Origin of the sequence: Halomonas sp. SIMBA_159 (genome assembly GCF_046536035.1) — a bacterium.
Lineage (GTDB): Bacteria > Pseudomonadota > Gammaproteobacteria > Pseudomonadales > Halomonadaceae > Vreelandella > Vreelandella venusta_A.
This window is the reverse complement of record NZ_JAWJBT010000004.1, coordinates 114,704-170,614: the sequence shown is the minus strand read 5'-3', so window position 1 is coordinate 170,614 and position 55,911 is coordinate 114,704. Positions and strand designations below refer to the sequence as shown.

51 protein-coding genes and 5 tRNA genes (2 of these 56 only partly in view) are annotated in these 55,911 nt (G+C 56.6%); 30 read left to right on the top strand and 26 right to left on the bottom strand.

All coding sequences use genetic code 11. The annotated features are described in order from the left end of the window. On the bottom strand, positions 1-213 hold the start of the coding sequence (locus R0J87_RS04135) for a M48 family metalloprotease (RefSeq protein ID WP_404343399.1). It extends 1,248 nt beyond the left edge of the window; only the first 213 of its 1,461 coding nucleotides appear in the window; its start codon is at positions 211-213; the stop codon falls past the left edge of the window. A 186-nt stretch (positions 214-399) separates the two neighbouring features. Between R0J87_RS04135 and R0J87_RS04130 the strand changes: the two genes are divergently transcribed. Together R0J87_RS04130 and R0J87_RS04125 are read left to right on the top strand one after the other, a co-directional pair. After that, positions 400-678: a sulfurtransferase TusA family protein gene (locus R0J87_RS04130; protein WP_404343397.1), complete on the top strand. Its 279-nt coding sequence runs from the start codon at positions 400-402 to the stop codon at positions 676-678. After that, the gene (locus R0J87_RS04125; RefSeq protein ID WP_404343395.1) at positions 675-1,775 is read left to right on the top strand and encodes an AI-2E family transporter; all 1,101 of its coding nucleotides are present in this window, start codon (positions 675-677) and stop codon (positions 1,773-1,775) included. Before R0J87_RS04130 ends, R0J87_RS04125 begins: the two co-directional genes overlap by 4 nt. A 47-nt stretch (positions 1,776-1,822) precedes the next feature. Here the strand turns inward: R0J87_RS04125 and R0J87_RS04120 are convergent, their stop codons facing one another. Further along, positions 1,823-2,296: a peroxiredoxin gene (locus R0J87_RS04120; protein ID WP_404343393.1), complete on the bottom strand. Its 474-nt coding sequence runs from the start codon at positions 2,294-2,296 to the stop codon at positions 1,823-1,825. 259 nt (positions 2,297-2,555) lie between these two features. Here R0J87_RS04120 and dapA point away from each other — a divergent pair, with 259 nt between their 5' ends. The 3 genes from dapA (at position 2,556) to purC (ending at position 5,252) form a co-directional block, all read left to right on the top strand. Beyond that, positions 2,556-3,440, top strand: coding sequence for a 4-hydroxy-tetrahydrodipicolinate synthase (dapA, locus tag R0J87_RS04115; protein ID WP_404343391.1), 885 nt, complete (start codon positions 2,556-2,558; stop codon positions 3,438-3,440). Between the two features lie 82 nt (positions 3,441-3,522). Next, entirely contained in the window at positions 3,523-4,503 is a 981-nt protein-coding gene (locus R0J87_RS04110; protein WP_498884525.1) for a lipoprotein, NlpB, read from the top strand. A 32-nt stretch (positions 4,504-4,535) separates the two neighbouring features. After that, positions 4,536-5,252 (top strand): phosphoribosylaminoimidazolesuccinocarboxamide synthase, encoded by a 717-nt coding sequence (gene purC, locus R0J87_RS04105; RefSeq protein ID WP_498884524.1) that lies wholly within the window; start codon positions 4,536-4,538, stop codon positions 5,250-5,252. Here purC and tsaA read toward each other — a convergent pair. Further along, complete coding sequence (tsaA, locus tag R0J87_RS04100; RefSeq protein ID WP_498884523.1) at positions 5,249-6,001, bottom strand: tRNA (N6-threonylcarbamoyladenosine(37)-N6)-methyltransferase TrmO; 753 nt, start codon at positions 5,999-6,001, stop codon at positions 5,249-5,251. The genes purC and tsaA overlap by 4 nt on opposite strands. Before the next feature lie 145 nt (positions 6,002-6,146). Here tsaA and R0J87_RS04095 point away from each other — a divergent pair, with 145 nt between their 5' ends. Beyond that, entirely contained in the window at positions 6,147-6,677 is a 531-nt protein-coding gene (locus R0J87_RS04095) for a GNAT family N-acetyltransferase (protein ID WP_404343383.1), read from the top strand. Between the two features lie 3 nt (positions 6,678-6,680). On the opposite strand, the gene nadC is transcribed toward R0J87_RS04095, so the two are convergent. After that, entirely contained in the window at positions 6,681-7,535 is an 855-nt protein-coding gene (nadC, locus tag R0J87_RS04090; RefSeq protein ID WP_498884521.1) for a carboxylating nicotinate-nucleotide diphosphorylase, read from the bottom strand. Between the two features lie 81 nt (positions 7,536-7,616). Here nadC and ampD point away from each other — a divergent pair, with 81 nt between their 5' ends. The 7 genes from ampD to R0J87_RS04055 all read left to right on the top strand — a co-directional run bounded on the left by ampD (position 7,617) and on the right by R0J87_RS04055 (position 16,940). Beyond that, positions 7,617-8,192, top strand: a complete 576-nt coding sequence (ampD, locus tag R0J87_RS04085; RefSeq protein ID WP_498884520.1) for a 1,6-anhydro-N-acetylmuramyl-L-alanine amidase AmpD — start codon at positions 7,617-7,619, stop codon at positions 8,190-8,192. A gap of 408 nt (positions 8,193-8,600) precedes the next feature. After that, positions 8,601-11,273 carry a pyruvate dehydrogenase (acetyl-transferring), homodimeric type gene (gene aceE, locus R0J87_RS04080; protein WP_498884519.1) on the top strand — a complete coding sequence of 891 codons (2,673 nt, stop codon included), beginning with the start codon at positions 8,601-8,603 and terminating at the stop codon, positions 11,271-11,273. Positions 11,274-11,331: 58 nt separating this feature from the next. Further along, a complete protein-coding gene (gene aceF / locus R0J87_RS04075) occupies positions 11,332-13,332 on the top strand; it encodes a pyruvate dehydrogenase complex dihydrolipoyllysine-residue acetyltransferase (protein WP_498884518.1) in 2,001 nt (666 codons plus the stop codon). Positions 13,333-13,596: 264 nt separating this feature from the next. After that, on the top strand, positions 13,597-14,250 hold the full coding sequence (adk, locus tag R0J87_RS04070) for an adenylate kinase (RefSeq protein ID WP_498884517.1): 654 nt from the start codon (positions 13,597-13,599) through the stop codon (positions 14,248-14,250). Positions 14,251-14,368: 118 nt separating this feature from the next. Then, positions 14,369-15,070 carry a tRNA (adenosine(37)-N6)-threonylcarbamoyltransferase complex dimerization subunit type 1 TsaB gene (gene tsaB, locus R0J87_RS04065; protein ID WP_404343371.1) on the top strand — a complete coding sequence of 234 codons (702 nt, stop codon included), beginning with the start codon at positions 14,369-14,371 and terminating at the stop codon, positions 15,068-15,070. Continuing rightward, entirely contained in the window at positions 15,067-15,777 is a 711-nt protein-coding gene (locus tag R0J87_RS04060; protein ID WP_498884515.1) for a class I SAM-dependent methyltransferase, read from the top strand. The genes tsaB and R0J87_RS04060 overlap by 4 nt, the downstream gene beginning before the upstream one ends. A 41-nt stretch (positions 15,778-15,818) precedes the next feature. Next, positions 15,819-16,940, top strand: coding sequence for a phospholipase D-like domain-containing protein (locus R0J87_RS04055; RefSeq protein WP_498884513.1), 1,122 nt, complete (start codon positions 15,819-15,821; stop codon positions 16,938-16,940). An 8-nt stretch (positions 16,941-16,948) separates the two neighbouring features. On the opposite strand, the gene R0J87_RS04050 is transcribed toward R0J87_RS04055, so the two are convergent. Continuing rightward, positions 16,949-17,629: a YecA/YgfB family protein gene (locus R0J87_RS04050; RefSeq protein ID WP_404343365.1), complete on the bottom strand. Its 681-nt coding sequence runs from the start codon at positions 17,627-17,629 to the stop codon at positions 16,949-16,951. A gap of 88 nt (positions 17,630-17,717) precedes the next feature. Here R0J87_RS04050 and R0J87_RS04045 point away from each other — a divergent pair, with 88 nt between their 5' ends. From R0J87_RS04045 to R0J87_RS04035, 3 genes are all read left to right on the top strand, one after another. Then, a complete protein-coding gene (locus R0J87_RS04045; RefSeq protein ID WP_498884566.1) occupies positions 17,718-18,266 on the top strand; it encodes a SprT family zinc-dependent metalloprotease in 549 nt (182 codons plus the stop codon). 169 nt (positions 18,267-18,435) lie between these two features. Continuing rightward, positions 18,436-20,385: an acetate--CoA ligase gene (acs, locus tag R0J87_RS04040; RefSeq protein ID WP_498884512.1), complete on the top strand. Its 1,950-nt coding sequence runs from the start codon at positions 18,436-18,438 to the stop codon at positions 20,383-20,385. Positions 20,386-20,656: 271 nt separating this feature from the next. Further along, the gene (locus R0J87_RS04035; RefSeq protein ID WP_188639006.1) at positions 20,657-21,319 is read left to right on the top strand and encodes a response regulator; all 663 of its coding nucleotides are present in this window, start codon (positions 20,657-20,659) and stop codon (positions 21,317-21,319) included. A 100-nt stretch (positions 21,320-21,419) separates the two neighbouring features. Here R0J87_RS04035 and R0J87_RS04030 read toward each other — a convergent pair whose 3' ends face one another. The 4 genes from R0J87_RS04030 to R0J87_RS04015 form a co-directional block, all read right to left on the bottom strand. Beyond that, entirely contained in the window at positions 21,420-25,361 is a 3,942-nt protein-coding gene (locus R0J87_RS04030; RefSeq protein WP_498884511.1) for a NahK/ErcS family hybrid sensor histidine kinase/response regulator, read from the bottom strand. 127 nt (positions 25,362-25,488) lie between these two features. Continuing rightward, positions 25,489-26,019, bottom strand: coding sequence for a hypothetical protein (locus tag R0J87_RS04025; RefSeq protein WP_498884510.1), 531 nt, complete (start codon positions 26,017-26,019; stop codon positions 25,489-25,491). 105 nt (positions 26,020-26,124) lie between these two features. Beyond that, positions 26,125-27,906, bottom strand: coding sequence for a sodium:solute symporter family protein (locus R0J87_RS04020; protein ID WP_498884509.1), 1,782 nt, complete (start codon positions 27,904-27,906; stop codon positions 26,125-26,127). 6 nt (positions 27,907-27,912) lie between these two features. Beyond that, complete coding sequence (locus tag R0J87_RS04015) at positions 27,913-28,173, bottom strand: DUF4212 domain-containing protein (RefSeq protein WP_159343126.1); 261 nt, start codon at positions 28,171-28,173, stop codon at positions 27,913-27,915. 656 nt (positions 28,174-28,829) lie between these two features. Here R0J87_RS04015 and R0J87_RS04010 point away from each other — a divergent pair. From R0J87_RS04010 to ttcA, 3 genes are all read left to right on the top strand, one after another. Next, entirely contained in the window at positions 28,830-30,647 is a 1,818-nt protein-coding gene (locus tag R0J87_RS04010) for a DUF294 nucleotidyltransferase-like domain-containing protein (protein WP_404343355.1), read from the top strand. Positions 30,648-30,652: 5 nt separating this feature from the next. After that, positions 30,653-31,303, top strand: coding sequence for a 3'-5' exonuclease family protein (locus tag R0J87_RS04005; protein ID WP_498884565.1), 651 nt, complete (start codon positions 30,653-30,655; stop codon positions 31,301-31,303). A gap of 74 nt (positions 31,304-31,377) precedes the next feature. After that, the gene (gene ttcA / locus R0J87_RS04000) at positions 31,378-32,286 is read left to right on the top strand and encodes a tRNA 2-thiocytidine(32) synthetase TtcA (protein WP_404463912.1); all 909 of its coding nucleotides are present in this window, start codon (positions 31,378-31,380) and stop codon (positions 32,284-32,286) included. Here the strand turns inward: ttcA and fnr are convergent. From fnr to ccoN, 11 genes are all read right to left on the bottom strand, one after another. Further along, a complete protein-coding gene (gene fnr, locus R0J87_RS03995; RefSeq protein WP_404343351.1) occupies positions 32,276-33,025 on the bottom strand; it encodes a fumarate/nitrate reduction transcriptional regulator Fnr in 750 nt (249 codons plus the stop codon). The two genes, ttcA and fnr, sit on opposite strands and share 11 nt — an antisense overlap. A 57-nt stretch (positions 33,026-33,082) precedes the next feature. Next, complete coding sequence (gene hemN / locus R0J87_RS03990; RefSeq protein ID WP_498884506.1) at positions 33,083-34,510, bottom strand: oxygen-independent coproporphyrinogen III oxidase; 1,428 nt, start codon at positions 34,508-34,510, stop codon at positions 33,083-33,085. A gap of 135 nt (positions 34,511-34,645) precedes the next feature. Next, positions 34,646-35,341, bottom strand: a complete 696-nt coding sequence (locus R0J87_RS03985) for a sulfite exporter TauE/SafE family protein (RefSeq protein ID WP_404343347.1) — start codon at positions 35,339-35,341, stop codon at positions 34,646-34,648. Then, positions 35,338-35,556, bottom strand: coding sequence for a cbb3-type cytochrome oxidase assembly protein CcoS (ccoS, locus tag R0J87_RS03980; protein WP_404343345.1), 219 nt, complete (start codon positions 35,554-35,556; stop codon positions 35,338-35,340). Before ccoS ends, R0J87_RS03985 begins: the two co-directional genes overlap by 4 nt. Next, a complete protein-coding gene (locus R0J87_RS03975) occupies positions 35,553-38,033 on the bottom strand; it encodes a heavy metal translocating P-type ATPase (RefSeq protein ID WP_498884504.1) in 2,481 nt (826 codons plus the stop codon). Before R0J87_RS03975 ends, ccoS begins: the two co-directional genes overlap by 4 nt. After that, positions 38,030-38,554 (bottom strand): FixH family protein, encoded by a 525-nt coding sequence (locus R0J87_RS03970; RefSeq protein WP_404463907.1) that lies wholly within the window; start codon positions 38,552-38,554, stop codon positions 38,030-38,032. Before R0J87_RS03970 ends, R0J87_RS03975 begins: the two co-directional genes overlap by 4 nt. A gap of 7 nt (positions 38,555-38,561) precedes the next feature. Next, positions 38,562-39,998 (bottom strand): cytochrome c oxidase accessory protein CcoG, encoded by a 1,437-nt coding sequence (ccoG, locus tag R0J87_RS03965; RefSeq protein WP_498884563.1) that lies wholly within the window; start codon positions 39,996-39,998, stop codon positions 38,562-38,564. A 224-nt stretch (positions 39,999-40,222) separates the two neighbouring features. Next, positions 40,223-41,152: a cytochrome-c oxidase, cbb3-type subunit III gene (gene ccoP / locus R0J87_RS03960; protein ID WP_498884502.1), complete on the bottom strand. Its 930-nt coding sequence runs from the start codon at positions 41,150-41,152 to the stop codon at positions 40,223-40,225. Further along, positions 41,149-41,370, bottom strand: coding sequence for a cbb3-type cytochrome oxidase subunit 3 (locus R0J87_RS03955; RefSeq protein WP_404343337.1), 222 nt, complete (start codon positions 41,368-41,370; stop codon positions 41,149-41,151). The genes ccoP and R0J87_RS03955 overlap by 4 nt, the downstream gene beginning before the upstream one ends. A gap of 3 nt (positions 41,371-41,373) precedes the next feature. Continuing rightward, on the bottom strand, positions 41,374-41,982 hold the full coding sequence (gene ccoO, locus R0J87_RS03950) for a cytochrome-c oxidase, cbb3-type subunit II (RefSeq protein ID WP_404343335.1): 609 nt from the start codon (positions 41,980-41,982) through the stop codon (positions 41,374-41,376). Positions 41,983-42,001: 19 nt separating this feature from the next. Next, positions 42,002-43,426: a cytochrome-c oxidase, cbb3-type subunit I gene (gene ccoN, locus R0J87_RS03945; protein WP_404343333.1), complete on the bottom strand. Its 1,425-nt coding sequence runs from the start codon at positions 43,424-43,426 to the stop codon at positions 42,002-42,004. Between the two features lie 190 nt (positions 43,427-43,616). On the opposite strand from ccoN, the gene R0J87_RS03940 reads away from it, so the two are divergent. The 6 genes from R0J87_RS03940 to R0J87_RS03915 all read left to right on the top strand — a co-directional run bounded on the left by R0J87_RS03940 (position 43,617) and on the right by R0J87_RS03915 (position 45,029). Beyond that, positions 43,617-44,372 carry an alpha/beta fold hydrolase gene (locus R0J87_RS03940; protein ID WP_498884499.1) on the top strand — a complete coding sequence of 252 codons (756 nt, stop codon included), beginning with the start codon at positions 43,617-43,619 and terminating at the stop codon, positions 44,370-44,372. A gap of 70 nt (positions 44,373-44,442) precedes the next feature. Then, positions 44,443-44,518: transfer RNA gene (locus R0J87_RS03935), tRNA-Val, on the top strand. 46 nt (positions 44,519-44,564) lie between these two features. Then, positions 44,565-44,641: transfer RNA gene (locus R0J87_RS03930), tRNA-Asp, on the top strand. A gap of 37 nt (positions 44,642-44,678) precedes the next feature. Beyond that, a tRNA-Asp gene (locus R0J87_RS03925) sits at positions 44,679-44,755 on the top strand. Positions 44,756-44,806: 51 nt separating this feature from the next. Further along, positions 44,807-44,882 (top strand) — tRNA-Val (locus R0J87_RS03920). Positions 44,883-44,952: 70 nt separating this feature from the next. After that, positions 44,953-45,029: transfer RNA gene (locus R0J87_RS03915), tRNA-Asp, on the top strand. Positions 45,030-45,196: 167 nt separating this feature from the next. Here the strand turns inward: R0J87_RS03915 and R0J87_RS03910 are convergent. The 5 genes from R0J87_RS03910 to R0J87_RS03890 form a co-directional block, all read right to left on the bottom strand. Then, positions 45,197-45,598: a GlcG/HbpS family heme-binding protein gene (locus tag R0J87_RS03910; RefSeq protein WP_044628702.1), complete on the bottom strand. Its 402-nt coding sequence runs from the start codon at positions 45,596-45,598 to the stop codon at positions 45,197-45,199. Between the two features lie 81 nt (positions 45,599-45,679). Next, positions 45,680-46,912 (bottom strand): glycolate oxidase subunit GlcF, encoded by a 1,233-nt coding sequence (glcF, locus tag R0J87_RS03905; RefSeq protein WP_498884497.1) that lies wholly within the window; start codon positions 46,910-46,912, stop codon positions 45,680-45,682. Positions 46,913-46,926: 14 nt separating this feature from the next. Beyond that, on the bottom strand, positions 46,927-48,027 hold the full coding sequence (gene glcE / locus R0J87_RS03900; RefSeq protein ID WP_498884495.1) for a glycolate oxidase subunit GlcE: 1,101 nt from the start codon (positions 48,025-48,027) through the stop codon (positions 46,927-46,929). Positions 48,028-48,044: 17 nt separating this feature from the next. Next, entirely contained in the window at positions 48,045-49,544 is a 1,500-nt protein-coding gene (gene glcD, locus R0J87_RS03895) for a glycolate oxidase subunit GlcD (RefSeq protein WP_404343325.1), read from the bottom strand. Positions 49,545-49,758: 214 nt separating this feature from the next. Continuing rightward, positions 49,759-51,450, bottom strand: a complete 1,692-nt coding sequence (locus R0J87_RS03890) for an L-lactate permease (protein ID WP_498884493.1) — start codon at positions 51,448-51,450, stop codon at positions 49,759-49,761. A 408-nt stretch (positions 51,451-51,858) separates the two neighbouring features. Between R0J87_RS03890 and R0J87_RS03885 the strand changes: the two genes are divergently transcribed. The 3 genes from R0J87_RS03885 to R0J87_RS03875 all read left to right on the top strand — a co-directional run bounded on the left by R0J87_RS03885 (position 51,859) and on the right by R0J87_RS03875 (position 53,854). Further along, complete coding sequence (locus R0J87_RS03885) at positions 51,859-52,551, top strand: glutathione S-transferase N-terminal domain-containing protein (RefSeq protein ID WP_498884492.1); 693 nt, start codon at positions 51,859-51,861, stop codon at positions 52,549-52,551. 79 nt (positions 52,552-52,630) lie between these two features. Continuing rightward, positions 52,631-53,320, top strand: coding sequence for a glutathione binding-like protein (locus tag R0J87_RS03880; RefSeq protein ID WP_404463879.1), 690 nt, complete (start codon positions 52,631-52,633; stop codon positions 53,318-53,320). Between the two features lie 177 nt (positions 53,321-53,497). Next, positions 53,498-53,854, top strand: a complete 357-nt coding sequence (locus tag R0J87_RS03875; RefSeq protein ID WP_311065272.1) for a phasin family protein — start codon at positions 53,498-53,500, stop codon at positions 53,852-53,854. A 109-nt stretch (positions 53,855-53,963) separates the two neighbouring features. On the opposite strand, the gene uraD is transcribed toward R0J87_RS03875, so the two are convergent. Then, on the bottom strand, positions 53,964-54,509 hold the full coding sequence (uraD, locus tag R0J87_RS03870) for a 2-oxo-4-hydroxy-4-carboxy-5-ureidoimidazoline decarboxylase (RefSeq protein ID WP_498884489.1): 546 nt from the start codon (positions 54,507-54,509) through the stop codon (positions 53,964-53,966). A gap of 138 nt (positions 54,510-54,647) precedes the next feature. On the opposite strand from uraD, the gene uraH reads away from it, so the two are divergent. Then, complete coding sequence (gene uraH, locus R0J87_RS03865; protein WP_498884488.1) at positions 54,648-55,001, top strand: hydroxyisourate hydrolase; 354 nt, start codon at positions 54,648-54,650, stop codon at positions 54,999-55,001. Between the two features lie 11 nt (positions 55,002-55,012). After that, positions 55,013-55,911 carry the 5' portion of a urate hydroxylase PuuD gene (locus R0J87_RS03860; protein WP_498884486.1) on the top strand. The gene runs 301 nt beyond the window's last position, so the window shows 899 of its 1,200 coding nt (coding positions 1-899); its start codon is at positions 55,013-55,015; its stop codon lies off the right edge, out of view.

Sequence of the window (55,911 nt, the reverse complement as noted above, 5' to 3'; positions counted from 1 at the left end):
GGGGTCCTGCCACTGGGGGGCCTGAGCGCGGAACTGGCGCAGCCATGCGCGGCCAAGACGAAACTCCTCATTGCTCACCGTCGCCGATGCGCCGCCCAGACTAGGCAACTGATAGTCGTCATAGCTATGGCTTGGCGGGCTGACGCAAAGCACGCCTAGCGACAGCGCTATCGCGCAAGCCCAGCGAGAGTGAACGGGTCTAAAGTGCAGCATGGCATCCCCATGAGTTCTGATAATAAGCGCAGCGAACAACGGTGTGACATTGATTCAGGCAGGGAAGTGCCGTTAAATCAACGTCACGGCGGGCAACGCAAAAAAACAGTTTATGCAACAATGCTGTTGTTATGTAGCCATCGAACGATTTAGCACCACGTAAAGCCGCATTTTGGGGGATAGGGTATGTCTGAGCAAACAGCGTCTGGGTTAGCGGAAGGGGTTCAGCCCGATAGGGTGTTGGACGCCACGGGGTTGCACTGCCCGCTGCCGCTGTTAAAGGCGAAACAGGCACTGGCAGGCCTTGCGCCGGGCCAACTGCTGGAAGTGAGTGCGACCGATGCGGGTGCATGGCGGGATATGGCAGCGTTTACCGAGCTAAGTGACCACGTACTGGAAGCCCGAGTGCAGCGCGGCGAGGTATATGTTTTTTGGATACGTAAAGCAGGGAACTCCCACTCATGACCATGCGCAGCATCCTGAAAAGTTGGGTCGATCGTTACTTTTCAGACGAAGAGGCGTTAATTCTTCTGTTAGTACTGGTGGCAGGGTTTGCTGCCATTATTTGGTTTGGCCGCATGCTGGCGCCTTTCTTCACCGCGCTGGTGTTGGCGTTTTTACTGCAAGGGGTGGTGAGCGCGCTGACGCGACGTCGAGTGCCGCATTTGCTGGCCGTCATTTTGGTGTTTTTGGCATTCGTCAGCGTGCTGCTCACGCTAGCGTTTATCTTGATGCCGCTGATCTGGAATCAGCTGGTCGGACTCGTTCAAGAAACGCCGCGCATGTTTGCCAGCGGCCAGGGGTGGCTAGATCAGCTGCAAGAGCGCTTCCCCAATATCGTGACGCCTGATCAGATGCAGAGCTGGATTGGCGTTGCCGGGCGGGAAATTAGCCAGCTGGGTCAGCGTGCCTTGACGCTCTCGTTGACCTCGCTTGGCAATGTCATGTCGTTGATCATCTATTTGGTGTTAGTGCCGATTTTGGTCTTTTTTATGCTGAAAGATCGTGAGGCGCTGGTGGGCTTTACGCTCTCGCTGCTGCCGCAGAAGCGGACGCTGCTGACGCGCATCTGGCATGAAATGGATCGCCAAATCGCCAATTATATCCGCGGTAAGTCCATCGAGATCGTTATCGTTGGCACGGTGGCGTATATCACGTTCGCGTTTTTTGGCTTGCCCTATACGGCGCTACTGGCCGTGCTGGTCGGTTTTTCCGTATTGGTGCCCTACATTGGCGCGGCGGTGGCCACCATCCCCGTGGCGGCGGTAGCGGGCTTCCATTTCGGTATTAGCGAGCAATTTGTCTACGTTTTAGTGGCCTACGGCGTGCTGCAGGCACTGGATGGCAACGTACTGGCCCCCGTGTTGTTCTCAGAAACCAACAATATCCACCCGGTCTCCATTATCGTGGCGGTACTGTTCTTTGGCGGCATTTGGGGATTTTGGGGCGTGTTTTTCGCCATTCCGCTGGCGACCCTGCTCAAAGCCTTAGTGTATGCGTGGCCAAGGGGGATGGAAGAGCGAAACGCGTATGTATCGCCTCCGACGCTTAAACAGGATTAGTGGTGGCTGTGGCTGTGCCCTATCGTTGGGCACAGCCAAGGGCATGCCTACTTGTTATTGAGTGCCTGGGCAGCGGCCAGTACTTCTTCCGCATGGCCGGGCACTTTAACGCCGCGCCACTCCTGAGCAAGCTTGCCGTCGCGGTCAACCAGGAAGGTGCTGCGCTCGACGCCTAAATGCTCTTTGCCGTACATCTTCTTAAGTTTGATCACGTCAAATAGCTGGCAGACGGTTTCGTCTTTGTCGGAAATCAGTTCAAAATTGAAATCCTGCTTGGTTTTGAAGTTTTCCTGGGCGCGAAGTCCATCGCGAGATACACCGATCACTACAGTATTGGCGGCATCGAAGGCGGCTTTGCGATCACGGAAGTCGCCGCCCTCAGTGGTGCAGCCTGGGGTGCTGGCCTTGGGGTAGAAGTAGATCACCACCTGCTGACCGCGTAGTTCAGACAGCGTGATGGTGGTATCCCCTGTAGCCGTAGCGGAAAAATCAGGGATAGGCTGGCCGAGTTCGATAGGCATAATAGCTCCTAAATAGGGGTGACTTTCATGACAAATTACACGTAAGCACAGCGCCCCTGTCAAAGCGGATTCTCTACGTTAAGCAAACTCGCAGCGCTTTACGCTGTACAGGTTCGAATCGCCTGAGTACCATTTGCTGTTTGTGGGCAGGGGTGATCGCGCTCCTTCAAGGTATCTGCGCCGCGTCTTAACTCAATGTACGTCATTGCATCCTGCGTGGCAGCTTGATTTCAACTTTTTGCAGGTGAGGAAAATACGGATGATCACAGGCAGCATTGTCGCCCTGGCGACGCCGATGAAGGTCAATGGCGACATCGACTGGGAGGCGCTTCGTCGTCTGGTGAACTTCCACCTCGATAATGGCACCGATGCCATCGTCGCTGCGGGCACCACGGGTGAGCCCACCACTATGTCTTTTGCTGAGCACTTTGATGTGATTCGCAGCGTGGTGGAAGAGGTGAATGGCCGCATTCCGGTGATTGCCGGTACGGGGGCGAACGCCACCTCTGAAGCGGTTGAGCTGGCGCGTTATGCCAGCGAAGTAGGCGCTGACTACTGCCTCTCCGTGTGCCCCTACTACAACAAGCCCACCCAGGAAGGCCTGTACCAGCACTTTAAAGCGGTGGCTGAAGGTAGCAAGCTGCCGGTTATCCTATATAACGTGCCGAGCCGCACCTGCTCTGATCTCTATAACGAGACGGTGGTGCGGTTAGCGGAAGTGAACAATATTATCGGCCTGAAAGACGCCACCGGGAACCTTGAGCGCGCAGAGGATCTAATCTCACGCTTGAAAGGCAGCGACTTCATGCTCTACTCCGGTGATGACGCAACGGCGTGCGATTTCATGCTGATGGGCGGCCATGGCGATATCTCCGTTACAGCGAACGTTGCCCCTAAAGCCATGCACGACCTGTGCGCCGCTGCGGTGGCGGGGGATGCCGACAAGGCCCACCAAATCAATACGCGCCTGATGCCGTTGCACACTAACTTAGGCATCGAGTCTAACCCCATTCCCGTAAAGTGGGCGTTGAACCGCATGGGTTACATGGACGCCGGCATTCGTCTGCCGCTGACGTGGCTATCAGAGAAATACCACGGCACGGTGAGCGAAGCGCTGCAGCTAGCGGGCGTCGTAGAGGAGTAACCCCCGGCGCTACGAATCTTTTGCTACCCGGACATGGCGTGTCCTGCCGGGTAACTGACCTGTTGACTGTTAAGGTGGCTTGATGAGCTCTGTGCTTGAACAACGTGCGCTTAAATGGATACCGCTGGCACTCGCAGCCGCTGTGACACTGGCAGGCTGCGCGCGCGATGGTTACTACCACGACCGCAACTTGGACTACACCGAAGCGGCTCCTGCGCCGCCCCTCGTGCTGCCTGAAACCCGTAACACCCAACGCTACCAGGATGCTATGCCGGTCCCTCAGGTAGCGATGCAGGGCACGCAGCTGGACGAACCGGAAGAAATAGCGCCGCCGCAGTCGCTCGCGATTGGCAGTGGGTTAGAGCCTGAGTACGTTGAGCGCCGTCAGGTGGGTGGCCAAAGCTGGCTAGTGGTTGCCGCAGACCCCGGTACCGTTTGGCCGCAGCTGGAGGCGTTCGTGCGTAGCCGTCAGCTAGGTGTTCAAGAGAGTAGCGCCACCCAAGGCGTGATTGTGACCTCACAAGCGACGCTGCGTTTGCAAAGCGCCCTGCGCGCGGGCAGCAGCGAAATACGCTGTGACCAAGGTGGTCAGAGAGTAGAGAGCTGTTTGGCCGCGTTAGAGCAGTATCTGGGGGCGCGTAGCGCCACAGCAAGCTCCTCATCTTGGACCGCACAGCGCCTTGCCAGCGAGCAAACGCTGCAAATGCGTCAGCAGGGTGACGAATGGGAAGTCGTGATTCCGCAGCCCATCGACCGTGTTTGGGCCGAGCTGAACCACTACCTATCGCTTGATTTCACCCAAGAAGGGCAGCGCGACCTGCTTGCGACGTCCGCTGATAACTACGAGTTCTTGGTGGAGTACATGACGGAAACTGAGCGTGGGCGCAACCCGCTGCAGATCGTCTTTAGCCCTGATGTTCGTCGCATGTCGCAGCAGATTCGCCTAGCGCTTGAGCCCAACGGTGACCAGACCGTGCTGCGTGCTATCAACGCCAGCGAGCGTAGTTTTAGCGCTGATGATCAGCGCGAGTTGCTTGAGCGTGTCTCCGGCTACTTACGTTAACCCTTTGACTCTCACTCTCTCACGGAGCCTCCATGGAAAAGCGCCAAGAACTCTATGCCGGCAAGGCAAAATCCGTCTACACCACTGACGATCCTGACCTGCTGGTACTGCACTTTCGTGATGATACCAGCGCTTTTGATGGTAAAAAGAAAGAGGCGCTCGCCCGTAAAGGGATGGTGAACAACATTTTCAACGCCTTCATCATGGAGCGTTTGGAAGAGGGCGGTATCCCCACGCATTTTGAGAAGCAGCTTTCTAATAACGAAAGCCTGGTCAAAAAAATGCAGATGATCCCGGTAGAGTGCGTGGTGCGTAACATTGCCGCTGGCGGTTTGGTGAAGCGTCTGGGCGTGGAAGAAGGCATTATGCTCAACCCGCCGACCTTTGAGTTGTTCCTCAAGAACGACGAGAAGGGCGACCCGATGATCAACGAGTCGCTGGCGGAAACCTTTGGCTGGGCAACCCCCGAGCAACTCGCCAAGATGAAGACGCTGACCTTTAAAGTGAACCACATCCTCAAACAGCTGTTCGCGGAAGGCGATATGCTGCTGGTTGATTACAAGCTTGAGTTCGGTGTGTTCAACGGCGAAGTAGTGTTGGGCGACGAGTTCTCGCCAGACGGCTGCCGTTTGTGGGATGCCAACACCCGCGAGAAGCTGGATAAAGACCGCTTCCGCCAGGGGTTGGGTGGCGTGATTGAAGCCTACGAAGAAGTGGGTCGCCGCCTGGGTATTACCTTTCCCGCCTAACGTGTTTCGTTAGCCAGTGGGTCGATTGCCACCACCTTCAAGGTGGTGGCGTCGTTTTCAAAGAGAGTTGTTTGTACCGCCTGGAATTTCACGTCCACATCTCTCAACCGCACCCCGTAAATGCGCTCGCTTTGCCCTTCTCGCTGGTAAGCCGGGCGAGGATCTTGGCCTAACACCTGCTCAATCAGCGCATGAAGCGAGGAGCCGTCAGCGCGAGCGGCAAGGCTGGCCTGGGCGGCCTGGCTAAAGCTCACGGGCAGCAGTGAGGGCGCGCTGGGGGCAAACCCGGCCCGTGCGTCGGGCTTTGCTTCGGCCCACGGCAGGTAGGGTTTGATATCGACCACCGGCGTGCCGTTGACCAAATCGCAGCCTGCCAAGTGCAGGCTTACCCCTTGCCGGGTATCGATATTCGCCAGTTCGATCAACGAGAGCCCGAGCCGATTAGGGCGATGGGTGCTACGGCTGGCAAACACGCCGACTTTGCGGTTGCCGCCCAGGCGTGGTGGACGCACCAAAGGCGTCCAGCGAGTTGGGCTTTGATGAAAGATAAACGTCACCCATAGATGGCTAAACTCTTCCAAGCCCCGTACGGTGAGAGGATCGTTAAACGGCGGTGTCAGCACTAATCGCGCATTGGCAGCTGGTGCGAGCCCTGGCTGGCGGGGAACGCCGAATTTGTCCGGGTAATCGCTGATGATATGGCCAATGGGTGTCAGCGCGAATGACGCGCTGTCGGAGTTATCGTGCATAGCACTGCCTTGTAGACGCTGGCCGTGGCCAACGTGATCAATGAAATCGGGGTCTTTTGTAACGTAGCGATGAGTATAAAATAGCCTGCTGGCGACAGACAGTCAGACGTTCTTTGCCAGCCGCGAAATCCCATTGAGGCGAAGCATGTTAAAAACCAACGAACGCGAATCAGCGCCTACACCGACGGCACGAGTGACCTATCGCGCGGCGCTGGCGCGAGATGCCGGAGATCAGGCCGAAGTGTTTTACCATGCGGTCATGCAGGGGGCGGCTGCCCACTACGGGCTGGATGAGCGCCTTGCCTGGGCGAATGCGCTGCCCCGCGAGGCAAGCGCTTGGGCCGCACGCCAAGCGCTTTACACAACCCTAGTGGCCGCGTGTGATGGCCGCTGCGTGGGCTTTTTAGAACTCAATATCAGCGCAGGACGTATTGAAACCCTCTACGTGTGGCCGTCATTAGCGGGTCGCGGCATTGGGACAACGCTGCTGATCCATGCCGAGCGCATCCTGCTGGAACATGGCGTGTCTCAGGTGGAAATTGAAGCAAGCCTCGTGCTTTTTGAGCGCCTGCAGCGCCGAGGTTTCGATAACCTCGGCGAGCAGTGGGTGGAACGCAGCGGCGAAATGCTGCGCCGCTATCGGCTGGTGAAACAGCTCAGCGCGGTAGAAACCTAACGACTAAACGTTAAAGGTTTGCGTGATGCGCATCGACAGGTCGATGGATTTGACGTCTTTCGTCAGCGCGCCGCTGGAGATGCAGTCGACCCCCGTGTCGGCAATCGCTCTCAGCTTAGAGTCATCCACGTTGCCAGAGGCTTCCAGCGTGGCACGGCCGCCGTTGATTTCCACCGCTACGTGGAGGTCTTCAATGGCGAAATTGTCCAGCATCACGATGTCGGCACCCGCCGCTAGCGCCTGGTCTAACTCTTCAAAGGTTTCGACTTCCACTTCCACCGGCAGGTCGCTGGCGACTTTACGGGCCTGTGCTACCGCCGCCTGAATACCGCCACAGGCGGCGATGTGGTTCTCTTTGATCAAGAACGCATCCCACAAGCCTATGCGATGGTTGTGCCCGCCGCCGCAGGTTACGGCGTATTTTTGCGCCAATCGCATGCCGGGGAGCGTTTTGCGGGTATCGAGCAGACGCACGCCGGTGCCTTCGATTAAATCTACGTAGCGGCGCGTGGCGGTGGCAGTGGCCGATAGCGTTTGCAGCATATTAAGCGCTGCGCGTTCACCGGTCAGCAGGCTGCGGGCCGGGCCTTCTAGCTCTAAAAAGCACTGGTCAGCGTCTAACGCGTCGCCATCGGCTGCCTGCCAGCGCAGCGTGACGCGGCTATCCAAGAGACGAAAGATTTCGTCGACCCAGGCAACGCCGCAGAGTACGGCGGGTTCGCGGGTAATCACTTTAGCGGTTGCCCACTGGTTCTCGGGGATTAACTGAGCCGTGATATCTCCCGTGCCAACGTCTTCGGCCAGCAGGCGGGCGGCACAAGCATGCGTCTCTTCAGCAAGAGCAGGTTGATAATCCATAGCGGTGAGTTCTCTGGGCGTTATCTTCGGTGACGGGCATTATAGTGAAACAGAGCGCGAACGTAGAGGAGCGTATTGGCAATGAACAGAGAAATCGTGGCAGGGCAGTGGCCCCAAGCACGGCAAGTGCGATCACCCAATCAAGATGCGCGCCCCCATCAAGAGGTGTCGCTGCTGCTACTGCATGCCATCAGCCTGCCGCCTGGGCAGTTCTCAGGCGATGCCATTGAAGCGCTGTTTACCAATCGTCTGGACCCCAGTGCGCACCCCTTTTTTGCGCAAATAGCCCATCTACGCGTGTCGGCGCACTTCTTGATTCGCCGCGATGGCCAATGCCTGCAGTTTGTCGATACCGACCAGCGTGCTTGGCACGCAGGGCGCTCCTACTGGTGGGATGCGGCGAGATCCTCCTGGCGTTCTGCACTGAATGATTTTTCAGTCGGCATTGAGCTTGAGGGCGATGATCAAACGCCCTTTACCAAGGCGCAGTATGACTCCTTAGTGGCCATAACGTGGGCCTTAATGGCGCGCTACCCAGCGTTAACGGAAGAGCGAATCACTAGTCACGCCAAAGTAGCGCCGCTGCGCAAAACCGATCCAGGACCTGCCTTTGATTGGGCCTACTTTCGCCAGCGATTGGCAGCCTTCCGCGTTTGATTAGCAATTGAGTAGGTTAAAAACACGGTTTAAGTGGTTCTGATGACAGACAATAAAACGGTAGTTTAACTACATTCAGAGGGCGTTAGTCGCAGCGACAAAGGTCTTATAAAGCGCTTATGTTGCAGTGCAATAGTTTGTTTTGGATAGCCTTTTACAGTTCACTAGAATTGGCAGCGTGGCGACTTTGCGGTATCTTCGCATATACAAAAGGCTAATTTTTACAACGCATGTGTAGCTTTACTACATTAAGACGAGCGTAGCTTGTTGAATGTAGAACGAAAACCCCCGCACGGTGCAAACGCATCGTGGCATTGATTGGCCTGTGGTGGCTAAACACCGCAGCCGCCCCAGGCCCGAAGGGTTGGCGGGGCTCATTGTCATTTATCGTCATTCGGAGAGACCTCTATGAGTCTGGAGACAAGAGAAGATCTCGATCCGGTCGAAACCACGGAGTGGCTGGAATCCCTGGAATCGGTACTGGATCGTGAGGGCGAGGATCGTGCCCGCTACCTGATGACCCGCCTGGCGGATCGCCTGCGCCGGGACGGGATGAAGGTGCCCTTCTCGGTGACAACCCCCCACCGTAATACGATTCCGGTTCATCGCGAAGCGCCCATGCCGGGCGACCTATTCATGGAGCGTCGCATTCGCTCTCTGATTCGCTACAACGCGATTGCACAGGTTATTCGTAACAACCGGGCTAACCCGGGCTTGGGTGGTCACATTGCAAGCTTCATGTCGTCCGCAACGCTGTACGACGTAGGTTTCAACCATTTCTTCCGCGCTCCCAAAGGCGACTTTGAAGGCGACCTGATTTACATCCAGGGTCACGTAGCGCCGGGCATTTACGCGCGCTCGTACCTGGAAGGCCGTCTGTCTGAAGAGCAGATGGACAAGTTCCGCCGCGAAGTCGACGGCGACGGTCTGTCCTCCTACCCGCACCCATGGCTGATGCCGGATTACTGGCAGTTCCCCACGGTGTCGATGGGTCTTGGCCCGATTCAGGCCATCTATCAAGCCCACGTGATGAAGTACTTGCATCACCGTGAGCTGAAAGATATGCACGACCGCAAAATTTGGTGCTTCATGGGCGACGGCGAGTGTGACGAGCCGGAATCCCTGGGCGCGATCTCGCTGGCTGGCCGTGAAAACCTCGATAACCTGATCTTCGTGATCAACTGTAACCTGCAGCGCCTGGACGGCCCGGTACGCGGTAACTCCCGCGTCATGGACGAGTTCGAAGGTGTCTTCCGTGGTGCCGGTTGGAACGTGATCAAGGTGGTATGGGGTCGTCACTGGGATCCGCTGTTCGAGAAGGACAAAAAAGGCATCCTGCAAAAACGTATGGATGAAGCGGTTGACGGCGAGTACCAAAACTACAAAGCGAACGGCGGCTCTTACACCCGTGAGCACTTCTTTGGTAAGTACCCAGAAACCGAGGCGATGGTCAAAGACCTCACCGACGAAGATATCTGGAAGCTTAACCGTGGCGGCCATGACCCGTTCAAGGTCTACGCGGCGTACAACGAAGCGGTGAACACCACTAACGGCAAGCCCACGGTCATCCTGGCGCACACCGTTAAAGGGTATGGCATGGGTAGCGGCGATGGCGAAGCAGCCAACGAAGCGCACCAGGTCAAGAGCATGGAGCACGAAGCGCTGAAGAAATTCCGCGACCGTTTCGGTATTCCGCTCACCGACGAGCAGCTTAAAGACGTGCCTTACTACAAGCCGGAAGACGACTCTCCCGAGCTTAAGTACATGCATCTGCAGCGTGAGCGTCTCAACGGCTACCTGCCGAGCCGCCGCAGCAACTTTGACGCGCTAGAAATTCCGAGCCTGGAAGACAAAACCTTTGCCTCGCAAATGGGTGGCTCTAAAGGGCGCGAAGTCTCTACCACCATGGCGTTTGTGCGCATTCTTAATGGTTTGGTAAAAGACAAGCAGCTGGGCAAGCAGGTCGTGCCGATTATTCCTGACGAAGCGCGTACCTTCGGTATGGAAGGCATGTTCCGCCAGCTGGGTATCTACACCTCTGAAGGTCAGAAGTACGAGCCGGTCGATAAAGGCCAGATCATGTACTACCGCGAGGACCAGAAAGGCCAGGTTCTCGAAGAGGGTATTTCTGAAGCAGGCGCGATGTCGGCGTGGATTGCCGCCGCGACCTCTTACAGCAATAACAATGTCACCCTGCTGCCGTTCTACATCTACTACTCGATGTTTGGCTTCCAGCGTATCGGTGACTTGGCCTGGGCCGCAGGCGACTTGCAGGCACGTGGCTTTATGGTCGGCGGCACCGCAGGGCGTACTACGCTCAACGGTGAAGGCCTGCAGCACCAGGATGGTCACAGCCTGATTCAGGCGTCCACCATCCCCAACTGCCGCAGCTACGACCCCACCTATGCGCACGAAGTGGCGGTTATCGTGCAGGATGGTCTGAAGCGCATGTTCACAGATAAAGAGAACTGCTTCTACTACCTGACCGTGATGAACGAGAACTACGAGCACCCTGAGCTTGAGAACGTACCTGCTGACGATATCGTTAAAGGTATGTACCTGCTCAAAGAGACCCAGGGTGACAAAGGTCGCGTTCAGCTGATGGGCTCAGGCACCATTCTGCGTGAAGTAGAAGCGGCCGCTGAGCTGCTGGCCAACGACTGGGGCATCGGTGCGGACATCTGGAGCGTGACCAGCTTTAACGAGCTGCGTCGTGAAGCGCTGCTGCTGGAGCGTGAAGCCTTCCTGAACCCGGATGCTGAAGCCAATAAGCCCCACGTTACCAAGTGCCTGGAAGGCCGTGACGGCCCGGTGATTGCTTCTACTGACTACATGAAGCTGTACGCTGATCAGGTGCGTGCCTGGGTGCCGAATGACTACACCGTACTGGGTACCGATGGTTTTGGTCGTTCCGATACCCGTGAGAAGCTGCGCTACTTCTTCGAAGTAGACCGTTACTTCGTCACTGTCGCCGCGCTGCGTGCCCTGGCTGACCGCGGTGAGATTGATCGTAAGCATGTCGGCGAAGCGCTGAAAAAGTATGGCATTGACGCCAACAAGCCGAACCCGCTGACTAGCTAAACCGCTGCCCGGCGGGCAGATGCCCGCCGGCTCGATCCGATTTGGAAGGAGCGCGACCTTGAGTAGCGAAATCATCAAAGTTCCCGATATCGGTGGGGATACCGATGTCGAAATCATCGAGATTGCGGTGTCAGAAGGCGACGTCATTGAAGCGGAAGACACCCTGATCACTCTGGAATCCGACAAAGCCAGCATGGATGTACCGGCCCCGAAAGGCGGCAAGGTGATCAAAGTGTTGGTGAAAGAGGGCGATAAAGTCTCCGAAGGTGACGATATCGTTGAGCTGGAAGTGGAAGGCGGCAGTGAAAGCGATGCCGAGCCGGAAGCCGCCGCTGAAGAAAGCCAGCCCGAAGCGCCTGCCAAGCAGCCAGAAGCGGCCCCAGCGCCGAAGAAAGCCAGCGGTGGCAAGCAAACCGTGGATATCAAAGTCCCGGACCTCGGTGGCTCTGACAACGTTGAGATCATCGAAGTCGCCGTCGGCGCAGGCGATGAAGTTAACGCTGAAGATACGCTGATCACCCTGGAGTCTGACAAAGCCTCTATGGATGTGCCCAGCCCGCACAGCGGCAAGATCGTGGCGCTGACCGTTAAAGAAGGCGATACCGTCTCTGAAGGCGACGTCATCGGCCAGATGGAAATCGCTGGTGAAGGCGATGCCGCTGAAGAGGAAGCGCCGGCACAAGCAGACGAGCCTGCTGCTGCCAGCGAGCCCGCTGAAGAAGACGCGGCCGAAGAAGAGAGCGGTAGCGGTGAGCCGGAGCGTAAAGAAATTCGCGTGCCGGATCTTTCGGGCTCTTCTGACGTGCCGATTATCGAAATTGGCGTGGCCGCTGGCGATGAAGTTGACGTTGAAGACCCGCTGATCACCCTGGAGTCTGACAAAGCCTCCATGGACGTGCCGAGCCCCTTCAAGGGTAAGATTCTGGAGCTGACCGTCAAAGAGGGTGACACCGTCTCTGAAGGCGATGTGATCGGCTATATGGAAGTGGCGGGTGCCAAAAAAGCGGCGCCGAAAAAGGCAGCACCTGAAAAGGCGCAGCAGAGCAGCGCTAGCACATCAAGTGCCAAGCCGGCTCAGTCGCCTTCAGGCACCCCAAGCCCCGAAGCGCAAATGGCCTCTCATAAGCCACGCGACGGTAAGCTGGTCCACGCTGGCCCTGCGGTACGCATGCTGGCCCGCGAGCTGGGCGTAGATATTGGCCTCGTTAAGCCCAGCGGTCCGAAAGACCGCGTGCTGAAAGAGGACGTACAAGCGTACGTTAAGCAAGCCATTGCGAACCAGGGCAAAGCTCCGGCAGCAGCGCCTGCGGCCAGCGGTGGGGCAGGTATTCCTGCGGTACCGGAAGTCGACTTCAGCCAGTTTGGTGAAGTGGAAGAGAAGCCGATGGGCCGCCTGCTCAAAATGGGCGCAACCAATCTGCATCGCAGCTGGCTCAACGTGCCCCACGTGACCCAGTTTGACGAAGCCGATATCACCGAGCTTGAAAACTTCCGTAAAGCAATGAAAGCAGAAGTCGAAGCTCAGGGCGCTAAGCTCACGCCGTTACCGTTTATGGTGAAAGCGTGTGCCTTTGCACTGCGTAAATTCCCCCAGTTCAACGTCAGCCTGAAAGGCGACGGCGATACGCTGGTATGGAAAAACTACGTGCACATCGGTATCGCGGTGGATACACCGGATGGCCTGATGGTGCCGGTAGTACGCAACGCCGATAAGAAGTCCTTGATTGAAATTGCCAAGGAAATGGCGGAGCTAGGTAAAAAAGCGCAAACCAAGAAGCTCAAGCGTGATGAGATGACCGGTGGCTGCTTCACTATTTCGAGCCTGGGCTCGATTGGTGGAACCGCCTTCACGCCGATTGTTAATGCACCTGAAGTAGCGATTTTGGGCGTATCGAAAGCGCAAATGAAGCCGGTATGGGATGGTAATGCCTTCCAGCCGCGCCTAATGATGCCGCTGTCGCTCTCCTACGATCACCGTGCGATTAACGGTGCGGATGCGGCGCGCTTCACCGCCTTCCTGGCGGACGTGCTTACCGATATCCGTCGTTTACTGCTGTAATCGGTCATAAAAGCAAGCCACAAGCGGCGCCCTGATGGGCGCCGCTTGTGTTTATAACGACTTAGCTGCGGCAATGGTGGGTGGCGTAAACAGGGTGACCAAAGTACTAATGCTGGCCACTTTGCTGTTTTTGCTCAAAAAAACACAAAATAATCGCGCTCTCAGGCTTTTGGGGAGTTGTGTCCCCTGAACGGCACGGTTATTGTCGATTCATTGATTTCATCTATCACTATCATTCAAGACGATCATTCAAGGAGCAGTGCTATGCGTTTAATCCTGTTGGGTGCCCCCGGCGCGGGGAAAGGGACTCAAGCTCAGTTTATATGCGAGCAGTTTAAGATTCCCCAGATTTCCACCGGAGATATGCTGCGCACCGCTATAAAAGATGGCACCGAACTGGGCCTTAAAGTTAAAGAGATCATGAACAGCGGTGGTCTGGTGTCAGACGACATCATCATTGATTTGGTCAAAGAGCGCATTAGCCAGCCTGACTGCGCTAATGGCTTTCTGTTTGACGGCTTCCCGCGCACCATTCCTCAGGCGGATGCCATGAAAGAGGGCGGTGTGAAACTCGACCATGTGTTGGAAATCGCCGTGCCGGATGAAGAGATTGTGAGCCGCCTGGCTGGCCGTCGTGTGCACCCGGCCTCTGGTCGCGTGTACCACGTTGAGCACAATCCGCCTAAAGAGCCGGGTAAAGATGATGTGACCGGCGAAACGCTGATTCAGCGTGAAGACGATCAAGAGTCCACGGTACGTAACCGCCTGTCGGTGTACCACGATCAAACTGCGCCGCTGGTGGACTACTACCAGCAGTGGGCTAAAGAAGATCCTGCCGCCGCGCCTCAGTACCATCGCGTAGAAGGGATAGGCAGCGTGACAGACATTACCCGTCAGGTGAAAGAAGCGCTGAACTAAGCGTTTCACCTCACAAGCGCGCTTCTCAACGATGGCCTGCAGTGACCCTGCGGGCCATCGTCGTTACCGGCGTGTGGCGGTATACTAGTCGCCTATTTTTACGGAGTGCAACATCGCTATGTCGTCGTTATACCTTCTGGCACTGGATGCCTCCTCCAGCGCCTGTTCAGCGGCGCTGCTCCGCCAAGCGGGCGGCCAGCGTGAATGTTTGGCGCGCTATGAGATGACCCCACGTGCGCACACCAAACGCCTGATGCCGATGGTGGATGAACTGCTCGCTGATGCCGGCATTACGCCCCAGTCGCTGAGCGCCATTGCCTTTGGCCGTGGGCCAGGTTCGTTTACCGGCCTGCGTATTGCTGCCGGTGCCGCCCAAGGGTTGGCATTCGGCTTAGACTGCCCGCTGCTGGGCGTCTCTACCCTGGAAGCGCTAGCGCTACAGGCACACCGTCGCTATCACTTCCGCCATGTCGTGACCGCTCTGGATGCCCGCATGGGCGAAGTGTATGCGGCCACCTGGCACTGTCTAAACGACGCCGTAAGCTTACAAAGCGACGAAGTTGTCATCGCTCCCGGTGCGTTTCGACTTCCTGCCGATGAGACCGACTGGGTGGGCGTTGGCTCTGGCTTTAGCCTGTGGGATGAGTTCGCCGTGGGCGTGCAGGCCAGCATGTCACAGCACCTCACGGATTTAGAGCCACGCGCAGAGGAAATGGCGTGGCTAGCCGCTCGCGATCTGGACGCAGGCTTAGGCCAGGCGGCCCACGAGGCGCAGCCCGTGTACTTGCGCAATAACGTCGCCTGGAAAAAACCGGCATGAGCCAGCCAGTGCCACAGGTGGCGCTGCCGCCGGGCTTAACGCTGGGCTATGTGAATGGTCAGCTCGCCTTAGCCGGAGACGAGCGCCAGTACGGCAAGCCGCTCAGCGTTGATTTTGTCTCGGGCAAGGCCGCGCATCGCCGTCAGTTCGGCGGCGGCCGTGGGCAATTGGTGGCCAAAGCCTGCGGGCTTACCAAAGGCATCACGCCGAGCGTGGTGGATGCCACGGCAGGTCTGGGCCGCGATGCCTTTGTGTTGGCAAGCCTAGGCGCGCAGGTGCTAATGATTGAACGCGTCGCCGCCATTGCGGCGCTGCTGCAAGATGGCCTTGAACGCGCCGCTAGCGCAGATGAAACGGCACTGATTGCCGGGCGAATGGCACTGCGCCATGGCGACGCCGCGGAACAGTTAGCAGCTCTCGTCGCCGGTGCTGAGTTTGCGCCTCAGGTGATTCATCTGGACCCGATGTTCCCCCACCGCGAAAAGTCCGCATTAGTGAAAAAAGAGATGCGCGTGTTTCGTGAGCTGGCCGGGGATGACGACGATGCCCCACGGCTGTTGGAAGCCGCGCTGGAAGTGGCAACCCACCGCGTAGTGGTGAAGCGACCCCGTAAAGCACCGCCTATTGCCGGGCCCGCTCCGCAACATACGCTGGAAGGTAAAACGAGCCGCTACGATTTGTACGTTCATCGCTCATTGGCCCGCTAAGTACGGTCATCGTCAGATCTAGAGCAAGAGAAGGAGTCTCTATGCAACACGAGTGGCGAGAAGGAAACCGTGTCGTTCTGCTTCCGGAAGCATCGCGCTTTTTGCCAGCGATGTTTGAGGCGGTGAATCAAGCGCAGCACTACGTGCTGGTGGAACTCTATTTGATGGAGTCTGGCGAGCTGGCAAGCCAAGTCATTGACGCGCTGGAAGCCGCCGCGCAGCGGGGAGTAAGCACCTATCTGCTATTGGACGGCTACGGTGCCATGGGATTAGCGCGAGACGACCGTGAGCGCTTGCAGGCCGCAGGCGTGGCGGTGCAGTTTTTCAACCCCATAGGCTTTCACTCCCTGGCCCGTAATCTTAGTCGCGACCACCGCAAGATTGTGGTGGTGGATGGCGAAGTTGCGTTTACCGGCGGCTTTGGCGCGGTAGATGAGTTTTTGGAAGCTTGGTATGAGATTGCACTGCGCATTGATGGTCCCGCTGTGGCGGACTGGGAAACGCTGTTTCGGCGTCTATGGCACTCTCGGCTTACCCGCCAAGCGTCGGGCGGCCAAATGCCCCTCCCGCTGCCCTCACAGCGCAGCGCTACTGTGCATGAGGATGGCGTACGGGGAAGGGTCATGTCGGCCAGGGGCTATCGCTATCAGGCCATTCGTCATTCGCTCTACGAGCAGGTCAGCAGTGCCCAACAACGCTTGTGGCTCTGCACGCCCTATTTTGTACCTACGTTTTCGCTGCGCCGACGCCTAATGCGCGCTGCACGGCGAGGCGTCGATGTTCGCCTGTTGTTGCCGGGAGCAAAGCATGATCACCCCGGTGTGCGCTATGCGGGGCAGCGCTTCTACCAGGGGTTGATGAAATCAGGGGTGCGCATTTTTGAGTTTCAGCCAACGTTTATCCATGCCAAATTCGTCTTGGCCGACGAGTGGGTTAGCCTTGGCTCGTGCAATTTCGATCACTGGAATCTGCACTGGAACCTGGAGGCCAATCAGGAGATCGCCGATGCTGGGTTTGCGGATGAAGTCCAGGCGCTCTTTGAGCGCAACTTCGCTGCCAGCCAAGAGGTAGACGCCGCTGCCTGGGCCGCGCGGCCTTGGGGGCAGCGGGCCAAGGAGTGGCTATATGGGGTGATTGATGGGTGGGTAACGCGACTCAAATAGCCGTGCAATTACTTACGTTTTTTACCCTTGGCTTTGGCGGGCGTTTTCTTGCGGGGTTTAGGCTTGGGGGTTTCAGGCGGCACGCGGTAGTGCAGGTAAAGGTCGAGCACGAGTTCCGGCAACTGAGCAACTAACGATTCTTGATTGGCTTGATCCTTCGCCATCTCCGCCATATCGGGTTCATCGTCAAATAAACCGGAGAGCAGCATAAAGGGTAGCAGCAGGGTCGCGGCGGCTTCTTCGTCTTCCTGGAACCAAGCGCTCTCGTCGCTAAACACCGCTTCCATAAAGCCAGCGCACCAGTCGCCAATTGGTGTCTCTTCAGCTGGAATGCCATCGAGGGTCAGCTCAAAGGGAAGCTCCGGCAAGCCGCCTTGCTCAAGCACTGCCATGGCGTTATCACGCAGCTGTGTCAGCAGGTGTTCAATCTCGGCGCGTTCGGCGTCGTCCCGGTAATGGGGGGTGCCTTGAAACAGCTCTTCTAACCACTGGGCCGGTGGCTGCTCACTGGGAGCAACGGCCAGCGCCACCAAAAATCCGTGGGCTGAAATCAGATCAAGCGCATCTTCGCCTACTTGATCCGAGTCGAGAAAATCGTCCAGCCTGTCCAGCTGTTCATCATCCAGCAGCGGCTGAGGCGGGACACTGTCGGGCGAGTTTGCTGCGGGCACGTTATTGCGCTCTGCCATAGGGAGCCTCGTGGTCAACGTCATCTTTGAGAAACCGCTGTCGATCCAGAACAATCGAGCAACGTCACTAATGGCTAGTTTATCACTAATGAAGATCGCACCACTGCCCCCGTGGCCTTGCGATGATCTGATGGCGCTCTCGCAAGAGGCGCTCATTCATGCCGCTCAGCAGCGGGTAGTACAGGCGTTAGATCGCTGTCGGGAAGTGTACCCAACGCTGCCTGAACCCAAGGTGTGGTTTGATTTAAGGGGAGCCTCGGCGGGGCAAGCGCATTTGGGGCGAGGCGGGCTGCGCTTCAACCCGATGCTGCTGGCGGATAATCGCCAAGCGTTCTTTGACGAAGTGATTCCCCACGAAATGGCCCACTGGCTGGTCTTTCACCTCGCCAACGGCACACGCTTGAAACCCCATGGACGCGAGTGGCAAGCAGTGATGCGAGACCTGTTTGGCTTGGTGCCAAAGGTAACCCATCGCTTTGATACACAGCGCTCACAGCCGCGCCCTTATCGCTATGAGTGTGGCTGCCAGACCCACTGTTTTACGGCCAGACGTCATGCCTTAGTGGTTAAAGGGCGTCGTTATCGCTGCCGTCATTGTGATCAGACCTTGGTCTACAGTGCATTTGAAAACCCATGATAGTGTTTTAAGTTATTGTTTTTAAAATTAAAAATGTTAATACCAATGTCTAAAGGGAAGCCGCTCTGGACAGGTTTATGCTAGGTAAATATTACGCGCGTCGGTGTAACCAATAATAAGACCGGCACCATTTCCTAGAGAGTGCAACTTCACGGACAGAGGCAATTTCATGAGCGAGCATAAAAACGTCTATCCAGTGCGCGATAGCATCGCTGCCAAGGCATGGGCCGATAAAGATAAATATGCGGCAATGTATCAGCAGTCCATGGACGACCCGGAAAGTTTCTGGGGCGAGCAGGCCAAGCGTCTCGACTGGATCAAAACCCCCAGCAAGATCAAGAACACTTCGTTTGCCCGCGATAACGTTGATATCCGCTGGTTTGAAGACGGCGAACTGAACGTGGCGGCGAACTGCCTGGATCGCCACTTGGAAAAGCGTGGCGACCAAACGGCGATTATCTGGGAAGGCGATAATCCCAACGATTCCAAACACATCACTTATCGTGAGCTGTACGAGCGCACGAACCAGTTGGCCAATTGCCTGAAATCGCTGGGGATTCAAAAAGGCGATACGGTCACGCTGTATATGCCGATGATTCCCGAAGCCGCCATGGCCATGCTGGCCTGTGCGCGGATTGGCGCGGTGCACTCGGTGGTATTTGGTGGTTTCTCGCCAGACGCGGTGGCTCAGCGGGTGATCGGTGCGGATTCCAAGCTAGTTATTACCGCCGATGAATCCGTGCGTGGTGGTAAGCACGTACCGCTAAAAGAGAACGTCGACTCCGCGCTGACCCGCGACGGCACCGACGTGTGCAAAAACGTGCTGGTAGTGAAGCGTACCGGTGGCGAGATCGACTGGAAGGAAGGTCGCGACCTGTGGTTTGACGAGCTGGTCGACCAGCAGTCCACTGAATGCTCTGCCGAAGCCATGAACGCGGAAGACCCGCTGTTTATTCTCTACACTTCAGGCTCCACCGGCGCACCGAAAGGCTTGAAGCACACCACGGGCGGCTACTTGACCTACGCCGCCATGACCCACCAGTACGTCTTCGACTACCAAGAGGGCGAAATTTATTGGTGTACGGCAGACGTCGGCTGGGTGACTGGCCACAGTTATATCGTCTATGGCCCGCTGGCAAACGGTGCTACCACGCTGATGTTTGAAGGCGTGCCGAGCTACCCGACTCACGGCCGCATGGGCGAAATCGTCGACAAGCATCAGGTCAATATCCTTTACACCGCACCTACCGCCGTACGCGCACTCATGGCCCACGGCGATAACGTGATGGATTCCAGCAAGCGTGATTCGCTGCGCCTGCTGGGGTCGGTGGGTGAGCCCATTAACCCGGAAGCGTGGGAGTGGTTCTACCGCGTGATCGGCAAAGAGAAGTGTCCGATTGTCGATACGTGGTGGCAAACCGAAACCGGCGGCATCATGATTGCGCCGCTGCCAGGGGCCACTGACCTCAAGCCAGGCTCAGCAACCACGCCATTCTTCGGTGTGAAGCCCGCGTTGGTCGATAACGAAGGCAACACGCTGGAAGGGGCTACCGAAGGCAACCTGGTGATTCTGGACTCCTGGCCGGGGCAAGCGCGCTCTATCTGGGGTGACCATGAACGCTTTGTTCAGACCTATTTCTCCACCTACGACGGCATGTACTTCACCGGCGACGGCTGCCGCCGTGATGAGGATGGCTACTACTGGATTACCGGCCGTGTGGATGACGTGCTTAACGTCTCTGGTCACCGCATGGGTACCGCTGAGATTGAGTCCTCGCTGGTGGCGCACTCTTCGGTCGCCGAAGCGGCGGTGGTGGGTTTCCCCCACGATATCAAAGGTCAGGGCATCTACATTTATGTGACCCTGAACGGCGGCATCGACCCCACTGATGAGCTGAAGAAAGAGCTGACCCAGTGGGTGCGCAAAGATATTGGCCCGATTGCCTCGCCGGATGTTATCCAATGGGCTCCGGGGCTACCAAAAACCCGCTCAGGCAAAATTATGCGCCGTATTTTGCGCAAAATTGCCGCCAATGAGTGTGATGGCCTGGGTGACACCAGTACACTGGCAGACCCATCGGTCGTCGATGACCTGATCGAGCATCGGGCAAACCAGTAAGCGGCTCGCCCCTAGGCATTCAGCATTAGGGGCGAGTTTCAATGACGGACGTCAAGCGTTTGCTCATTCATGTAAGGCAAACTGCGCTTGTCCGATGCAGTGCCGGCCATAGGGCCGGCACTGCTGTTTCTGTTCGGATGACGACTCAATGACAAATTGTGCATGTGATGCTTGGGCATGATGAAGCCCATGGGGTACCATGCTTCAACCGTATGAGCCTAGCGTCGCGGCGGCAGGCAACCCCGCTGCTCGAGGAACCGGAGGAATATCCATGGCAGTAGCCCATAAGTTTATCGTCGCTGACGACCATCCGCTGTTTCGTGCAGCGCTCACCCAGGCGTTGCGCCAGTTGGCCCCCCAGGCTGAGATTGTCGAAGCCGACACCATGGAAGCCACCACGGAGGTCGTTAATCGACACCCCGATGCGGATTTGATTCTGTTGGATCTTCATATGCCCGGAGCCCATGGCTTTTCGGGTCTTATTCAACTGCGCGGGCAGATGCCGGATATTCCGGTAGCGGTGGTGTCCGGCAGCGATGAGCCCTACGTCGTGCGCCGTGCTATCGACTATGGCGCCTCGGGCTTCATTCCTAAATCATCGTCGCTGCAGCTGATTGCAGAAGCAGTGGGCGAGATTTTGCAGGGTGAAGTGTGGCTGCCCGAAGCGCTAGCCAATGTGCTGGAAGAAACCAGCGAAGAGGAGTCGCGCTTTGCTGAGGCGATTGCCTCGCTGACGCCCCAGCAGTTTCGCGTACTGAATATGCTGACCGAAGGCCTGCTGAACAAGCAAATCGCCTATGAACTCAGCGTATCAGAAGCGACCATCAAAGCTCACGTGACCGCGATTTTACGTAAGCTAGGTGTGCACTCCCGTACCCAGGCGGTCATCGCCGCGCAGAAACTGGAAGTGGAGCCGCCGAAAGTCGAGTCTTAACGGCTTACGGTCAGTAAACAGCGCCGCGCTTAGTCTTTGCTAAGCGCGGCGCTGCTGTTTTAGGACTACCGTTTTAGGGCTACTGTTTTAGCACTCATGATTAAGAGTTGGCGCGGCTGGCCTGGAGAGTGCGGGTCAGTAGCGCGCGCAGCGCAGCAGGCTTCACCGGTTTTAACAGCAGCTGGTAGCCTGCCCGTTTGACCTCTTCAGCGACCACCTCTGTACGATCAGCGGTAATCACAATGCCCGGCACGGCCCCTGCAAAACGCTCGCTAAGGGCTTCTAGGGCCATTAAGCCGGTCACTTCGTTATCCAGGTGGTAGTCCGCCAGGATAGCGTCGGGGTCGCCGTCCATATTGCGCAAAATTGATTTAGCTCCGCCGATACTGGTAGCGGTAAACACCTCGCAGCCCCAGCCACTTAACATGGCGGTCATGCCTTCTAGGATCAGCGTCTCGTTATCAATACACACGATCCGTGTGCCCGCCAGCTTGTTCCCGCTGCGACGGCTGTTGGGCTCCTGCTCTGCGACGGTTATTTCCCGCGCGGCCACCGTGGGCACGCTCACAGAAAACACCGTTCCCACGCCAACCCAGGAACGCACTTTGATGGGATGATCCAGCACGCGGCTCATACGGTCGGCAATGGAGAGCCCCAGCCCAAGGCCCTTTTCGCTCTCTTTATGGCGGGATACCTGATCCAGACGGCGGAACTCCTGGAAGATTTCCGTCAGCTTGGATTCAGGAATCCCTGGGCCGCTGTCCCACACCTCAATCAGCAGCCGCCCACTCTGGCGACGGCAGCCCAATAGCACGCGGCCTTCTTGAGTGTAGCGAATCGCATTGGAGAGGAAGTTTTGCACGATGCGACGCAGCATCTGCGGGTCGGAGTCCACCCATTGTTGAGTGGGCACAACGTCAAGATCCAAGCCGCGATCATCGGCCATCACCTCAAACTCAGCGCGTAGCGGGCGGAAAATATCGGCTAAGGCGAAATGGCTGCGACGTGGCGTCAGCGCACCGGCATCTAGTTTTGAGATATCCAGCAGCGTACCCAGCAGCTCTTCGGCCGCTTGCAGCGAGTTGTCGATATGGCCAATGGTGCGCTGGGTGTCGCTGGCGGTGACGTTTTGCATCAGCGCCGAGGTAAACAGCCGCGCGGCGTTTAAAGGCTGCAACAGGTCGTGGCTAGCGGCGGCCAAAAAGCGCGTTTTCGAGGCGTTAGCATCTTCCGCGAGCTGTTTAGCTTGGCGCAGTGCCTGTTCGGCTTCAGCGCGCACGCGGTTCTCCTGGCGCAGGGCGGCGTTGGCTTCCGACAGCGCTTGAGTACGCTCGCGCACCCGCTCTTCCAGCGTTTCATTGGTCTCTTTCAGGGCGATTTCCGCCTGACGACGCTCGGTAATGTCTTGATACAGCGCGAAGAAGCCCAAGATCGACTGGCTGTCGCCAAAGTGTGGGGTGTAGGTCACCAGCATATAGCGCATGGCGTCGTTGACCCGCATGGAGACTTCGAAACTCACCCGCTCACCGGCCAGGGTGCGCTGCACCCAGGGTACACGCTCCTCTGCCTGTTTCACCGGCAGCACGTCTGCGTAGCGACGCCCGATGACCGCGTTACGGTCGATGCTGAACGCCTGCTCGTAAGCGCGGTTGGTAAACAGGTAGCGGCTCTCTTTATCGAAGTAGGCGATCAGCGCGGGAACGTTATCGGTATAGATACGGATATTATTTTCCGAGCGAATCAGCGCCTCTTCGATGCGCTTTTGCTGGGTAATATCCTGATAGGTATACACGAAGCCGCCGCCGGGCATGGGGTTACCCTGTACTTCTAATACGCTGCCATCCTGGCGGTAGCGCACGTAGCGGTGGGGCTGGCCGTCGCGAATGTTATCCAGCAGCAGCTGTACGTGCTCTTCCGGGTCGCCGGGGCCGTACTCGCCGTTGTGGGCGTTGTAGCGGAAGATGCGGTCCATCGGTGCGCCAACGCGAATAATGTGATCAGGAAAGCGGAACAGCTCTAAATAGCGCTGATTCCACACCACCAGGCGTAGGTTCTGATCGACCACGCTAATGCCCTGGTTGATGTTCTCGATAGTGGCCTGCAGCAGGGCGCGGTTGAACTCCAACACCTGAGACGCTTCATCCACAATCGAAATGACATCGGAAATACCGATGCCCCGCCCTTGAAGTGCAGAGTTCACTACGATCCGCGCTGAAGAAGCTCCTAAGACAGACGCGAGAAAGCGCTCGGTAAACTGAATCAAATCGATGGAGGCACGGGTTCCGTCATCCAGCGGCTTGCCCGCTCGGCGTGCGTAATCATCAAAGGCTCGATCGACTTGTCCCGCGCCTAAGAAGCGCTCACACAGCACTTTCAAATCGCCCACGGTGGTGGCACCGGTCCAAGGGCGATTCACGGAGGTCTGGCGGGTTTCAACGCTATCCACAAACAGTGAGGCCTGAATGCGCTCCACGACTCGCTGCGAGGTTACCTGCGAGACAAAGATATAGCAGAACAAGTTGATGCCGAGCGACAGCATGACCCCGTGGGTAAACGTATCCCCCAGGTTCAGGCCAAATAGTGCTGTAGGTGATAGCCAGTTAAGTCCCAGCGGGCCACCGGCCAGCCATGCTTGTGGCAGCACGCCAGCGTTAATCATGGCAGGCATGAGCAGGCTATACGCCCAAATAGCAAAGCCTACGTTCATGCCCACGATTACGCCTAGGCGGTTGCCGCGTTTCCAGTACAGCCCGCCAATCAGCGCCGGAGCAAACTGGGCCGCTGCTGCAAACGAGAGCATGCCGATGGAGGCCAGCGAGGTGAACTCGCCAATCAGCTGATAAAAGCCGTACGCCATGGCCAGCACGGCCACGATAGTGAGGCGCCGGGCGCGCAGCACCAAGCGGCCATAGTCGCGGGCTTTGGTGTCAAACCAGCGCAGCCTGAAGAGCGCTGGGATTACAATTTCGTTCGAGATCATGATCGAAACGGCCACCGCCGCCACAATCACCATGCCCGTGGCGGCAGAGAATCCGCCGATAAACGTGAGCAGCGTGAGCCACTGCTGGCCCGAGGCCATCGACAGGGCGAGTACGTAGGTATCGGGCTCCACGCCGCTTTCTGAAAACAGCAGCAGGCCAGCCGCCGCCAGCGGCACGACGAAGAAAGCAATCGCCAGCAAGTAAAGCGGGAACAGCCAGCGAGCCTTAGTGGCATCATCGGGATGGATGTTTTCCACCACCGCCACGTGAAACTGGCGCGGCAGGCAAAGAATGGCCAGCATAGCGAGCAGCGTCTGCGCCCAGAAGCTTTGGCCGAAGTCTTGGTTGGCGAGCTGGCGCTGTAGCTCTAGCTGGCTTTCGGCGTGGCCCATCAGCTCGCCTAAGCCGTCAAACATGCCCCAGGTGACAAAGGCGCCCAGCACCAAAAACGCCACCAGCTTGACCAGCGACTCAAAGGCGACTGCATGGATCAACCCTTCGTGGTGCTCGGTGGCATCGGTATGCCGGGTGCCAAATAGAATGGCAAAAATGGCCATCACCACCGCCACATAAAAGGCCGTATCGCCAAACAGCGGGGTGTGGGTCATATCTTGGGCATCGGTCAACACGCTAAAGGTGGTGGAGACCGCTTTTAGCTGTAGGGCGATATAGGGCAGCGTGCCAATCAGGGCCACAAGGCTAGCAAAAGCTGCCAAAGATTGGGTTTTGCCGTAGCGGGAGGCGATAAAGTCGGCAATGGAGGTGACGTTTTGGTGCTTGGCGACGCGGATCATTTTCGCGAGCACGGGCCAGAACAGTAAAAAGGTCAGAATAGGCCCGACAAAGATACTGGCAAACGACCAGCCCGCGGTGGCCGCTTGGCCCACTGCGCCGTAAAACGTCCACGACGTGCAGTAGATGGCGAGTGCCAAGCTATAAATAATTGGGCGGCGGCGGCTAGCGCCGTGAGTGCGTGCACGCCGGTCGCCAAACCAGGCAATACCAAACAGCACTGCGATATAGAGCAGTGACACCGCGACAAGCAGCCCGCCATGAAACATAGTGTCTCCTCACCAATCGTACTTTTAACAGTACCTTTAAATAGCGCTTCTGAGCGGTGCGTCTAAACAGCACGTCTAAACCGACCTTCGCCCAGCAAAGGGCTCCATTCTAGGCGAAGGGGAGGCGCTACGTCTGCCGTTCGTTGGCCAGTTGGCAAACGGTGGTCAGCAGCGGTGAGGTGTCACGGAGTGTGCGTAGCTCATTGAGATCCGCCTCTCCCGTTTCTGGGTGTAGCGGAACCAGCTCTCGGCTTGAGCAGTTGAGGATATAGGGCTGCGTGGTAATCAGATCCGTATGGCGGCGCTCGAACTGGTAAAGAATAAATTCGGCTACCAGATCGCCATCGACGCTTTGGGCCCGCACGTTCTCGCTGTCCACCACGCTAAAGGTGGTCGTGATCGGGAAAAAAAGCGTCCATGGGCGCCACATATTGCTGGAGGTGTCGCTGGAAATTACTTGGGCTGTTTCCGGCAGCTGTAGCTGCTTATGCTCGAACCAGTCGTACTCGAACTGAACCTGATACCCCAGCATGCCTAGGCCACCAAACACCGGAACCATCCATTTAGGAAGCCGCTTACGGCTCAAGGTGCGAAGCAGTAAGCCAATACCGGCAGCCGCAAGGCCTGCAAAAACAGCGGCCACTAAGTGCCAAATCATAACGTTTCCTTCTTAAAAGCCATCGGGCTCCCCTGAGGAAGCCCGATGGTAAGTGGTCCCATGATGCTACTGGCCAGTGGCGCAATAGCGAGGAACGATTATGACTTAGTGATCAACTGCTGCACCAGCACCTTTCGGATAGCGTACGCTTTCCACAAGGTCCTGAATTTCTTGCGGCGGTGCATCGGTGGCGTTAGAGACAAGGAAGGCCACTGAGAAGTTAATCACCGCGCCTACGGCACCAAACGAGAGGGGAGAAATGCCCAGCATCCAGTTATCCGGCGTGTTGGCCAGCATGTTGGTGCCTGGAACAAAGAACCAGCCCAGGTAGGTGAAGATGTAGAGCAGGGTGCAGATCAGACCCGCCAGCATACCGGCGATTGCGCCTTTGTTGTTCATGCGCTTGGAGAAGATACCCATCATCAGCGCAGGGAACAGCGAGGCACCGGCAATACCGAAGGCAAGTGCCACGGTTTGCGCAGCAAACCCAGGCGGGTTAAGCCCTAAATAGGTCGCCAGCAAGATCGCACCGCCCATGGATATACGCGCCGCGAGCATTTCGCCTTTCTCGGAGATTTTCGGGTTGATCATGGTCTTGATCAAGTCATGACTGATAGCCGAAGAGATCGCCAAGAGCAGACCCGCTGCCGTAGAGAGTGCCGCTGCGATACCGCCCGCTGCAATCAAGCCCACTACCCAGCCTGGCAGGTTGGCAATTTCTGGGTTCGCCAGTACCAGGATGTCGTTGTTAACTTCTAGCTCGTTGCCTTCCCAACCGCGATCTGCAAAGTCAGCCGTGCCGTTGTAGAACTGGATGCGGCCATCTTCGTTCAGGTCGTTGTGGGTGATCAGGCCGGTCTCTTCCCAGGTGCTGAACCACGCAGGACGATCTTCGTAGAGGATCGGGTTACGCGCAGCTTCTTCGTAGTTCTCTGTTTGGCCAGCCATTTCCGGATAGACAGTGGTCATCAGGTTCAGACGTGCCATGGAACCAACCGCAGGCGCTGTCAGGTAGAGCAGGGCGATGAATACCAGTGCCCAGCCCGCTGACCAGCGTGCATCGGCCACTTTCGGTACGGTGAAGAAGCGAATGATAACGTGGGGCAGGCCAGCAGTACCGACCATCAGCGACAGGGTGAATAGCACCATGTTGAGCTTGTTATCCACATCGGCGGTGTAGTCGCGGAAGCCAAGTGCGGATACCACATCATCCAGTTTTTGCAGCAGCGGAACGCCAGATTCAGTGTGCGTGCTGAACATACCGAACATCGGAATCGGGTTGCCGGTGAGCTGCATGGCGATAAACACCGCCGGAATGGTATAGGCGATGATCAGTACCACGTACTGAGCAACCTGCGTATACGTGATGCCTTTCATACCGCCGAATACGGCGTAAAGGAAGACGATAAACGCAGCGATCCAGATACCCCAGGTGTTGCTGACTTCGAGGAAGCGGGAGAACGCCACGCCTGCGCCGGTCATCTGGCCGATAACGTAGGTTACCGAGGCAATGATCAAGCACACAATCGCCACTAAACGCGCAGTGTTGCTGTAGAAACGGTCGCCGATGAAATCTGGAACGGTGAACTTGCCGAACTTACGCAGGTAAGGGGCAAGCAGCATCGCCAGGATAACGTAGCCGCCGGTCCAGCCCATGAGGAAGGTGGAGTTAGCGTAACCGCCAGAGGCCAAAAGACCCGCCATGGAGATAAACGATGCCGCAGACATCCAGTCGGCCGCTGTTGCCATGCCGTTGGTGATGGGGTGTACGCCGCCGCCGGCGACATAGAAGTCTTTGGTGGAGCCCGCTCGCGCCCATATCGCAATCCCGATATAGAGCGCAAACGAGGCGCCAACAAACAGTAAGTTGATTGCAAACTGGCTCATACTGGCTTACTCCCCCAGGCCGTATTTTTTGTCGAGCGTGTTCATTCTCCAGGCATAGAAGAAGATCAGCACGATGAAGGTAAGAATGGAGCCTTGCTGAGCAAACCAGAAGCCCAGGTCCGTACCGCCAACGGGAATGCCCGCGAGAAGCGGACGAAAGAGGATGGCGCATCCATAAGAGACAAATGCCCAAACCACTAGGCATCCGAAGATCAGACGGACGTTGGCCTTCCAGTATTCAGCAGCATTGGATTTATCGTCTGCCATTGTGTTGCTCTCCAGTTGTGATTTTTAGGGTTGGAAAGTGAACTCAAGATAGCGTGTGATCCATCAGGGCAACCCCGCATACAAAAACCGCACTGAGTGTTGAGCGGTAAGGCAGTGTTGCCAGGCACGTCACCTTCTTCTTTTAAGATGTCTTGTATCGTTGTTGGGTGATCATCAAGTTATCGTCAGCGGCTTTCCATGCATCAGCGTGAAGTGCGTTAGGAAGTGCATTAGATAGGTGTCGTGCGATTACCCTGTATGACTCGTTGATAATACTGGGCAATAATTGAAAAAAATAAATCCCAGACTTTGGTATCAGGCGCGCTTAGCAGCGTAGTGAAAATGGTCGTTGTGAATATAAAGCATTATTTATATTGGTTTTTCATCGTTTTTTAAACGCCAGGTGTCGGGTGATAGGACAATGGTCTATGGCTCGGTTAAAAGTAATGTTTGCTACCTTAATAAGAGAAGATGAGTGGCTTTAAGTGAGTTAAAAAGTCACTACTTTAGTCTCTGAACTAACGTCGTTAAGACGTTAGCGCTATAGCGGAAAGTATAACGAAAGTGCCGGTTGAGTAAACTGAATAGAGTGCTAGTTGAAACGTCATCAAGTGCTCAATGTGTTTCCTAATATTTGCGCTAAAGCGAGGTCGCCCATGGTGGAAGTGGATCTATCCCAGCTACCGTTTACGCTGATGGATGAAGCGGGGCGTGATCATGTTCGTCGCGGGATGGATCTTGCTTATTTTGACCGCGACGAAATTATTCTGGAGATGGGGCAGCCGGGTGAGTCGGTCTTTTTGATTCATAAAGGCGAGGTCGCCGAGCTTGATCCAACGCTACCGGCGGCTAGTGCGCGTATTGGCCACTACACTGGCGGTGATCTGTTTGGTGCGATCAGTATTCTCAACGGCAAAAGCCGCTACCGCTTTCAAGCCGAGCAGGAGTGCTTGTGCTATGTGATGCCCAAGGCGCTGTTCACGCAGCTGTGCCGTCAATATCCGCCGTTTGAGCAATTTTTTAAACAGTCGCTTTCCCACAAAGCACGCCTGCTGACCGAAAAGCGCGCCGAAGGTGGCGTCACGATGGCGGGCTTTATGCTGGCCAAGGTACGCGACTGTATGCGCGAGCCGCTGTTGATTGACGCGTCGAAAAGTATCCACGACGCCGTTCGACAACTAAACGAGAGCCACGCAGATAGCTTGCTGGTGGGTACTCAAGGCGCGCTGGGTATGGTCACTAAAACCGACCTGCTCAATGGTCTAGTGCTTGGCGACGCTACTCAGCAAACCCCGGTAGAAGCGCTGGCTAACCGCTCGCTTGTGACCGTGGCACCCGAGCAATACCTGTTTGAAGCCCTGATTTTAATGACCCGCCATAAAGTCGCGCGGGTAGTCGTGATGGAGGGCGAGAGCGTTCAAGGCGTTGTGGAGCTGATGGACGTACTGAGCTTCTTCTCAAGCCGTAGCTACGTGGTGAGTTTGCAGGTTGAGCAAGCGAATGACCTGGAGACGCTGGCAGCCGCCAGCCAGCGTACGCCGGAACTGGTCAATGCCCTGATGGCGCAAGGGGTAAAACTGCGTTTTGCCATGGATCTGTTGGCGGCGCTAAATGGCCGCATCATGAGTAAGGCCTGGAGTTTCACAGTACCTGAGCAGTATCACCGTCAAAGCTGCCTGATGGTGATGGGCAGTGAAGGGCGCGGCGAGCAGATTCTTAAAACCGATCAGGATAACGGATTGATTCTGGCAGATGACTGCCAGTGGCCTACGGTGGGTGAAGACATGTCGACACTCACCGAGACGTTGATACAGCTCGGCTACCCACCATGCCCTGGCAACATTATGGTCTCAAACCCCGAGTGGGTAGGCACGGTGTCGCAGTGGAAAAGTAACATTGCCAAGTGGGTCAATGCCCGTGATGGCGATAGCCTGATGAAGCTAGCCATTCTGCTCGACTCCCACGGCGTAGCGGGCAATCCCGCGCTATTGGATCAGGTGCGCGATGCGCTGTTTGAGCGCTGTTCCCACGATGAGCTGCTGCTCTCATACTTTGCTCGTGCTGCGCTGCGCTTCTCAACGCCGCTGACGCTGTTTGGGTCGCTGAAAAAGCCCCAGCACGGGATTGATATTAAAAAGGGCGGAATTTTCCCGATAGTGCATGGTGTTCGCACCATGGCCCTTGAACGGCGCATTAAAGCTACCTCCACCCTAGACCGCTTAGACGCGTTAGCCATCGATGGGCGGCTTGACCGGCACTTTGCCGATGACTTAGGCGAGGCGCTGTCGCTGTTTACTGAGCTACGTTTACGCCAGCAGCTGCTTGAGCTGGATGGCATCAATCCAAAACGCACTAATCGAGTGGTGGTCCAAGAGCTTTCTTCGTTAGAGCGGGACCTGCTGCGTGAAGCCTTACATATTGTGAAAGACTTTAAACAGCGTCTTTCTCATCGCTACCATTTGGAGTATTCGTGAGCGGGATGCCCTTGTTAGATCGACACATGACGCTGTTGAGCGGTTCACTGCGCACGCTTTTGCAGCGAGAAAGCGACCGGCGGCGTTGGTCGGATACGCCCTATGCCTGGCTGTTCCAACCCTATATGGGAGAAGAAGCCGTGGCCATGGCGTGTCAGGTAAGTGACGTTCAGCCTGCGGTGATGAGCGTGGCTGCAGTGGTGCTCAGCCCTCGGCGCGTTCACACCAGCAGAACGTGGGTGGCTACTCTTGCAGCGTCACCTTCACTGGTACCGGCGACGCTGCGCCGTCATTATCAGCTCCACGGCACGGATTTACCCCGTAACCCTGATGCAGAGTGCCTGAGTGAGCTTGCGGAGTTTATTGGTAATCGACCGCTGGTGGGGTGGCAGTTGGATCAAACCATCGAACCGCTGAACGGGCTGTTTCGTGCTGGACTAGGGTTCGGGTTGCCCAATGCCCAGGTAGATCTTGCCAAGCTGCATGGGCGGCAGCTGCGGCGGTTGCATCCCCATATCGACCCTAGCCGATGTCTTGAGGATGCGCTCGCTCGCTGGCAGTTGCCGCCGTTAACCTGGCCCAGCGTGGTGAGTGAAGCCACTGCCAGTGCGCTCTTATACCTGCGTCTTCAGCGCGAGGTGGCATTAACAGCCTAGGGTTTTATTGGGTAGAGCTTCGTAGTGTTGTTAGAATACGCGCTGCTCCTTCACCCATCGGCAGTGCGACGACCATGTTACAACCTGACTACTTTGACCCCGCATTGTCAGACAGCGCGTCTGACGATCACCTTTCCCAGCAGAACGACCTGCAGGATGCCAAGCAGAAGCGTGAATTCAACAAGTTGCAGAAACGCCTGCGGCGCGAGGTGGGAAACGCCATCATCGATTACAACATGATCGAAGAGGGCGACCGGGTGATGGTGTGTCTCTCTGGTGGTAAAGATAGCTATACGATGCTGGAGATTCTGCGCAACCTACAGCGTAACGCACCGGTTAATTTTTCCCTGGTGGCGGTCAATATGGATCAAAAGCAGCCGGGTTTTCCAGAGCATGTGCTGCCCCGGTATTTAGATAAGCAGGGTGTGGAGTACCACATTCTGGAGCGTGATACCTACTCGGTGGTGAAGGAGAAAACCCCAGAAGGTAAAACTACCTGCGCGCTTTGCTCGCGTCTGCGGCGTGGCTCGCTGTACGGTTTTGCCGAAGAGATCGGTGCGAACAAGATTGCCCTTGGCCATCACCGGGAAGATATTCTTGAGACGCTGTTCTTGAATATGTTCTTTGGGGGCACTTTAAAAGCGATGCCGCCAAAACTGCTTTCGGATGACGGCAAAAATATTGTGATTCGCCCGCTGGCGTACTGCAAAGAGGCGGATATTGCGGAGTTCTCACGGCTAATGGAGTTTCCGATCATCCCCTGCAATCTGTGTGGTTCGCAGCCCAATATGCAGCGTCAGGTGGTCAAAGAGATGCTGGCGGAATGGGATAAAAAACATCCTGGCCGATTAGAAAGTATGTTTAAAGCGGTCACCAACGTGGCCCCTTCGCAGCTTGCCGACCGTGCGCTGTTCGATTTTGCCGGTTTAGAAGCCAAGCAGGCTGCGTTGATGGAAGGACGCATTCAGGCGTTTAACGTGTAATTGTCTGCGCCTCTTCTTCTGCCAGGGTGATGAGGCGCTGCATATCTAAAATATTGACCTCGCGACCTGAGACGGCCACCACGCTCTGCTGCTGAAAGCGGCTGAGAATACGGCTGACCGTTTCCACCGCCAGACCCAAATAGTTGCCCATATCCGCCCGAGACATGGAAAGCCGGAAGCTGTAAGGCGAATAGCCCCGGCGGCGGAAGCGGTCAGAGAGGGTAATTAAAAAGCTGGCCAGCCGCTGGTCGGCGGTTTTGCGCGATAGTAAGCGCATCATCCGTCGGTCATCGCGCAGCTCCTTACTCATACTGCGGTAAAGTTGGCCGCGCAGCTCAGGTATCTCTTCTGAGAGGGTGTCCAGGCGGTCAAACGGAATTTCGCACACCGTGGTGGTTTCCAGGGCAATCACGGTGCCGGGGTAGTGCTCCTCGTCGATGCCATCCAGACCGACTAACTCGCTGGGTAGAAAGAAATTAGTGAGCTGGTCGTTGCCATTCCCTTCGCTGGTTACCTGCTTCAAACTGCCAGAGCGCACGGCATAAACGCTGGTGAACGGATCACCCTGGCGAAACAGCGGTTCGCCTTTCTTCAGCGGCGAGCGGCGGCGAATAATGGCATCGAACTGGCTCATATCCTCAAGTTCCAAAGCGAGCGGTAGGCACAGCGAACTCAAGCTGCAGGTTTGGCAGCGCGCCTCTTGCAGCAGTGAGCGTCGTTGGCTGGCAGGATATGACATGTAATTCTCCCTTCTTATTAGCCATCATAGGCACAGGGGACAGGTGTCTCAAGGCGCTTATACAATTTTAGAATAGCGCTGGTTGCCCTGACGTTGTAAGTGAGTATCGAAGGCCATCGCTAGGTGCCGAATCAGAAGCCGACCGGTAGGCGTGGCTTGAAAATAGAGGCCTTGGCGCGTTAGCAGACGATCCTGCTCGGCGGTTTCCAGCTGCTCAATGGCGGTGGCAAAGTAGTCAGCAGCGTCTATTCCCCAGCGCTTACTCACCGTGTCTAGGTCGATGGCCATATCGCACATGAGCCGCTCAATGACGTCTCTGCGTATTAGGTCATCCTTATTTAATCTTAACCCTTTCACCGTCGCCAGCCTACCTTCATCTAAGGCCGCTTCATAGTGAGCTAACTGGGTAGGGTTTTGAGCATAGACATCGTCTACCCGAGAAATGGCGGACACTCCTAAACCAATCAAATCACACTGGGCGTGGCTGGAGTAACCCTGGAAATTACGCTGTAGCGTGCCGTTACGCTGGGCCTGGGCCAAACTATCGTCTGGGCGAGCAAAGTGATCCATGCCGATGTGTACGTAGCCTGCTTGAGTCAGCATCTCAATGGTGGTGTGTAGAATCGCTAGTTTTTCATCTGGGCTGGGTAGGTCGGCTTCATTGATGCGTCGTTGAGGGGCAAAACGCGTTGGCATATGGGCGTAGTTAAACACCGACAGCCGAGCGGGATTAAGCTCAATGACCTGATGAAGCGTATCGGCAAAACTTTGCTGGGTTTGAAACGGCAGGCCGTAAATCAAATCCAGATTAAGTGAGCGAAAGCCAAGGCGGTGTGCCTCATCCATTAAAGTTTCAGTAAGTACCCGCGGCTGAACGCGATTAATGGCCGTTTGCACCCGTGCGTTGAGGTCCTGCACGCCCAGACTTAGCCGGTTGAAACCGAGTGATTGCAAATGACGCAGCGTAAAAACATCCGCTTCACGAGGGTCAATCTCGACGGCATAGTCTCGGTCGGGCGAGCTGGATAAGCCAAACCGAGCGTCTAGGCGGTCAATTAAATCGCTCATTTGAGCGAGGGTCAGAAACGTAGGGGTACCGCCTCCCCAGTGTAGCTGCTGCACAGGCCGCTGGGTGTCCAGATGACGTGAGGTGAGCACCATTTCTCGGTCTAGCCGCGATAAGTAAGGCTCTGCGAGGGCGGTATTTTTCGTAGCGATTTTATTACATGCACAATAAAAGCAAATTTTGCGACAGAACGGTACGTGCACATAGAGCGAGAGCGGCTTTTGGCTGGCGTTGCTGCGCTCAAGCGCTTGGGTTAGATCGTCAGCGGTGAATTGATCGTGAAACGAGAGTGCCGTTGGGTATGAGGTATAGCGAGGGCCGCTGGTGTCGTAGCGGCGTATCAAAGCGTCGTCCCAGGCAGTGGCCTCAGCCGCTGCGGAAGTAGGGTGAGCGAGGGCAGCAGTGGCATGAACGGGCATAGGAAGCGCTCCGGCGTAACAGGGCAAGCAGATAAACGGATGCGCCTATGCTATGCCAGCGCACTGGGCAAAGCGTTGAGCTATATCAAGCAACGGCGTAATAGCCGAGCGCTGAAAGAGTGGCGTTGATAGTGCTCAATGCCCAGCGGGGGAGAGGAGTGCCCAGAGCTGCCATAGCGCAAAACTGATAATCGTCAGCGCGGCGAGGCTGCGCGTGGCGGGGTGGCGAATTAAGTGGCTAAGCTGACGGGCAGCAAGGCCTGTTGCCAGTAAGGCGGGCAGGGTGCCTAAGCCGAAAGCACCCATCAGCAGCGCCCCCTGGAGCGGGTCAGCAATCGCTAGGCTCCAGGCGAGCATGGAGTACACCAGCCCGCAGGGCAGCCAGCCCCATAAGGCACCTAAGGCAAACGCTTGGGGCAGGTAAACCACGGGCATCAAACGCCTGCCAATGGGTTCGATATAGCGCCAAAGCCTGCGCCCTATGGCTTCCACTTTTAACAGGCCTTTCCACCAGTTAGCGATATACAGTGCCATTAAGATCAGCATCACCGCAGCCACTACCTGCAGTGCAATACGTGCTTCAGGTGAGAGCGATATCAGCGTGCCGAGGGCGGCCACCATAGCACCCGCGGTCATGTAGCTGAGAATACGCCCTAGGTTATAGCTGAGCAGTAGCCCGCCCATGCGGGCAGGGTGGCGCATGCTGGGCGGCACGGCAAAGGTAAGGGCGCTCATAATACCGCCGCACATGCCAATACAGTGGGCACCGCCCATTAAGCCAAAAACAAATGCCGCCATCAGCGGCGGCAGGTCAAGTCCGGTGGGATTCATGGGGGCGGCTCACGGTCGCGGGGTGGCTTGGCCGTTTTTTTACGCTCGGCACGCTGGTCGGGTGTGAGGTCGTTGTCGTCATCGTCAAAGAGAATACGATGAGCAGGGCCTTCTAAATCATCAAACTGATCGTTCTTGACGGCCCAAAAGAAGGCCCACACGGCCAGCCCCAAAAGAATCAGCGAAAGAGGAATCAGCAGATATAAAATCGTCATACGGTCACCGGTGTCGCAGGCACCACCTGGGGAGCAGGCGTCGTGCGCCAGCGGGTGAGGCGTAGCGCATTACCTACCACGACCAGAGAGCTTAACGACATCCCAATCGCAGCAAGCCAAGGGGGCACCAGGCCCATCGCTGCCAGCGGCAGCGCCGAAAAGTTATAGCACACCGACCACACCATGTTTTGGCGCATAATACGCCGAGTGGCGCTGGCAATCTCAATGGCTTCGAAAATACGCATTAAACGCGGGCTGAGCAAGACCGCATCGGCCCGGGTGCGTGCCAAATCGGTGGCGCCATTCATGGCAATGGCTACATCAGCACCCGCGAGTACCGGGACATCGTTAATGCCGTCGCCAATCATCACTACACACTCGCCCTGTGCCTGCAGCGCGCGAAGTCGCTCCAGCTTGCCTTCCGGTGACTGTCCCGCATGCCAAGTCGTGATGTTGAGCTGCTCCGCTAAGCTCTGTACGGCTTCCTGCGTGTCGCCTGATAGTAACTCAACGTGAAGCCCCTTCGCCTGAAGGGCAGCTACAGTTTGCGCAGCGTCTTCACGGATACCGTCGTGGAGCTTAAACCAGGCCCGTGGAGCGTTATCTTCACTGAGCAGCAGCCACTGCCCGCTGCTGGGCGGCGTGAGTGGTTCCGTCGTCGCAAAATCGGGCTTGCCCAAGCGCCACGTGGCACCGTTCAGCACGCCTTCTAGGCCGCTTCCCGTCACGCTTTTTACCTGGCGCGCCTGTAACGTGGCGTCCCGGAACGGGCGAAACGCGCGGGCGATGGGATGCTCGGAGTGAGCTTCCAGCGCGGCGGCAATGGCGCGCAGCTGTTCACTGCTCTGTGCTGTTAACGGGCAGGTTTGGGTGAGCTGCATCTCGCCGCGGGTCAGTGTGCCGGTCTTATCAAAAATCACCCGCGTGACGTTAGAGAGCGATTCGATGGCGTCGGCGCGGGTAATGAGCACGCCGCGCTGGCGCAGTTGCCCATGCCCTGCCGTGAGTGCGGTTGGGGTGGCGAGTGCCAGCGCGCAGGGGCAGGTCACCACCAAAACCGAGAGCAGCACCCAGAGTACGCGGGAAGGGTCAATAAACCACCACGCCACGGTGACACAGGCAGTGACTACCAGCAGGCGTAGTACAAACAGGTGCGCCATACGCGCTGCCATTTGCGCCAAGCGCGGGCGGCTGGCAAAAGCGCGGTCGGTTAAATCTACAATGCCCGCCACGCGTGCATTGTTGCCCGCATGAGTCACCCGTACCGTGAGCGGGTTTTCCATGTTCTGGCTGCCGCCTACCACCTGTTCGCCCACTCGGCGGGTGACGGGCAGGTACTCGCCGGTCAACATCGACTCGTCCAGGCTAGACTCGCCATCTTCAATGATGCCATCGGCAGGGACGCCGTGGCCTGGTTTGATCAGTACACGGTCGCCGGGGGCAAGCTCACTGGCAGGCAAAATACGTTCGCTGCCGTCGGCTTCCAGGCGGGTTGCCGATACAGGCAGCACGCCACTCAGCGCATTGCCGCTATGGCCGCTGCGTCGCCTAGCGCGCCCTTCCACGTAGCGGCCAAACAGTAGGAAGAAGGTAAACATGGCGACCGAGTCAAAATAGACCTCGCCGACGTTGAACAGCACCGCATAGCTGCTGGCGAGATAAGCGCCACCAATCGCCAGTGAGACGGGCACATCCATGCCCAGCACGCCGGTTCTAAGATCGCGCAGGGCGTTGCGGAAGAAGGGGAGCGCTGAAAAGAATACCACCGGCGTGGCTAGCGCGAACGAGAGCCAGTGAAACAGCGCAAAGAAGTCCTCGCTGAGTTCCCCAGGCCCCGATACGTAAATGGGGATGGAGAACATCATTACCTGCATCATTCCCACCGCCGCCACGATCAGGCGGCGTACGTTCATGCGCTCTTCATGCTGCAAGCGCATTTGGGCATGGTCGGGCTCGTAGGGCTGCGCATCATAGCCAATGGAAGCCAGCTCGGCGAAGAGCTGGGAGAGCTTGATGATAGCCGGGTCCCAGGAGACGCGTAGACGGTGATGCGTTAGATTGACCGCACTGGAAGCAACCCCTTCTAGTGCGTTTAAGCGGTGCTCAATAAGCCACGCGCAGGCCGCACAGGTAATGCCTTCTACAGCAAGCGTTGCCCTAACGTGGCCCTCATCGCCGTCTGCGTGCACAAACTGTGCTTGCAGGCCGGGGTCGTCGAAGACTGACCAAGTATCCGCTTTGGCGGCTTGGCGCTCATCGGGACGCTCGGGCAGTTCGGTACGGTAGCGGTAGTAGCTCTCTAAACCGCCATCCACAATGGCGTGGGCCACAGCTTCGCAGCCGGGACAGCAGAGGGAATGGGGCGTGTCATCAATGACAATACACCACGGTGCCCCGTCGGGTACCGGGCTGCCGCAGTGGTAGCAGCCCAATGGGGAGGAACTCAACGAGGAGGAACTTGGCGCGGTGGTGCTCATTCGCTCTCTGATCGTCCCCCTGGCAGCAGGGCAATGCTCTCTTCATTGGGGAAGCGGGCTTCGCCGATCAGTCGCCAATCAGCGTCATCACCTTGCACAGGTTGAATCTGTAGATACCAGCGGTAGCGCAGGTTATCCGGGCCTTGGGTGATATAGCGGCCTTCGCGCACGTGTTCGAGTACAAAGGATTGGTCGCGGTCATCTTCCGTGGGGAAGATAAGGTCCAAATAGAGTTTGTCCGGGCGAACATCGCCCGCAAGGTCGATCACAATATCGCTCGTCAGTGGGTCGATGCGCAGGTCGGCGCTCAAGTTTAGCTCTCGCGCGCGCTCCTGCTTCGCCAGCACCATATTGATCGCCTTGCCGTGCTCGTAGTAATCCTCCTGGACCACCATGCCGTCGTAGCTTTTGATCGACATGACCGCAAAGGTAATACTGAATATGATGGACGAAAACAGTAGGCCTAGTAAAAACCACGGCCAAAACTGTTTGTACCAGGGCGGAATCGGTGTGTCTGACATGACGCGTTTATCTCCTAATGTCACTCAAGAACCGCGCTTCGCGGGTCTGGCGAATCTGATCATCTTGCTGCGCTTGCAGTGTAAAAGTAATCGCGTGGCTGGGTTCGCTTAACGTATCTGGGGCTGCCAGCACAGTAATCACCTGAATACGTGATTCACCGGCGGGCACGCGTAGCGAGGTATTATCCAGTTGCAGGTTAGGCAGGCCCGCCGCGCTGATGTCATAGGTATGATCCTGGGCGTCCAAATTGCGCACGGTCAGGCTGTACACATTGCTGATTTGGCCTTCGCGGGTCATTTGGTAAAGCTGTGTGCGCTCGCGTTCCGCGTCAAAGCTCAGCGGCGTGCGGTCGTTAATGGTCCAGGCAAAGGCGGCCACCATGACGATCAGAGCAACAAAATAGCCGATTAATCGAGGGCGGAGAATATGGCTTTTCTTGCCTTCCAGCGCGTTTTCCGTGGTGTAGCGAATCAGCCCTCGGGGGTAGCCCATTTTGTCCATCACGCTGTCGCAGGCATCAATACAGGCGGCGCAGGTGATGCACTCGTATTGCAGACCGTCGCGAATGTCGATCCCGGTAGGGCACACCTGAACACACAGCTCGCAGTCGATACAGTCGCCCAAGCCAGCTTCTCGTGCCTGGATATGGCTGAGCGATTTTTTGCGGTGGCCACGCGGCTCGCCGCGTGCTTCGTCGTAAGAGACAATGAGCGTATCGCGATCAAACATGACCGACTGGAAGCGGGCATAGGGGCACATATAAATACACACCTGCTCACGCAGCCAGCCTGCATTGAGGTAGGTGAACACCAAAAAGAAGCCCACCCAAAAATAGGACCAGCCATGGGCCTCCAAGGTGGGAAGTTCCATTACCAGGTCACGAATCGGCGTAAAGTAGCCTACAAATGTGATGCCAGTCGCCAGGGCAATCAGTAGCCAAGCGCTATGCTTAGCGCCTTTGCGCCACGCTTTACTGGCGTTCATTGGCTGGTTATCTAGTTTGATGCGCTGGTTGCGCGAGCCTTCGATGCGGTGTTCCAGCCAAATGAATAAAAATGTCCAAACGCTTTGTGGACAGGTGTAGCCGCACCAGACCCGTCCCGCAAATACAGTGATTAAAAACAGCCCAAAGGCGCAAATAATCAGCAGCCACGACAACAGGATAAATTCCTGAGGATAAAACGTGGCGGCAAAGATATGAAATTCCCGGCCTGGCAGGTCAAACCACACCGCAGGGCGGTCACCCCAGTTTAGCCAAGGGAGTAGAAAGAAACCCATCATCAGAGCCCAGTTGGCGCTGCGCCGTACCTTTTGAAACAGCCCTTTGATTTCCCGCACATAGATGTGTCGACGCTTGGCGTACATCTCTTGGGTGGTGGTGTCACCAGGCGTGTGGTGTCCAACGGTGGGCGGCGTAATATCGTGGCTAGGTATTTTTTCCATGGCGGTGATCGCAGCTCCATAGGCAGGAGTGGGCATTAGCATGGCTAACGCAACATTAACTCGCGATTGAAATCGCGGCGCTGTATGCCGAGTCGCTACACACAAATTGCTAAACAATAGTGTAACGGATAGCCGGGTGGCTGAGCGGATGCTAGATGTAGAAAGGGTGCGGTATGTAACCGCACCCCTTCGTACACGCTGGCGTTAAACGCCTACCAACGGGGCTAGTCGTTGAAGCGCAGGCTGTAAACGTAGGCAGCCACTAGGTGAACACGCTCTTCACCAATGTATGCCGCCTGGGCAGGCATGTGGCCGTTACGACCGTTACGCAGTGTTTGACGAATAGAGTCGCCAACGCTTTGGCCTGGTGCCAGATAGAGCCACACATCGTCGGTCAGGTTGGGTGCGCCAAGGGCAATATTGCCGGTGCCGCTGGGCGTGTGACACGCTGCGCACGCTGCCAGGAAGGTATTTTCACCGCTGGCTGCGCGCTCGGCATCATGCTCTTCACCGGAAAGCGACAGCACGTACTGGGTCAGGTTTTCGATGTTATTTTCACCGAGCTGCTGCCAAGCAGGCATTAAACCGTTACGGCCATTGTTCAGCGTAGTCAGGATGTTTTCAGGCTCGCCACCATACAGCCAGTCGTCGTCGGTCAGGTTGGGGAAGCCGTAGCCGCCCTGGGCGTTAGAGCCATGGCACACGGCGCAGTTGTTCAAGAAGATGCGCTCTGCCACCTGCATGGCTTCGCCATCGCGTGCCAACTCGGGAATCGGCACTTCCTGATACTGGGCAAAAATCGGTGTAAAGCGATCTTCGGCGTCAGCCACTTCCTCTTCCCACTGGCTCTCCTGGGACCAGCCCAGAATGCCCGCGTAATTACCCAGGCCTGGGTAGAGCACTAAGTAGCCGAGTGCAAACACAACGGTAAGAATGAAGAGCTTAAACCACCACTGCGGCAGCGGGTTGTCGTACTCTTCAATGCCGTCAGCCGCGTGGCCGGTTGTTTCGACATTACCATCAGCATCGGGGGTTTTATCGGTGCGGCGGTTGGCTAGCAAAAGCCAAACGCTCAGCGCGATCGTGCCCAGTGTGATGACAATAATCCAGGCGCTCCAGAAGCTGGATAGGGAGTCACCCCATAAATTATTCATCTATTTTTATCTCCCCTGTCGTGGCGGGAATCCGCTTCGTGTTCGGTCGAAGCATGCTTATCACGGGTCGGCTGCTCATCATCGTCATCGGCAAAGGGCAGGTGAGCCGCTTCGTCAAAATCTGTTTTGCGTCGCTTAGAGTAGGCCCAGAAAAAGATGCCAATAAAAGCGAAGATCAAAATCAGCGTGATCAGGCCGCGGAAAGTTCCCGTATCCATAACTTAACGTGTGCCCTCGAGCACGGTTCCTAGCTGCTGCAGGTAGGCGACCAGGGCAGTAATTTCCTGGGTGCCGCGTACATCAGCGGTGGCAGTGGCGATGTCGTCATCGGTATAGGGTACGCCTAACTGACGCAGGGTACGCATTTTAGCCGGTGTTGCCTCGCCATCGAGGGTGCGCTCAAACAGCCAGGGGTAGGCAGGCATAATAGATTCCGGCACTACGTCGCGCGGGTTGTACAGGTGCGCACGGTGCCAATCGTCGCTGTAACGGCCGCCTACGCGCGCCAGGTCTGGCCCGGTACGCTTAGAGCCCCACAGGAAGTTGTGCTCGTACACCTGCTCGCCCGCTACGTTGTAGTGGCCGTAGCGCTCGGTTTCTGCACGGAAGGGGCGCACCATCTGCGAGTGACAGCCTACACAGCCCTCACGGCGATAGATATCGCGGCCTTCCAGCTCAAGTGCGGTTAAAGGGCGTAGCCCTTCGACCGGCTCGGTGGTCTGCTTTTGAAAGAACAGCGGAACGACTTCGGCCAAACCGGCAAAGCTGATCACAACCAGGATCAACACGGCGAGTAGGCCAACGTTCTTTTCAACAATCTCGTGTTTCATTGGTCTTAACTTCCCCGGTTTAAGCGGCTTGCGGCGCAGTGAGGCCGATGGCTTCGCGACGCTTCACGGTCATGTACACGTTGAAGGCCATCAGGAGCATACCGGTTACCCAGAAGAGGCCGCCCACCATGCGCACGAAGTAGCCAGGGCCACTGGCCTCAACGGACTCCACGAAGGTGTACATCAGCGTGCCGTCTGCGTTAATGGCGCGCCACATCAAGCCCTGCATAATGCCGTTAACCCACATGGCAGCGATGTAAAGTACCGTGCCGATGGTCGCCAGCCAGAAGTGAACGGCGATTAAGTTCACGGAGTACATTTCGGTGCGACCAAAAACGCGCGGAATCAGGTGATACATAGAGCCGATGGTAATCATCGCCACCCAGCCAAGCGCGCCAGAGTGAACGTGGCCAATGGTCCAGTCGGTGTAGTGCGACAGCGCGTTGACGGTCTTGATCGCCATCATCGGGCCTTCAAAGGTCGACATACCGTAGAACGACAGGGCAACCACCAAGAAGCGCAGGGTCGGGTCGGTGCGCAGCTTATGCCAAGCGCCTGAAAGGGTCATCATGCCGTTGATCATGCCGCCCCAGGAGGGTGCCAGCAGAATGATCGACATAATCATACCCAGCGACTGCGCCCAGTTGGGCAGCGCGGTGTAGTGCAGGTGGTGCGGGCCTGCCCACATATAGATCATGATCAGCGCCCAGAAGTGGACGATAGACAAGCGGTAGGAGTAGATCGGGCGCTCGGCCTGCTTCGGCACGAAGTAGTACATCATGCCCAGGAAGCCCGCTGTTAGGAAGAAGCCTACCGCGTTGTGGCCATACCACCACTGCACCATCGCATCGACAGCACCCGCATAAATCGAGGTGGAGTACATGGGCGTGACGGGAATCGCGGCGTTGTTGACGATGTGCAGAACACCCACGGTCAAAATAAACGCAGCAAAGAACCAGTTCGCCACATAGATGTGCGACGTGGTGCGTTTCTTAACCGTCATCAAGAACACGATTGCATAGCTGATCCACACTACCGCCAGTAGTATGTTAATCGGCCATTCGAGCTCTGCGTACTCTTTGGTCGTGGTGTAGCCCATCGGTAGCGAGACCACCGCAGACAGGATAACCGCTTGCCACCCCCAAAAGGTGAACGCTGCGAGCTTGTCAGAGAACAGGCGTGTCTGACAGGTACGCTGAACGACGTAATAAGACGTCGCAAAGAGCGCTGAGCCACCGAAGGCGAAAATCACGGCGTTAGTGTGTAACGGACGAAGACGCCCGAAGCTAGTCCAAGGTAGGCCGAGGTTCAGTTGCGGCCAGACCAGCTGGGAGGCAAGGATAACGCCAAGCGTCATACCTACGATGCCCCACACAACGGTCATAATCGCGAACTGCCGAACTACCTTGTAATTGTAGGTCGGGTGTTCCAATGCTGTGCTCATTTCATGTTCCCATCGAACGCGGTTAGGGGGTAACCCATGGCATTTTGCAATCGCACGTTGCCATCGCATTTTGCACGGGTGCGGCCACCCGCTTGATGATGCAGGTCAATATCCGGCCTCGATTCTATCGCAGCCGCGCCCTAAGCTGAACACGCCAATGGATGTAACGCTGAATTATTAGGAGTCATGAGTGTCGTACTACGCCGACCACGAGTTTAGGGACACGACGCCAGAGGCGCTGACCGAGCTGTCAGCGAACCCAGCTATTCAGCGGTTTATCGTCGATGGCTACGGCCCTGTTAGTGTTTCAGGCATCCCCAAAATAGGGCGAATAGTGCTGGCACATGGCGCGGGGGCAGGGCACCTGTCTGATTTTATGCGGCAATTTGCCGCGACGCTTTCCAGCCAAGGACTTCAGGTCTGGGCGATTGATTTCCCTTATATGCAGCAAATGAGTGAGCTAGGCAAACGTCGTCCTCCGCCGCCGGTGAAGAAAACCGTCACGCATTTTGCTGCTTGGTACGATCTCATCGCTCCGTTGGACAACAGCCCACTGTGGGTTGGGGGGAAATCCATGGGAGGTCGCGTTGCGTCACTGTTTGCCAGTGAGCGCCGCTGTGGAGGTGTGGTGGCAGCAGGCTATCCTTTTCATCCGCCTAAAAAGCCTGAGTCACTGCGCACGGAGCATCTGACAGCGATTGTTGACCCAATTGTTATCCTCCAGGGTGAACGCGACCCTTTTGGCACCCGAGCAGAGGTGTCTAGCTATGGCCTGCCGTCATCCATCTTTATTAAATGGCTGACGGATGGCGATCATGATTTCAAGCCTAGGCGGGCGTCTGGAATAAATCAGCAGTTTTTGATTGACGAAGCGGCCATAGTTGCGGCATCCTTCGTCCGCGCTCACCAAGCGGTTGCCGCAGGAACGTTTAGTACACGGGTTTAAATCAAAAGTTTAAACGTAAAGTATTGACAATCCTCCAGGCTTCTGTAGAATGCAGCGCCACGTGACCAGCGGGTGGTTAGCTCAGTTGGGAGAGCACCAGCCTTACAAGCTGGGGGTCACTGGTTCGAACCCAGTACCACCCACCATTCATTTGGTGCCCTGGAAATGTGATGCAGTAACTGATGTATATGCGGACCGGTAGTTCAGTTGGTTAGAATGCCGGCCTGTCACGCCGGAGGTCGCGAGTTCGAGTCTCGTCCGGTCCGCCATCATCAAATTTACTTGCATAATAAGTTATCGCTATTCGGACCGGTAGTTCAGTCGGTTAGAATGCCGGCCTGTCACGCCGGAGGTCGCGAGTTCGAGTCTCGTCCGGTCCGCCACGATAACTTAATAAGTAGTTCTATTGATAAGCGATAGGCTTTCAATACCCTGGGTGGTTAGCTCAGTTGGGAGAGCACCAGCCTTACAAGCTGGGGGTCACTGGTTCGAACCCAGTACCACCCACCATTTAAGTGAATGTTTTAGCGCCTCTGAACCGCTTTAATAAATAATTTAAATGGTAAGTGTGTCTTACAGTGGACCGGTAGTTCAGTCGGTTAGAATGCCGGCCTGTCACGCCGGAGGTCGCGAGTTCGAGTCTCGTCCGGTCCGCCATTAAGCACCTGTCGGCCGTCATTAAGATAAAGCCGAAAAAATTCCAAAAAAGCCCGAATCTATGATTCGGGCTTTTTTATTGCGCGTACATAAGACTCTAACAAGCAGCATGCAGTCAATGAGCTGCACGCTGCTGTTACTTACTGCTGTTACTTACTATGGAAGCGTTAGGCGATTGCGCTGACGCCTGCTTTGGCAATTTGCACATCTTGATCTGGCTTAACGCCAGAGATGCCGACAGCGCCGACGACTTGACCATCCACGATGATCGGCACGCCGCCAGACAGCAGGCCCTGTAGCGGTGCAGAGACAAACGCCGTGCGGCCACCGTTAATCATCTCTTCAAACACTTGGGTCTCTTTACGACCCAAGGCCGCGCTACGCGCTTTTTGGGTAGCAACATCGGCGCTAAATGGGGCAGCACCGTCTAAACGGCGCAGTGCCAGCAGGTGGCCGCCATCATCGGTGACGGCAATTGTGACCGGCCAGCTGTTGTTGTCAGCTTCTTTCTGTGCAGCGTCGAGTACTTGGATAACGTCGGCTTGGCCTAAAACAGCTTTGGTTTGCATCAAAGGATCCTTTTTATCGTAGGGATTAAAGCGCTGCGCCCAACCGTTAATACGTCGTGAAAGCGCAGCGAGTGTAAAGGGTTATACCAGGGCAGCGTCCACGACTTCTACCCAGTGGCGTACCGGCGTGCGATTGGCACTGGCCAGGTGCGTTTGACAGCCGATGTTGGCGGTCACAATCACCTCAGGGTTGCCTGCTTCCAGCGCATTCAGCTTGTTATCGCGCAGTTGAGTGGCGAGCTCTGGCTGTGTGACCGAGTAGGTGCCCGCCGAGCCGCAGCACAGGTGGCCATCTTTCACGGGCGTTAGTGCAAAGCCGAGTTTGCTAAGCACGCCTTCTACGGCGCCGTTGAGTTTCTGAGCGTGCTGCAGCGTGCAGGGGCAGTGGAACGCTAAGCGCTGGTGCTCTTTAAGCTGAAGTGCTTCCAGCGGCTCGTCGCGCAGTATTTCGACGATATCCTTCGCCAGCGCGCTAACTTTTTTGGCCTTGTCAGCGTAGGCAGGGTCGTCCTTGAGCATATCAGCATACTCTTTGACGAACGCGCCGCAGCCGCTGGCTGTTTGGACGATGGCTTCCACACCCTGCTCAATTTGCGGCCACCAGGCATCAATATTGGCACGCATCCGCTCGCGGCCCGCTTCTTGGGCGTTGAGGTGGAAGTCGATGGCACCACAACAGCCGGCTTCACTGATTGGCGTGACGCTGATGCCCAAGCGGTCGAGCAGGCGAGCCGTGGCTGCGTTGGTGTTGGGCGACAGGCCCGGCTGCACGCAGCCTTCCAGGATTAATACCTTACGGGCATGGCGCTGGCTGTCGGGTCGCTGGCCTGCATCGACCGGTGCGGGCGGCATTTTGCTACGCAGTTTGCCGGGCACTAGAGGCTTGAAGGTTTGCCCCAGGGCCAGCAGCGCTTTGAAGCGTTTCGGGTCGACCAGCATTTTGCGCAGCGCATAGCGCTGAGCGCGTTCTGCCGCTGGGCGCGGCACACGACGGTCGATTTCCGCACGGCCAATATCTAACAGCTTGTGATACTCCACGCCGGAGGGGCAGGTGGTTTCACAGTTACGGCAGCTCAGGCAGCGGTCTAAGTGCAGGCGAGTCTCTTCGGTGACTTGGTCATCGTCATCGCGGCTCTCCAGCAGCTCTTTCATTAAGTAGATGCGCCCGCGTGGCCCGTCTCGCTCATCGCCCAGCAACTGGTAAGTGGGGCAGGTGGCGTTACAAAAGCCGCAGTGCACACAGGTACGCAGAATGCGCTCGGCTTCCTGGATATGCGGTTTCTGGCGGTCGGCATCGGTAAAGTGCGTCTGCATGTCAGCTCTCCTGATTAAAATGCCGCATAAAGACGACCAGGGTTGAAAATGCCGTGGGCATCCAGCTCGGCCTTCAGGTTGCGATGGTACTTCTCGACCACAGCATTCAGCGGAGTAAACGGCGACTCCGCGCCCCCTTGGGCATGCGGGGTATAGCAGGTAGCGTGGCCACCAGTCTTTTGGCATTCATCTCGCAGCGTGTCTGCGGGCAGTGCAGTTTTCACCCAGCGCTGGCTGCCGCCCCAATCATAGAAAATGTCGCTTTCATCCACGGCGAGCTCTAGCGCTGGGGTATGGGGCGGTAGCGATAAGCGCCACAGTGCTTGCCCTTCGCCAAGGCTAAAAAAGCTATGCTGCTGGTCGCGAAGCTGCTGCCAGAAATCCGCAGAAAGCACTTCACCGCCCAGGCGCTCTTTAGTGGCCTTGACGGAGCTTTCACCGCCTTCCAGCCGAATAAACAGCTCGCCCGCGTGCCATGCCGCAGCCGTGATGGGCAGCGGCTGGCGGCCAAGCTCAGAGAGCTTCGCTAAAGCATCTTGCAAGCCCATTTCAAGGCGCAGACTGTGGCTGGCGGTGGGAATAGGCAGCACCTTAAACGAGATGTCGGCCAGCACGCCCAGCGTGCCCTGGGCGCCTGCCATCATGCGGGAAAGGTCATAGCCCGCGACGTTTTTCATCACTTCGCCGCCAAAGCGCAGCAGCTTGCCTTCTTGGGTAATCACCCGAGTGCCCAGGACAAAATCCCGTGCAGCACCTGCCCAAGGGCGGCGAGGGCCAGACATGCCGGTAGCTACCGCGCCGCCAATGGTGCTGGCGTCGCCAAAAATGGGCGGCTCGAAAGGCAGCATCTGATGTTTTTCTGCCAGCGCCGCGTTCAGCGCGCTCAAGCGGGTGCCTGCCCGCACCGTGACGACGAGTTCGATAGGGTCGTAAGAGACGATGCCGCTATGCGCTGCGACATTGAGTTCCGTGCCTTCCACCGGGCGGCCATAAAAGGCCCGGGTGTTGCCCGCTACAATGCGTAGCGGGGTGCGGTCGTGGTAGGCGCTATGAACCTGTTCGCACAGCTCATTGGCTATATCTCGGTCGGCAGCGTGTATCGCTAGTTCGGTCATGGTCGATCCTTATAGCATCAGAAGCGTGGCAGTTCTGGATGCGGTAACTCGTTGTTATGCACATGCATCGCGCCAAATTCGGCACAGCGCGCCAGGGTGGGAATGTTTTTCCCTGGGTTGAGCAGCCGTTTGGGGTCGAACGCCGCTTTTAGCGCGTGGAAGACCGTCAGCTCATCGGGTTGGAACTGGCTACACATCTGATTGATTTTTTCGCGCCCAACGCCATGCTCGCCGGTAATCGAGCCACCGGCGGCCACGCACAGCTCCAGGATCTTGCCGCCTACGTCTTCCGCCAGGGCAAGCTGGCCCTCTTTGTTGGCATCGAACAGGATCAGCGGATGCATATTGCCGTCGCCCGCATGAAACACGTTGGCTACTGCCAAACCGCTCTCTTCGGATAGCGCGGCAATGCCTTTCAACACTCGCGGCAGCTCGCGGCGGGGAATGGTGCCATCCATGCAGTAGTAGTCGGGTGACATGCGGCCTACGGCAGGGAAGGCATTCTTGCGCCCGGCCCAGAACTTGGCGCGCTCGGCTTCGTCCCGCGCCTGTTGAATGTTAGTGGCTCCGGCCTTTTCCAGTACGCGGCGAACGGTGTCGCAGTCGTCGTCCACGTCCGCTTCCACGCCATCCAGCTCACAGAGCAGAATGGCTTCGGCTTCCACGGGGTAGCCTGCCTTGATGAAATCTTCGGCGGCTTTGATGGCGAGCTTATCCATCATTTCCAGGCCGCCGGGGATAATGCCTGCGGCAATAATATCGCCCACCGCGCGGCCTGCTTTTTCGATATCATCGAAGCTGGCCATCAGCACTTTGGCGGTTTCCGGCTTGGGCAGCAGCTTCACGGTGATTTCCGTGACCACCCCGAGCATGCCTTCGGAACCGTTCATTAGGGCCAAGAGATCAAAGCCGGGCGCATCCAGGGCTTCAGAACCCAGCGTCATGTGCTCGCCTTCAATGGTCAGCACATCCACCCGCATCACGTTATGCACGGTGAGGCCGTACTTCAGGCAGTGCACGCCGCCCGCATTTTCAGCGACGTTGCCGCCAATTGAGCAGGCGATTTGCGAGGAGGGGTCCGGGGCGTAGTAGAGCCCGTAAGGGGCGGCCGCCTCGGAAATGGCAAGGTTACGCACCCCAGGCTGAACGCGGGCAATGCGCGCGTCGGGGTCAACGGTAATAATTTGGTTGAACCGCGACATGACCAGCAGCACGCCCTGCTCAAGCGGCAGCGCGCCGCCGGAAAGGCCGGTGCCTGCGCCCCGGGTCACCACTGGTACGCCCAGCGCATGGCAGCGCTTTAACAGGCCTTCGACCTGTTCCAGCGTTTCCGGCAAGGCCACCAACATCGGCAGCACGCGGTAAGCGGCTAAGCCATCGCACTCGAAAGGGCGTAAATCTTCTTCCCGATGCAGCAGCGTTAATGAGGGCACGGCGCCTTGCAGGTCGCTAAGCACCTCGGCTTTATCACGGCGGACAAGCTCACCATCAAGGCGCTCGTCGTAAAGGATATTCATAGTAACTCCTGTGGGTGAGGAGGACAGACAGCCATCTAATCACTTGATGGAAAATATTTCCATAATATAGAGGAGCTTTTGGAAGTATTTTTCATAAAGCGTTGGAGAGTGGTGGATAGAGGGAAGTTTTTTCTTCTATACAGTGCTTTTTAATATAGTACTGGGTAGCCCTAAGGCTACCCAGCCGTTCCTTTCGAGGAGTATTACAACGCGTTTACATCAACGGGTCAGTCACACCTAAAACATAAAATGCGATCATCGCGATAATGCCGGTGAACACCAGGTAGTAGATCGTCGGGAGAATCGTTTTACGAATGGTGGTGCCCTCACGGCCGAGCAGGCCGACGGTCGCGGACGCCGCCACAACGTTGTGAATCGCGATCATATTACCGGCTGCGGCACCTACTGCTTGCAGTGCGATCATCATGGCCGTTGATAGCCCCAGAGTTTCAGCAATACTGAACTGGAACTCCGCCAACATAAGGTTAGACACCGTGTTGGAGCCCGCAATAAAGGCACCCATCGCTCCGACGGCAGGCGCAAAGAACGGGTAGATACCACCCACACCGTTAGCGACTGCTTGCGCCATCATGACGGGCATCGAGACTAAATCGGCACCGTTAACGCCAGAGTTAATCAGGATGCGTACCATCGGCACGGTAAAGATCAGTACAAAGCCAGCGCCAAAAATGGTTTTGGTGGACTCTGATACCGCCGCACTCATCTGGCGCGGGTTCATCTTATGCAGGAAGTAAGTGATGAGCACCACGGCCAGGATGATACCGCCCGGCAGGTAAAGCGGTTGAACGCCGCCGCTTACACCAGCTTCACCGAAAATGTTGGCCCAGCTCAGGTTAATTGATGTCAATGCGGCTTTAAGAGGCTCAATGGTGCGTGATGCTACCAGGAACAGCGCCAGCAGTACGTAAGGTACCCAGCCTTTAAAGGTGGACATCGGTGCTTTACCGGCCACATCGTCAAGCTTGATTTGCAGGTTGCCGATCCACTCGTCCGGCCAAGAGGTCGATTCTGGGAAGTCCCAAGTATCTTTGGGCAACAGGAAGCCTTTGCGTGCAGCAGGCACCACAATCGCTAAGCCCACCATCGCGCCAATCATTGAGGGGAATTCCGGCCCAAGCAGCACGCCCACCAGCATGTAAGGCACTACGAAGGAAATGCCGGTGAAGATCGCAAAGGGAGCAATGGATAGCCCTTCTTTCCAAGAGCGGTTGGCACCGAAGAAGCGCACCATCACCAGCACCAGAATCAGCGGCATCAAAATACCCACGATACCGTGAGTGATGGCCACCGAGCTGGTCACCTGCTGGAAAAATACATCCCAGGTAGAGCCGTTCGCTTCTAGCTGAGCGGTAATGTCAGCACGGTTTAAGCCGCTGCCCACACCCACCACAATCGGTGTGCCCACTGCGCCAAACGATACCGGCGTTGATTGAATCATCATACCCACGACCACGGCGGCAAGGGCTGGGAAGCCTAACGCCACCATCAGCGGTGCCGCCACGGCAGCCGGCGTGCCGAAACCGGACGCGCCTTCAATGAAGCAGCCAAACAGCCACGCCACAATCAGCGCCTGTACACGGCGGTCAGGACTGATGCCCGAAAAGCCGTTACGAATCGCGGTAATGCCGCCTGAGTGTTTAAGCGTGTTGAGCAGTAAGATTGCGCCGAAGATAATCCACAGCAGGCCAGCGGTCTGGATAAGCCCCTGCACGGTGGATGCCGCCACGCGGCTAAACGACATATCCCAGGCGGTCAGGCCAATAATGGCCGCCGTGAGGAAGACAATCGGCATCGCTATTTTGGCCGGAATTTTAAAGCCTATGAGCAAAATCCCGGCGAGCAACAGCGGCAGAAATGCCAGAAGAGCGAGTATAGTTTCATTCATGGGAGGAACGGCCCCTTGTTATTGATTTGGTGTGCTCCGCAGTAGCCAACTTGTCATTTCAATGATAGTTGGGTCAGCGTGAAAGATACGGTTAGGCGGGCTGGATGACTACATTGGAAAATTGGTCTTACCAGTTATGTAGGGTAAATTAGTCTGTAAACTAAGCGGTCGTTTTAATTTAACGCTTTGTTTTTTAGAGGCTTTAACCTTTTCGTGAGTATGCTCGCTTCACAACGCCCATTAGACTAATAGACAGTGCAGTTGGCCTTAGAAAGAGCGGTGCAGATCTAAATGTCCCATGTCCTCTTTGCATGGCTTAATGGCATAGGCGGGATTCGGTACTTGCGTCACTGACTACTTCGACTCAATGTAATAGCGAATTCAACTCGATCAAAGGAGTACGATCCGATGGCAATAACACTTTATGACCTGTGTGGCCGCGATGAGCGCCTACGTTTTTCACCTTACTGTTGGCGCGTGCGTATGGCGCTGGCCCACAAAGGGCTGGAGCACACCACTGTTGCGTGGCGCTTCCAGGAAAAAGACGTGCTCGCATTTGCCGACTACGACAAAGTGCCTGTGCTCACCGATGGCGACACGGTAGTAACCGATAGCTTCGATATCATGTGCTACCTAGACCGCGCTTATCCGGACGCACCGGTGGTGGGTGAAGGGGTGAGCCTTCAGCGCTTAATGCTGTTTAAGCAGTTAGTAGAGCGCAGCATTACGCCCGCGCTGTTTAAGATCGTCGCGTTAGATCTGTTAGCCGCGATTCATCCAGATGATCGTGACTACTTCCGCAAAACCCGCGAGGCGCGCTTTGGTGCGACCATGGAGGCCGTCAACAATCCTGAACAGGGGCGGCAACTGTTGAAGCAGGCGCTGGTGCCGGTGAGCGCTCAATTGAAAGAGAGCCCGTTTTTAGATGGGAATGCCCCAGGCGGTGCCGATTACCTACTGTTTGGCAGCATGATGTGGGCCTACACCGTTTCGACCGAGACACTGGTGGAGGAAAAGGACCCCGTCGCTGCGTGGTTTAAGCGTATGCTAGCAGTGCACGATTCAGTGGCAGGCAAAGCCATCACTGTTCGTGATCTATAATAGTTAAGGCGGCCACAAGCCGCCGACTACCCACAGGCAACACAAACGGCCTAGGCCGTTTGTGTGAAAGGAGATGGCGATGATTGACCTGTATTACTGGACAACCCCGAACGGCCACAAAATCTCCATCATGCTTGAAGAAGCAAAGCTGGCTTACCGTATTAAGCCCATCAATATTGGCCGGGGTGAGCAGTTTGACCCTGAGTTTCTGACGATTGCGCCCAATAACCGCATTCCCGCCATTGTGGACCACGCCCCTAAAGATGGCGGCCAACCAATGTCGCTGTTTGAGTCAGGCGCTATTTTGGAATATCTCGCCGATAAAACCGGCCAGTTTCTGCCAACAGAAGGGCGCGAGCGCTACGTGGTATTGCAGTGGCTCCACTGGCAAATGGGCGGTCTTGGCCCGATGGCGGGGCAGAACCACCACTTTTGCCACTATGCTCCGCAAAAAATTGAGTACGCCATTGAGCGCTACGTGCGCGAGACCAACCGACTGTACAGCGTATTAGATCAGCGGCTCTCCCAGCAGCATTACGTGGGCGGTGACCGCTACTCGATTGCCGATATGGCGATTTACCCTTGGATCGTGCCGTGGGAGAAACAGCGCCAAACTCTGGAAGAGTTTCCCGACCTTGAGCGCTGGTTTGAAGAGGTATCGCAACGTCCGGCGGTGCGTAAAGCCTACGCAATAGTGGAAGACATTAATCCGCAGGCAGGTGTCACGATGGATGCTGAGGCGCGTAAGCATCTGTTTGGCAACCGTTAATCAAACGCCCTTTTCAGGCTTCTGAGTGAGCGAACGCTTGGCAAGCGCAGCATGCTTAAAATTCATGTTGCGCTGCACAAAAAGCACTGCTAGCTTTGTGGGTAGCAACGGCAAACGCCCACTATCGGCCTGCCTCAACGCAGGCTGAATCGCTAGCTCACTCAAGGAGATTACGTGATGAACAAGGCCGCAGAGAAAACCAGCCAGCAGTTTGAGTCAGTGTTCGTGTCCCCCATGCGTTCTTATACGCTGGCGGCGCTCAACTACTACGAGCAGCTGGTTGGCGCGCAGATGGATGCTGCACGCGCTTACTCGGATATGACCATTGCCCAAGCGCGCACATGGTTAGACGTGAAAGACGCAGACAGCTTCAAAAAAGCGATGGAAAGCCAGCAAAAAACTGCCACTGACCTGATGGAGCGCATGAAAGGCGACTCTGAAAAAGTCACCTCCATCAGCCAAGGCTTTATGCAAGACAGCCAGAAAATGGCCGAAGAAACTACCAAGAAAGCGGTCGAGACTGCCAAGCAGTAATCACCCCGCTTAATTGAAATGATGCCGCGCCCGGAGTTTATTCCAGGGTGCGGCATTTTTTTGCGTGCTGTTTGACTAGTGTTTTTTGACTAGGTAGGGGGTGTGGCGATTATAGCGATGCATCGCCAGCGCGTGCTCGGAGCCGAAAGCGCGCTATGCGAATAATTTGCTGAATCGCGGTTTCACGCTCCTGGGCCAAGCCGTTTTTCAGGCGCTCATCGAACGCTGAAAGGATGTCGTAGCGGTCCAGCCCTTTCACCGCAATCACAAACGGGAAGCCGAATTTCTCTTTATAAGCCTCATTGAGCTGTTCAAAGCGGGCAAATTCCTCGGGTGAGCACTGGTCGAGCCCTGCGCCAGCCTGCTCGCTGGTGGAGTCGTGGGTCAACTCTCCCGCCAGCGCTGCCTTGCCTGCTAAATCGGGGTGGGCCTGAATAACGGCAATCTGCTGCTCAGGGGTGGCTTGTTGTAGCATCAGGCCCATCAGTTCAGCTAGGGCATCAGGTGCATCATGCGTTTGGCTCAATCCATGCTGCCAGGCGGCTTCAGCTACCCAGGGGGAGTGTTCATACACATCGCCATAGTGGGCAACGAAGGCTTCCAGGCTGCACTGGCTGGGGGCAGGGGATAACGTGAGTGGGGTAGCGGTCGACACAAAAACTCTCCAGGCGTGCGAAAAAGGAAATGCTGTATACAATAAATAGCATCAACGGTACTCTTTGACCAATAGGTCAAACTCTACGCATCACCTCTATCCATAACACCAATAACCCCGCCAATGTAAGGAGTGACGATGGGACGCTTAACTACCCACGTGCTGGATACCGCCAAAGGGCAGCCCGGCCAAGGCATTACCATTGAAGTCTTTCGGCTAGCGGTCGGCAGCCGCGAGCACTTAGGCTCCACCGTCACCAACAGCGATGGCCGTTGTGATGCGCCTCTGTTAGAAGGCGAGGCGCTCACGCCCGGTGAGTATGAGTTAGTGTTCCACGCGGGGGATTATCTACGTCGTCAGGGTGTTGAAGCCGTCGAACCGCGCTTTTTAGACGTGATTCCGCTGCGCTTTGGCGTAGCCGATGCAAGCCAGCACTATCACGTGCCGCTGCTGCTCTCGCCGTATGGCTACTCGACCTATCGCGGTAGCTAAGAGGGCGGATCATGCAAGCGTACATCATTGAATTCGTAAACCTGCTGCTGCGCTGGCTGCACGTCATTGCCGCCATTGCCTGGATCGGCGAATCGATCTACTTCGTGATGCTGGATAACGGCCTGCGCGCTCCCAAAGCCGCTGAAGATCGTGAGAAGGGTATCTTTGGCGAGATGTGGGCTGTGCATGGTGGCGGTTTCTATCATAACCAGAAATACGCCACGGCCCCGGCCAAGCTGCCCAACGACCTGCACTGGTCGTTCTGGAAAGCCTATACCACGTGGCTATCGGGTTTCGCGCTGTTCGTCATTCTTTACATGGTGAATCCCGGTTTCTACTTGGTGAACCCGGACAGCAACTGGGCCTGGGCGGCTAACCTGACCGGTTGGCAGGCCAACCTGCTAGCGCTTGGGTTCCTGCTAGGCGGCTGGGTGGTTTACAACGAGCTATGTAAGCGCATCAGCCCCAACATGGAGCGCGATGGCCTGCTGAGTATTGCCGTGGCGGTGATGATGGTGGTGGTGGCCTACTTAAGCACCCAGATGTTTACCGGGCGGGCGGCGTTTTTGCTCACCGGCGCGGTGATGGCCACGGCCATGTCGGCCAACGTCTTCTTCTGGATCATTCCTGGCCAGCGCCGCATGGTGAGGGCTATGAAGGCAGGCGACGCCCCTAACCCGCTAGACGGCAAGCGCGGCAAGCAGCGTTCGGTGCACAACACCTACTTCACGCTGCCCGTGGTGTTGCTGATGGTGAGTAATCACTACTCCTTTATCTACGCCCATGAACTCTCCTGGGTGGTGATGGTGCTGTTTATTTTTGCCGGAGCGCTGATTCGTCAGTTCTTTGTGCTGATGCATGCCGGTAAAATCCAGCCTGCCTACCCGGCGGTAGGCGTTGGGCTGATTTT

What these genes read in the sequence shown, in the direction of transcription:
- R0J87_RS04130 (WP_404343397.1), top strand. Translation starts at nt 400, where the DNA reads ATGTCTGAGCAAACAGCGTCTGGGTTAGCGGAAGGGGTTCAGCCCGAT.
- R0J87_RS04125 (WP_404343395.1), top strand. Translation starts at nt 675, where the DNA reads ATGACCATGCGCAGCATCCTGAAAAGTTGGGTCGATCGTTACTTTTCA.
- R0J87_RS04120 (WP_404343393.1), bottom strand. Translation starts at nt 2,296, where the DNA reads ATGCCTATCGAACTCGGCCAGCCTATCCCTGATTTTTCCGCTACGGCT.
- dapA (WP_404343391.1), top strand. Translation starts at nt 2,556, where the DNA reads ATGATCACAGGCAGCATTGTCGCCCTGGCGACGCCGATGAAGGTCAAT.
- R0J87_RS04110 (WP_498884525.1), top strand. Translation starts at nt 3,523, where the DNA reads ATGAGCTCTGTGCTTGAACAACGTGCGCTTAAATGGATACCGCTGGCA.
- purC (WP_498884524.1), top strand. Translation starts at nt 4,536, where the DNA reads ATGGAAAAGCGCCAAGAACTCTATGCCGGCAAGGCAAAATCCGTCTAC.
- tsaA (WP_498884523.1), bottom strand. Translation starts at nt 6,001, where the DNA reads ATGCACGATAACTCCGACAGCGCGTCATTCGCGCTGACACCCATTGGC.
- R0J87_RS04095 (WP_404343383.1), top strand. Translation starts at nt 6,147, where the DNA reads ATGTTAAAAACCAACGAACGCGAATCAGCGCCTACACCGACGGCACGA.
- nadC (WP_498884521.1), bottom strand. Translation starts at nt 7,535, where the DNA reads ATGGATTATCAACCTGCTCTTGCTGAAGAGACGCATGCTTGTGCCGCC.
- ampD (WP_498884520.1), top strand. Translation starts at nt 7,617, where the DNA reads ATGAACAGAGAAATCGTGGCAGGGCAGTGGCCCCAAGCACGGCAAGTG.
- aceE (WP_498884519.1), top strand. Translation starts at nt 8,601, where the DNA reads ATGAGTCTGGAGACAAGAGAAGATCTCGATCCGGTCGAAACCACGGAG.
- adk (WP_498884517.1), top strand. Translation starts at nt 13,597, where the DNA reads ATGCGTTTAATCCTGTTGGGTGCCCCCGGCGCGGGGAAAGGGACTCAA.
- tsaB (WP_404343371.1), top strand. Translation starts at nt 14,369, where the DNA reads ATGTCGTCGTTATACCTTCTGGCACTGGATGCCTCCTCCAGCGCCTGT.
- R0J87_RS04060 (WP_498884515.1), top strand. Translation starts at nt 15,067, where the DNA reads ATGAGCCAGCCAGTGCCACAGGTGGCGCTGCCGCCGGGCTTAACGCTG.
- R0J87_RS04055 (WP_498884513.1), top strand. Translation starts at nt 15,819, where the DNA reads ATGCAACACGAGTGGCGAGAAGGAAACCGTGTCGTTCTGCTTCCGGAA.
- R0J87_RS04050 (WP_404343365.1), bottom strand. Translation starts at nt 17,629, where the DNA reads ATGGCAGAGCGCAATAACGTGCCCGCAGCAAACTCGCCCGACAGTGTC.
- R0J87_RS04045 (WP_498884566.1), top strand. Translation starts at nt 17,718, where the DNA reads ATGAAGATCGCACCACTGCCCCCGTGGCCTTGCGATGATCTGATGGCG.
- acs (WP_498884512.1), top strand. Translation starts at nt 18,436, where the DNA reads ATGAGCGAGCATAAAAACGTCTATCCAGTGCGCGATAGCATCGCTGCC.
- R0J87_RS04035 (WP_188639006.1), top strand. Translation starts at nt 20,657, where the DNA reads ATGGCAGTAGCCCATAAGTTTATCGTCGCTGACGACCATCCGCTGTTT.
- R0J87_RS04030 (WP_498884511.1), bottom strand. Translation starts at nt 25,361, where the DNA reads ATGTTTCATGGCGGGCTGCTTGTCGCGGTGTCACTGCTCTATATCGCA.
- R0J87_RS04025 (WP_498884510.1), bottom strand. Translation starts at nt 26,019, where the DNA reads ATGATTTGGCACTTAGTGGCCGCTGTTTTTGCAGGCCTTGCGGCTGCC.
- R0J87_RS04020 (WP_498884509.1), bottom strand. Translation starts at nt 27,906, where the DNA reads ATGAGCCAGTTTGCAATCAACTTACTGTTTGTTGGCGCCTCGTTTGCG.
- R0J87_RS04015 (WP_159343126.1), bottom strand. Translation starts at nt 28,173, where the DNA reads ATGGCAGACGATAAATCCAATGCTGCTGAATACTGGAAGGCCAACGTC.
- R0J87_RS04010 (WP_404343355.1), top strand. Translation starts at nt 28,830, where the DNA reads ATGGTGGAAGTGGATCTATCCCAGCTACCGTTTACGCTGATGGATGAA.
- R0J87_RS04005 (WP_498884565.1), top strand. Translation starts at nt 30,653, where the DNA reads ATGCCCTTGTTAGATCGACACATGACGCTGTTGAGCGGTTCACTGCGC.
- ttcA (WP_404463912.1), top strand. Translation starts at nt 31,378, where the DNA reads ATGTTACAACCTGACTACTTTGACCCCGCATTGTCAGACAGCGCGTCT.
- fnr (WP_404343351.1), bottom strand. Translation starts at nt 33,025, where the DNA reads ATGTCATATCCTGCCAGCCAACGACGCTCACTGCTGCAAGAGGCGCGC.
- hemN (WP_498884506.1), bottom strand. Translation starts at nt 34,510, where the DNA reads ATGCCCGTTCATGCCACTGCTGCCCTCGCTCACCCTACTTCCGCAGCG.
- R0J87_RS03985 (WP_404343347.1), bottom strand. Translation starts at nt 35,341, where the DNA reads ATGAATCCCACCGGACTTGACCTGCCGCCGCTGATGGCGGCATTTGTT.
- ccoS (WP_404343345.1), bottom strand. Translation starts at nt 35,556, where the DNA reads ATGACGATTTTATATCTGCTGATTCCTCTTTCGCTGATTCTTTTGGGG.
- R0J87_RS03975 (WP_498884504.1), bottom strand. Translation starts at nt 38,033, where the DNA reads ATGAGCACCACCGCGCCAAGTTCCTCCTCGTTGAGTTCCTCCCCATTG.
- R0J87_RS03970 (WP_404463907.1), bottom strand. Translation starts at nt 38,554, where the DNA reads ATGTCAGACACACCGATTCCGCCCTGGTACAAACAGTTTTGGCCGTGG.
- ccoG (WP_498884563.1), bottom strand. Translation starts at nt 39,998, where the DNA reads ATGGAAAAAATACCTAGCCACGATATTACGCCGCCCACCGTTGGACAC.
- ccoP (WP_498884502.1), bottom strand. Translation starts at nt 41,152, where the DNA reads ATGAATAATTTATGGGGTGACTCCCTATCCAGCTTCTGGAGCGCCTGG.
- R0J87_RS03955 (WP_404343337.1), bottom strand. Translation starts at nt 41,370, where the DNA reads ATGGATACGGGAACTTTCCGCGGCCTGATCACGCTGATTTTGATCTTC.
- ccoO (WP_404343335.1), bottom strand. Translation starts at nt 41,982, where the DNA reads ATGAAACACGAGATTGTTGAAAAGAACGTTGGCCTACTCGCCGTGTTG.
- ccoN (WP_404343333.1), bottom strand. Translation starts at nt 43,426, where the DNA reads ATGAGCACAGCATTGGAACACCCGACCTACAATTACAAGGTAGTTCGG.
- R0J87_RS03910 (WP_044628702.1), bottom strand. Translation starts at nt 45,598, where the DNA reads ATGCAAACCAAAGCTGTTTTAGGCCAAGCCGACGTTATCCAAGTACTC.
- glcF (WP_498884497.1), bottom strand. Translation starts at nt 46,912, where the DNA reads ATGCAGACGCACTTTACCGATGCCGACCGCCAGAAACCGCATATCCAG.
- glcE (WP_498884495.1), bottom strand. Translation starts at nt 48,027, where the DNA reads ATGACCGAACTAGCGATACACGCTGCCGACCGAGATATAGCCAATGAG.
- glcD (WP_404343325.1), bottom strand. Translation starts at nt 49,544, where the DNA reads ATGAATATCCTTTACGACGAGCGCCTTGATGGTGAGCTTGTCCGCCGT.
- R0J87_RS03890 (WP_498884493.1), bottom strand. Translation starts at nt 51,450, where the DNA reads ATGAATGAAACTATACTCGCTCTTCTGGCATTTCTGCCGCTGTTGCTC.
- R0J87_RS03885 (WP_498884492.1), top strand. Translation starts at nt 51,859, where the DNA reads ATGGCAATAACACTTTATGACCTGTGTGGCCGCGATGAGCGCCTACGT.
- R0J87_RS03880 (WP_404463879.1), top strand. Translation starts at nt 52,631, where the DNA reads ATGATTGACCTGTATTACTGGACAACCCCGAACGGCCACAAAATCTCC.
- R0J87_RS03875 (WP_311065272.1), top strand. Translation starts at nt 53,498, where the DNA reads ATGAACAAGGCCGCAGAGAAAACCAGCCAGCAGTTTGAGTCAGTGTTC.
- uraH (WP_498884488.1), top strand. Translation starts at nt 54,648, where the DNA reads ATGGGACGCTTAACTACCCACGTGCTGGATACCGCCAAAGGGCAGCCC.